Annotated in this window: 49 protein-coding genes; 17 read left to right on the top strand and 32 right to left on the bottom strand. The window is 52.1% G+C overall.

Going from position 1 to position 56085, the window contains the following annotated elements:
* The 10 genes from JNJ77_08945 to JNJ77_08900 all read right to left on the bottom strand — a co-directional run.
* Positions 1 to 522: hypothetical protein (locus JNJ77_08945; protein ID MBL8822699.1), on the bottom strand; the 522-nt coding region annotated here is incomplete at its 3' end.
* A gap of 651 nt (positions 523 to 1173) precedes the next feature.
* Positions 1174 to 2142: an alpha/beta hydrolase family protein gene (locus tag JNJ77_08940; protein MBL8822698.1), complete on the bottom strand. Its 969-nt coding sequence runs from the start codon at positions 2140 to 2142 to the stop codon at positions 1174 to 1176.
* Between the two features lie 72 nt (positions 2143 to 2214).
* Complete coding sequence (locus JNJ77_08935) at positions 2215 to 3282, bottom strand: 50S ribosome-binding GTPase (GenBank protein ID MBL8822697.1); 1068 nt, start codon at positions 3280 to 3282, stop codon at positions 2215 to 2217.
* Entirely contained in the window at positions 3279 to 4031 is a 753-nt protein-coding gene (locus JNJ77_08930; GenBank protein ID MBL8822696.1) for a type III pantothenate kinase, read from the bottom strand. The genes JNJ77_08935 and JNJ77_08930 overlap by 4 nt, the downstream gene beginning before the upstream one ends.
* On the bottom strand, positions 4028 to 5098 hold the full coding sequence (obgE, locus tag JNJ77_08925; protein MBL8822695.1) for a GTPase ObgE: 1071 nt from the start codon (positions 5096 to 5098) through the stop codon (positions 4028 to 4030). Before obgE ends, JNJ77_08930 begins: the two co-directional genes overlap by 4 nt.
* Positions 5099 to 5169: 71 nt before the next feature.
* Positions 5170 to 5436 (bottom strand): 50S ribosomal protein L27, encoded by a 267-nt coding sequence (gene rpmA / locus JNJ77_08920; protein MBL8822694.1) that lies wholly within the window; start codon positions 5434 to 5436, stop codon positions 5170 to 5172.
* Between the two features lie 182 nt (positions 5437 to 5618).
* Entirely contained in the window at positions 5619 to 6116 is a 498-nt protein-coding gene (gene fae, locus JNJ77_08915; protein MBL8822693.1) for a formaldehyde-activating enzyme, read from the bottom strand.
* A 70-nt stretch (positions 6117 to 6186) separates the two neighbouring features.
* Positions 6187 to 7755, bottom strand: a complete 1569-nt coding sequence (locus JNJ77_08910; GenBank protein MBL8822692.1) for a DUF2029 domain-containing protein — start codon at positions 7753 to 7755, stop codon at positions 6187 to 6189.
* A gap of 144 nt (positions 7756 to 7899) precedes the next feature.
* Positions 7900 to 8916, bottom strand: coding sequence for a putative sulfate exporter family transporter (locus JNJ77_08905; GenBank protein ID MBL8822691.1), 1017 nt, complete (start codon positions 8914 to 8916; stop codon positions 7900 to 7902).
* Positions 8913 to 9452 (bottom strand): cysteine dioxygenase family protein, encoded by a 540-nt coding sequence (locus tag JNJ77_08900; protein MBL8822690.1) that lies wholly within the window; start codon positions 9450 to 9452, stop codon positions 8913 to 8915. Before JNJ77_08900 ends, JNJ77_08905 begins: the two co-directional genes overlap by 4 nt.
* A gap of 248 nt (positions 9453 to 9700) precedes the next feature.
* Between JNJ77_08900 and JNJ77_08895 the strand changes: the two genes are divergently transcribed.
* Entirely contained in the window at positions 9701 to 11632 is a 1932-nt protein-coding gene (locus JNJ77_08895) for a 1-deoxy-D-xylulose-5-phosphate synthase (GenBank protein ID MBL8822689.1), read from the top strand.
* Positions 11633 to 11820: 188 nt separating this feature from the next.
* On the opposite strand, the gene JNJ77_08890 is transcribed toward JNJ77_08895, so the two are convergent.
* Positions 11821 to 12708 carry a DUF58 domain-containing protein gene (locus JNJ77_08890; protein MBL8822688.1) on the bottom strand — a complete coding sequence of 296 codons (888 nt, stop codon included), beginning with the start codon at positions 12706 to 12708 and terminating at the stop codon, positions 11821 to 11823.
* Between the two features lie 273 nt (positions 12709 to 12981).
* Between JNJ77_08890 and JNJ77_08885 the strand changes: the two genes are divergently transcribed.
* Positions 12982 to 14430, top strand: coding sequence for an FAD-binding protein (locus tag JNJ77_08885; protein ID MBL8822687.1), 1449 nt, complete (start codon positions 12982 to 12984; stop codon positions 14428 to 14430).
* A 56-nt stretch (positions 14431 to 14486) separates the two neighbouring features.
* Entirely contained in the window at positions 14487 to 14870 is a 384-nt protein-coding gene (locus JNJ77_08880; GenBank protein ID MBL8822686.1) for a hypothetical protein, read from the top strand.
* 93 nt (positions 14871 to 14963) lie between these two features.
* On the opposite strand, the gene JNJ77_08875 is transcribed toward JNJ77_08880, so the two are convergent.
* The 3 genes from JNJ77_08875 to JNJ77_08865 are packed head-to-tail and all read right to left on the bottom strand — an operon-like array spanning position 14964 to position 17871.
* On the bottom strand, positions 14964 to 16373 hold the full coding sequence (locus JNJ77_08875; GenBank protein ID MBL8822685.1) for an NAD(P)(+) transhydrogenase (Re/Si-specific) subunit beta: 1410 nt from the start codon (positions 16371 to 16373) through the stop codon (positions 14964 to 14966).
* Positions 16373 to 16684: an NAD(P) transhydrogenase subunit alpha gene (locus JNJ77_08870; protein ID MBL8822684.1), complete on the bottom strand. Its 312-nt coding sequence runs from the start codon at positions 16682 to 16684 to the stop codon at positions 16373 to 16375. Before JNJ77_08870 ends, JNJ77_08875 begins: the two co-directional genes overlap by 1 nt.
* Positions 16681 to 17871 (bottom strand): Re/Si-specific NAD(P)(+) transhydrogenase subunit alpha, encoded by a 1191-nt coding sequence (locus tag JNJ77_08865; GenBank protein MBL8822683.1) that lies wholly within the window; start codon positions 17869 to 17871, stop codon positions 16681 to 16683. The genes JNJ77_08870 and JNJ77_08865 overlap by 4 nt, the downstream gene beginning before the upstream one ends.
* A 227-nt stretch (positions 17872 to 18098) precedes the next feature.
* Here JNJ77_08865 and JNJ77_08860 point away from each other — a divergent pair, with 227 nt between their 5' ends.
* The 3 genes from JNJ77_08860 to JNJ77_08850 are packed head-to-tail and all read left to right on the top strand — an operon-like array spanning position 18099 to position 20951.
* Positions 18099 to 18887 carry a TatD family hydrolase gene (locus tag JNJ77_08860; protein MBL8822682.1) on the top strand — a complete coding sequence of 263 codons (789 nt, stop codon included), beginning with the start codon at positions 18099 to 18101 and terminating at the stop codon, positions 18885 to 18887.
* Between the two features lie 25 nt (positions 18888 to 18912).
* A complete protein-coding gene (locus JNJ77_08855; GenBank protein MBL8822681.1) occupies positions 18913 to 19968 on the top strand; it encodes a dihydroorotate dehydrogenase 2 in 1056 nt (351 codons plus the stop codon).
* Positions 19935 to 20951, top strand: a complete 1017-nt coding sequence (locus JNJ77_08850; protein ID MBL8822680.1) for an aldo/keto reductase — start codon at positions 19935 to 19937, stop codon at positions 20949 to 20951. The genes JNJ77_08855 and JNJ77_08850 overlap by 34 nt, the downstream gene beginning before the upstream one ends.
* 35 nt (positions 20952 to 20986) lie before the next feature.
* Here JNJ77_08850 and JNJ77_08845 read toward each other — a convergent pair whose 3' ends face one another.
* From JNJ77_08845 to JNJ77_08835, 3 genes are all read right to left on the bottom strand, one after another.
* Positions 20987 to 21160 (bottom strand): hypothetical protein, encoded by a 174-nt coding sequence (locus JNJ77_08845; protein MBL8822679.1) that lies wholly within the window; start codon positions 21158 to 21160, stop codon positions 20987 to 20989.
* 185 nt (positions 21161 to 21345) lie between these two features.
* On the bottom strand, positions 21346 to 21534 hold the full coding sequence (locus JNJ77_08840) for a hypothetical protein (protein MBL8822678.1): 189 nt from the start codon (positions 21532 to 21534) through the stop codon (positions 21346 to 21348).
* A gap of 97 nt (positions 21535 to 21631) precedes the next feature.
* Positions 21632 to 22810, bottom strand: a complete 1179-nt coding sequence (locus JNJ77_08835) for a DUF1559 domain-containing protein (GenBank protein MBL8822677.1) — start codon at positions 22808 to 22810, stop codon at positions 21632 to 21634.
* 245 nt (positions 22811 to 23055) lie between these two features.
* Between JNJ77_08835 and JNJ77_08830 the strand changes: the two genes are divergently transcribed.
* Together JNJ77_08830 and JNJ77_08825 are read left to right on the top strand one after the other, a co-directional pair.
* The gene (locus JNJ77_08830; protein MBL8822676.1) at positions 23056 to 25230 is read left to right on the top strand and encodes a molybdopterin oxidoreductase family protein; all 2175 of its coding nucleotides are present in this window, start codon (positions 23056 to 23058) and stop codon (positions 25228 to 25230) included.
* 95 nt (positions 25231 to 25325) lie between these two features.
* A complete protein-coding gene (locus tag JNJ77_08825; protein MBL8822675.1) occupies positions 25326 to 26390 on the top strand; it encodes a hypothetical protein in 1065 nt (354 codons plus the stop codon).
* 51 nt (positions 26391 to 26441) lie between these two features.
* Here the strand turns inward: JNJ77_08825 and JNJ77_08820 are convergent, their stop codons facing one another.
* Positions 26442 to 27449: an NAD-dependent epimerase/dehydratase family protein gene (locus tag JNJ77_08820; GenBank protein ID MBL8822674.1), complete on the bottom strand. Its 1008-nt coding sequence runs from the start codon at positions 27447 to 27449 to the stop codon at positions 26442 to 26444.
* A 109-nt stretch (positions 27450 to 27558) separates the two neighbouring features.
* On the opposite strand from JNJ77_08820, the gene JNJ77_08815 reads away from it, so the two are divergent.
* The 3 genes from JNJ77_08815 to JNJ77_08805 all read left to right on the top strand — a co-directional run bounded on the left by JNJ77_08815 (position 27559) and on the right by JNJ77_08805 (position 30587).
* Entirely contained in the window at positions 27559 to 27897 is a 339-nt protein-coding gene (locus tag JNJ77_08815; protein MBL8822673.1) for an EF-hand domain-containing protein, read from the top strand.
* Between the two features lie 332 nt (positions 27898 to 28229).
* The gene (locus JNJ77_08810; GenBank protein ID MBL8822672.1) at positions 28230 to 30032 is read left to right on the top strand and encodes a hypothetical protein; all 1803 of its coding nucleotides are present in this window, start codon (positions 28230 to 28232) and stop codon (positions 30030 to 30032) included.
* Positions 30033 to 30107: 75 nt separating this feature from the next.
* Positions 30108 to 30587 carry a dTDP-4-dehydrorhamnose 3,5-epimerase family protein gene (locus JNJ77_08805; GenBank protein ID MBL8822671.1) on the top strand — a complete coding sequence of 160 codons (480 nt, stop codon included), beginning with the start codon at positions 30108 to 30110 and terminating at the stop codon, positions 30585 to 30587.
* Here JNJ77_08805 and JNJ77_08800 read toward each other — a convergent pair.
* The gene (locus JNJ77_08800) at positions 30574 to 31230 is read right to left on the bottom strand and encodes an HAD-IA family hydrolase (GenBank protein ID MBL8822670.1); all 657 of its coding nucleotides are present in this window, start codon (positions 31228 to 31230) and stop codon (positions 30574 to 30576) included. The genes JNJ77_08805 and JNJ77_08800 overlap by 14 nt on opposite strands.
* 25 nt (positions 31231 to 31255) lie before the next feature.
* Positions 31256 to 32641: an MATE family efflux transporter gene (locus JNJ77_08795; protein MBL8822669.1), complete on the bottom strand. Its 1386-nt coding sequence runs from the start codon at positions 32639 to 32641 to the stop codon at positions 31256 to 31258.
* Between the two features lie 429 nt (positions 32642 to 33070).
* Here JNJ77_08795 and JNJ77_08790 point away from each other — a divergent pair, with 429 nt between their 5' ends.
* Both JNJ77_08790 and JNJ77_08785 read left to right on the top strand, forming a co-directional pair.
* On the top strand, positions 33071 to 33577 hold the full coding sequence (locus tag JNJ77_08790) for a hypothetical protein (GenBank protein ID MBL8822668.1): 507 nt from the start codon (positions 33071 to 33073) through the stop codon (positions 33575 to 33577).
* Positions 33578 to 33605: 28 nt separating this feature from the next.
* Entirely contained in the window at positions 33606 to 34001 is a 396-nt protein-coding gene (locus JNJ77_08785; GenBank protein ID MBL8822667.1) for a hypothetical protein, read from the top strand.
* A gap of 304 nt (positions 34002 to 34305) precedes the next feature.
* Here JNJ77_08785 and JNJ77_08780 read toward each other — a convergent pair whose 3' ends face one another.
* The 4 genes from JNJ77_08780 to JNJ77_08765 all read right to left on the bottom strand — a co-directional run bounded on the left by JNJ77_08780 (position 34306) and on the right by JNJ77_08765 (position 37424).
* Positions 34306 to 34860, bottom strand: coding sequence for a DUF4149 domain-containing protein (locus JNJ77_08780; GenBank protein ID MBL8822666.1), 555 nt, complete (start codon positions 34858 to 34860; stop codon positions 34306 to 34308).
* 14 nt (positions 34861 to 34874) lie between these two features.
* Entirely contained in the window at positions 34875 to 35435 is a 561-nt protein-coding gene (locus tag JNJ77_08775; GenBank protein MBL8822665.1) for a DUF2007 domain-containing protein, read from the bottom strand.
* A complete protein-coding gene (locus JNJ77_08770; protein MBL8822664.1) occupies positions 35432 to 36232 on the bottom strand; it encodes a TatD family hydrolase in 801 nt (266 codons plus the stop codon). Before JNJ77_08770 ends, JNJ77_08775 begins: the two co-directional genes overlap by 4 nt.
* A gap of 217 nt (positions 36233 to 36449) precedes the next feature.
* Positions 36450 to 37424 carry a c-type cytochrome gene (locus JNJ77_08765; protein ID MBL8822663.1) on the bottom strand — a complete coding sequence of 325 codons (975 nt, stop codon included), beginning with the start codon at positions 37422 to 37424 and terminating at the stop codon, positions 36450 to 36452.
* Between the two features lie 97 nt (positions 37425 to 37521).
* Between JNJ77_08765 and aspS the strand changes: the two genes are divergently transcribed.
* A complete protein-coding gene (gene aspS, locus JNJ77_08760) occupies positions 37522 to 39315 on the top strand; it encodes an aspartate--tRNA ligase (GenBank protein MBL8822662.1) in 1794 nt (597 codons plus the stop codon).
* On the opposite strand, the gene JNJ77_08755 is transcribed toward aspS, so the two are convergent.
* The gene (locus tag JNJ77_08755) at positions 39290 to 42463 is read right to left on the bottom strand and encodes a PAS domain S-box protein (GenBank protein MBL8822661.1); all 3174 of its coding nucleotides are present in this window, start codon (positions 42461 to 42463) and stop codon (positions 39290 to 39292) included. The two genes, aspS and JNJ77_08755, sit on opposite strands and share 26 nt — an antisense overlap.
* A 200-nt stretch (positions 42464 to 42663) precedes the next feature.
* Here JNJ77_08755 and JNJ77_08750 point away from each other — a divergent pair, with 200 nt between their 5' ends.
* Complete coding sequence (locus tag JNJ77_08750) at positions 42664 to 44160, top strand: aldehyde dehydrogenase family protein (protein MBL8822660.1); 1497 nt, start codon at positions 42664 to 42666, stop codon at positions 44158 to 44160.
* Between the two features lie 29 nt (positions 44161 to 44189).
* Here the strand turns inward: JNJ77_08750 and JNJ77_08745 are convergent, their stop codons facing one another.
* Both JNJ77_08745 and JNJ77_08740 read right to left on the bottom strand, forming a co-directional pair.
* A complete protein-coding gene (locus JNJ77_08745; GenBank protein ID MBL8822659.1) occupies positions 44190 to 44537 on the bottom strand; it encodes a hypothetical protein in 348 nt (115 codons plus the stop codon).
* 109 nt (positions 44538 to 44646) lie between these two features.
* Positions 44647 to 45996 carry a trypsin-like peptidase domain-containing protein gene (locus JNJ77_08740; protein ID MBL8822658.1) on the bottom strand — a complete coding sequence of 450 codons (1350 nt, stop codon included), beginning with the start codon at positions 45994 to 45996 and terminating at the stop codon, positions 44647 to 44649.
* 229 nt (positions 45997 to 46225) lie between these two features.
* Here JNJ77_08740 and JNJ77_08735 point away from each other — a divergent pair, with 229 nt between their 5' ends.
* Positions 46226 to 46546, top strand: coding sequence for a tetratricopeptide repeat protein (locus JNJ77_08735; protein ID MBL8822657.1), 321 nt, complete (start codon positions 46226 to 46228; stop codon positions 46544 to 46546).
* 156 nt (positions 46547 to 46702) lie between these two features.
* On the opposite strand, the gene JNJ77_08730 is transcribed toward JNJ77_08735, so the two are convergent.
* The 4 genes from JNJ77_08730 to JNJ77_08715 all read right to left on the bottom strand — a co-directional run bounded on the left by JNJ77_08730 (position 46703) and on the right by JNJ77_08715 (position 54135).
* Entirely contained in the window at positions 46703 to 47194 is a 492-nt protein-coding gene (locus tag JNJ77_08730; GenBank protein ID MBL8822656.1) for a sigma-70 family RNA polymerase sigma factor, read from the bottom strand.
* A gap of 92 nt (positions 47195 to 47286) precedes the next feature.
* Positions 47287 to 50529 (bottom strand): serine/threonine protein kinase, encoded by a 3243-nt coding sequence (locus tag JNJ77_08725; GenBank protein MBL8822655.1) that lies wholly within the window; start codon positions 50527 to 50529, stop codon positions 47287 to 47289.
* Between the two features lie 342 nt (positions 50530 to 50871).
* A complete protein-coding gene (locus JNJ77_08720) occupies positions 50872 to 52443 on the bottom strand; it encodes a VWA domain-containing protein (protein MBL8822654.1) in 1572 nt (523 codons plus the stop codon).
* 42 nt (positions 52444 to 52485) lie between these two features.
* Entirely contained in the window at positions 52486 to 54135 is a 1650-nt protein-coding gene (locus JNJ77_08715) for an amidase (GenBank protein ID MBL8822653.1), read from the bottom strand.
* A 372-nt stretch (positions 54136 to 54507) separates the two neighbouring features.
* On the opposite strand from JNJ77_08715, the gene JNJ77_08710 reads away from it, so the two are divergent.
* The gene (locus JNJ77_08710; protein MBL8822652.1) at positions 54508 to 55365 is read left to right on the top strand and encodes a sugar phosphate isomerase/epimerase; all 858 of its coding nucleotides are present in this window, start codon (positions 54508 to 54510) and stop codon (positions 55363 to 55365) included.
* Positions 55366 to 55374: 9 nt separating this feature from the next.
* Here JNJ77_08710 and JNJ77_08705 read toward each other — a convergent pair whose 3' ends face one another.
* A complete protein-coding gene (locus tag JNJ77_08705; protein MBL8822651.1) occupies positions 55375 to 55833 on the bottom strand; it encodes a hypothetical protein in 459 nt (152 codons plus the stop codon).
* Positions 55834 to 56085 lie beyond the last annotated feature (252 nt).

The following is a 56085-nucleotide window of genomic DNA, read 5'->3' as shown; positions in this document are numbered from 1 at the left end:
TTCAGCGACCTGCTCCATCGGCAGATCGAGTGCAGGCTGCGCCACGCCGCGTCGTGGATCGTAATAGTAGCCATTCCGGATTTTCATTTCCGATGAAGCGTACAGGACGTGGTTCCATCGCTGCTCTTCCGCGAGCTTGGCGTCGGCATCTTCCGGCGAGATAAACGTCTTGCGGTTCTCCTTGATGCGTTGCTCATCCAGTTGCAGCAGCAACATTGACGTATCCTTGACAACGTGACGATAGGCGTTGTAGAACGATGCGGGCAGGTCACCTTCCTTGAGTCGACGGGCCATCGAATCGCCAATGGAATGCATGCGATGGATTTGCTGCATCTGGTGGGCCAGGACGTCGAGCTTAGCCGCTTCGAAGCCGAGATCGCGCTGAAATTCCCGGATGGCAGCATCGATCTGTTCCTTGGCCATCTGGTGAATGAGTTCCTGAACCTGGCTGCACGTTTCGATGCTGAGGCCAAGCTTGGCCTGCTTGGCCATCTTCTCCTTCATTTGCTGCGGTGTCTGCATGGTGACGCTCCAACATGGACGTTTGTACACAAACCCACAGCGTAACTTTTCGGAGCGTTGGTTGTAAAGTATCTGCGGTAATTTGAGACGATCTGAGACAGTTGGGCGTGATCCCATTTAGCCCCCGGCCCTTCAGGCCGGGGGCGGGATCGCGCGGTGGTGAAATCTGTTCGCGAGGGAGTGATATCGAGATGAACATTCAACATCGCGCGACCCCCCCCGGCTTAAAGAGCCGGGGGCTAAATGGGTTATTTTTTTTAAAAATACACTCTTTCCAAGTCTCACTAACTGTGAACATTTGTGGTCCCGCACTGATCTGCCGAGTACAGCAGTTCAGTGCCACCCGACCTGGGGAAATCTGCAATCGCTTGGCGTATGTTGCGACCGGTGTTGATTGCGTTAAGTCGCCGCGCAGGCCAACCCTGGCTGGCGTCACGGGCTGTCAGTCGATTTGGACTTCTTGCACTCTGTTGTGGGTCAAGATTCCAATCTTGACAGCGGCGAGCGGTGACAGCGTATTGTCACTGCGAACAGGATTGGAATCCTGTTCCACAATATCGTGGGGCACGATTGTATCGTGCCAGCGGCTTGCGATGTCCTGGCGAATCATCCCCGATGACACGTTGGAAACGTGTCCCACAGTGTTGCGTGTCAGTTTTTGAAGTGGGCGATCACATGCTGTAATGCATCATAAATGAAGTAGACCGCGGTGTAATGGCCGGCGTCGTACCAGACAATTTTGGGTTGCCCCAAGGCTTCCCACATCTTCTTGCAGGCTGAGGGTGGAACAATTTCGTCCTTGCTGGCTGCAATCATGATGACTTGCCGATCCTTCAGATTTGCTGCACAGGTGATCGGGTCAGCTACAGCAATCAGGTTTTTCAGCTTTTCCTTGGTGCCACCCAGCGATTCCCAGAGCAGGCGGATGGCTGCACCTTTAGGGTGATCGTAGAAGGCATCGACGACGCCTCCGCCACCCAGCACGATGGCTACCTTCTTGAAGCGTGGTTCCATTTCTGCTGTCAATGTCCCCATGAAGGAACCAAGCGACGTGCCGATGACGCCGAGCCTTTGCTTATCCACTTCAGGTCGGCTGGCGAGCCAGGCGCTTGCACGTCGAATATCGAGCACTGTCTGGCGGACTGCAGCCAGCGAGTGATCAACGTCAGGCATCAGCAGACGCACTTTGCTGTTAGCAGGCCGACGAGGACCGTAGTAGGCCATCTGCACGAACAGGCAGGCGATTCCCTTGCGAACCAGATAGGCTGACTGAACCCGTGCCAGTGACTGATCGCCTCCCAGAATATCGAGAACCACGGCGGTGGGAAACGGGCCATTGCCCAGAGGCTTGTACCACTGGCAATGGACGGTATTGTTTTCAGGAAACTTCGTGGTTACCGCGGAGGGGAAACGGACTTCGAACAGCTGATAGCCTTCCTTGTCGAAGGATTTCTTCAGGTTCATCTCGTAGGGAAATTCATGGGCATCCAGGCGATATGCTTCGGGGATGTTGGATTGATCTTCCTGTGGAGTAAACACGACTTGTCCGGTGCTTTTGTCCGTGGCTAATAATGCCGACATCAGAAACAGATTCAGAACCGTCGCCAGGGCAAATCGCATGGCATTCACACTCCAACAATAGCAATACACGATTCTATGCACTAAACGAGTTTTGGAGCAAGGGTTCTGGAACTAAAGAGACTGTGATTCTGACAAAAGCTGGTCAAGACAGCGAAGCTCTTCCAAATGGGCAAGAGTTAGCGGTAATACCTGCCCAGGCACTGGTTCCTGTGGAATCAGCTTGCTGATGATTGCATGAAGCAGTGCATCAAGCCCGATGCCGGTTTGAGATGAAACTTCGTAATCGACCTTGTCCGGATAATAACGAGGCAGATCAGCTTTGGTTCCGATGAAGAAATCAGGTTGTATCTGTTTTGGCTGTGCCCGTTCCGATTGGCTGAGATCAACGAGCCAGAGAATCAAATCAGCATTTTCACTTGCGGAGATGGCTCTTGCAATCCCTTCCTGTTCCAGTTGATCAGTACTTTCCCGCACGCCGGCAGTATCGATAAGTTCAATCGGATATCCCTTCCAGGCGATAGTGGCTGAAACCAGATCGCGTGTGGTTCCTGGTATTGGAGAAGTGATGGCACGTTCGTAACCGATCAGTGCATTCAGCAGGCTGCTTTTGCCAACATTGGGTGGCCCGGCAATCAGCACCTTCCAGGGTGTTACGAGATGTTGCCCGAATGCATGCCAGTTGCGAAGTTCCTGGATCTCATTTCGTAATGTTTGAGTTGGTTCAGATTTGCTATGTATTCTATTTTGAAGAGATGCAACAGCGGATTTCCAAGCTTGTGGACTTTGATCCAGCAGCATGCTTGCCATTTTTTTGGTTAATGAAACAGGCAACAACTTCCAGCGGATATCGTCTTCCCAATCAGGCCAGTCTAGCTCGTGAAACCCCAAATCCCGTGCGAGTTGCAGGCACCATGCTACGGTTCCTGGCCCGCCGTGCAGTTGCAGTTCGATTTCCTGATGACGGGGCGAACCTTTGAGCATCAGCACTACTTGATCGCCCAATCCGTCGCGTTGCAGCATGCCGAGGTATAGCCGTGGCTTCTCAGATAATACTGGCGTTTGTTTCGAGCCTGAAAAAAAGGGAGCCAGTTTTTGCCAGGCACAGGGGCCACGCAACCCGACGACAGCCAGGGCGGATACCCCTGCCGGGGTCAGGCAACATACAACATCCTGGTTCATGACTGCGTAGCCTGGGAAGCGACAATCAGACCCTGTAGTGCCAAGTGAGGTGTCATTTCCACATCCCAGGGCAGCCAGGGTATCAGGCATTCTGCATCGCCACCTGTGATGTAGATGCTGAATGAATCGGACTGCATGATGGGGAGCATCTCGGTAATGCAGCCTACGATTCCGCCCGCTGCAGCCTGCACGATGCCGGCATGCATGGCTTCCTCGGTCGATTTTCCAGGCAGTGGAGGTACAGGCAGAGTGGGATCGATCAAAGGCAGGGCTGCGGTATGATCGTTCAAGGCTTGTGCCATCAAGCGCAGGCCTGGAAAGATGGCACCGCCCAGAAAACTACCATCAGTATCCACTGCATCCACGGTGATGGCAGTGCCTGCACTGATGATGATGGCTGGCCTGGTTGGCACTCCGAGCGCATTGAGCAATCGATCACGGCCTGCCCGTTCAGGCTGCTTCACTTTGATGGTGAGTGGCAAATGACTTGATGCATCCAGTACGGTGCAGTTTTGCCCGTTGCGGAGAAGCCAGTGGGCGAGCTGCTTCATCACCGGTGGATTGGAACCTGAGATGATCCAGCGTGCCTGGTGCAGAAGCAGGTGTTGAAAATCGGCGTCTCGCCACGGTTCGTTATCACACTCGGCAAGCGGATAAGTCTGCACCACCATCAATTGCTCGGCATGCACCAGCCCCACCTTGCAACGAGTGTTGCCTGCGTCTACCACAATGAGATCGATCAGTTTCATGAACTGGATGACCCTATCTGGGCAGCTGGCATATCGGGAAAAGGCACCGTAACACGAGTTGGCGCTACCGGTTCAGGCTTGGTTTCTTTGAGTATCTGCACTACCTGACTCACGAGAGTAGACAGCCCCTGCCCGGTTGCTGCAGAGACTGCCAGCACTTCCTTGCCGATGGCTGATTCCAATTGCTGGCGAACCGTTTCGCTTTCAGTCAGTTCAGACTTGCTGAGTGCCACGACTTCAGGCTTCTGGCTCAGTTCTTTGCTGTACTGTTCCAGTTCATGACGGATGGCACGATAGTTGGCAACAGGATCAGACTCATCCACAGGAAACGGCTCAATGAGGTGGATCAGCACCCTGGTACGTTCCACGTGGCGAAGGAATTCAAGCCCTAGCCCAGTGCCAGTATGAGCACCCTCAATCAGCCCAGGCAGATCAGCCAGCACGAAACCGTGTTCGTAACCCATCTGCACCACACCCAGGTTGGGAAACTTGGTCGTAAACGGATAATCGGCAATTTCGGGTTGTGCCCGCGACAATCGGCTCAGCATCGTTGATTTGCCTGCGTTAGGCATACCAATCAGCCCGGCATCAGCAATCAGTTTCAGTTCCAACACGATCCAGCGCTCTTCGCCTTCCTGGCCTGGTTCTACCGTGCGTGGGGAGCGGTTGATTGAAGTAGCAAAGTGACGGTTGCCTCGACCGCCGTAACCACCCTTGGCAATGATCACTTCTTCGAACGGTTCAGTGAGATCCTTGATGACATGGCCCCGATCACGATCGCGTATGACTGTTCCCGGTGGAACGATCATGATCATATCTTCACCCTGGAAGCCATGACGGTTGTTGACACCGCCATCGCCGCCGTTCTTGGCTTTCCAATGTTTGATGTTCGACACAGCAGCAAGACTGTCGGTTCCCGGCACAGCACGGATGATGACATTCCCGCCATGCCCGCCATCGCCACCATCGGGTGGGCCTTTCATGACATACTTGGCACGATAAAAGCTGACTTTGCCTCGTCCGCCATGGCCCCCTTTCACAAATAATGAAACACGATCCACAAACATGATTGCACCGATAAAAAAAGGGTGGCCTGTGCCACCCATGACTCTACTCTTCCAAATGCAATGAAGCCAGCTTACTTGCCAGCAACTGCAACTTCGTCGGTCTTGACGTTTACGCGACGGCCATTCTGATCGAAGTAAACCGTACCTTCAGCCAGTGCGAAGAGCGTGTAATCACTGCCACAGCCTACATTACGGCCTGGGTGAAACTGTGTGCCTCGCTGGCGAACGATGATGCCGCCGTTGCTCACACGAGCACCGCCATACACCTTAATACCACGGTATTGGGGATTGGAATCGCGACCGTTGCGTGTTGATCCCTGACCCTTTTTATGTGCCATAACTAAGCCTCATATCTGACGAGCATTCAGCTCATAATTCGCAATAATTTGCCGGAAAGAAATGATACGGACAACCAGCAGGAAGTCCATCAAACAGCACGAATTTCACTCCTGCAATTGCTGCAGGAGTGAAAATCGGATATGTAATTATTCGTAACTCCAAGCACTTCAACCAGTTACGATTATGATTCGAAGATGGGGTGCTTGACGCTATCCTTCTTGGCAAGGATTTCCTCGATCTTCGGTTCCACGTTCACTGCACGTTTGAGCGCCAGCTTGGTGGCATCGTAGTTGTACTGGTAAATCTTCTTGTTATCTTTTGCTTGCGGGTGAATGAACACGCCACAGACGCAGACCAGTTCATCAGCGGTACCCTTGGGGAGCACGCCTTCCGCAACACAATCGGTAATAGCCATGGCAACTGCTTTTTGAGCAGGGCCAAACATCTGTGCAGCCTGGGTCATGCCCTTGATGGTGACCTTGGTGATCATCACGGTGGCGGGCTTGCAAACGAGGTTAGGAGTCAGAACGGCCAGCAGATTGTTGTGGCCTGCAGACTGGTTGGCCAAGGCGTTGGCGAATGCCACGCCTACGGGACCATCCTTGGAACCCAGGAGCAGATCAATGTGTGCTATTTCATTGCCTTCACCGCACAAGGCTTCGCCGATGTACATGGACATACTGAACTCTCCTGGAAGGGTATTTAAGTCTACGTCGATACGATAGAAAACAGACCGAATGTTGCAAGACTCAATTCAGCACTTCATGTGCATCCTGATTCTGGTTCAGCAAAACTTCTGAAACAGGTTTGTTTTCTGGTTGATTTATGTTGCGTTCTTTCCATGTAACAAAGCCCATCCAACCCCACAGAATGAGCAACAGGTAAGTTTCCCAAGGCACTGCAAAAATGCCGTTTCCAAAATAAAACGCACAGGTTCTGCCTAGCCAGATGAGATAAAACAGAATGTAAAGAATTCGCCGTCGCAAAGGCCATTGGCCGAGTTGTCCCAATCCCAGAAGCAGTGGCAAGGCAAACGAGAGCAGATCGTAGTGCATGAAGTGGAAGACACAGAGCAGGCTGCCGGTCAGTACAAAGATAGCTGGTACGCCATCCACAGTGGCTCGGCTGAAACTATCACGATGTCGAGGGAAGGAAAACACGCTAATCAGAACGGTTAAGCCTGCAACGGAACCCAGCAGGACATAGCCGATGACAGTCAGATACCAGTATCCCGTTTCCTGGCCCTGTTCATTTTCGTACCAGTAAACCCGCTGATGTTTTTGCCAATCATAATCATCGCCCCAGAAGAGCCAGACACCAGGACTAAATGTGGTTTCTCCTTTGCTATCAGTGTAATACCACGACCAGCCGGGCTGCCAGACTCCAATGTTGTAACGCCAGACATTGGTGAACGATTCTGCATCCCACATCTTGCGGCGAGGCAGCCCGACCAGGTCGCGACTCATCCATACCCAGTTGCGGTCAATCTGATACAATCGCTCGGCCTGCTTTCCCACCTCCAGCCAGCGAAACCATGGGTCGAGACCCTTGGTATAGGGTAATGTCCCCGCAACACAGAGCATGCCACTGAGTGCCATACCCAGAAACCAGCGTGGGCTTCGCAAGGCAATCGGCACCAGGAGCAATGCCACCGCGAACACCGGCTTATATGCAAACAGCCCCCAAATGAGTCCTGCAACAAAAGGCCAGCGACGGTGGTGACAGTACCAGCCTGCACAGAGAATGGTCAGCGACAGTACCTGGTTCTGGCCCAGCATCAGGCCCATGAAGTTATTCGGAAAGAACAGGATGCAGAGCGTGGCTTCGCCCCATTGCAGCCGACCCTGGGTAATTCTGCTGATCAGCCAGCCTGAGCCGTAACACATGCCGAGGTAGAAAAAGAACGCGACAGCATGAGCAGTAGCAGGTGTGAATTGAGCAAAATAAGAAAATGCCACGCTGGCTGTTGGCGGGTACAAGGCACCAGCAATACCTTTCTCGTAGAGATCGTTGTGCCCACCTTTTTTGAGCACATCGTTGATCTGATCTTCGAGGTATTTGTCTTTGTACCCTTCGCTGAGCCAGCGTTTGCCCGCTTCCACCTGGTAGAGTTGATCAGCTTCTTCACGAAAGAAGCCCCGGCCATGCATCCACTGCCCGGCAAAGTCACAGGTTGCATGACCTTCCACGCCATCCTGTAGCGTGGTGTGCACCAGCCAGAGACTAAGCACTACACAGAGAACCCACGACAGGAAATGCCGTTGAAATCGTTCAAACGGCCAACATGCTGCTTCGTAAAGGAATTGGGACCAGGTCATGGAACTGTCCAAGCATGACAACTCAGTTAGCCGCAAGAATAACAATGCGTTAAATTGGCACGGTGAGCGTGAGTACACTCAAACCGTGGCACCCGACCCGCATGATTTTCCAAGCGAAAGAACTGCTCTACGAATGATATGAATTCAAGCGTGTTGATGAAACCAGTAGATCATCGCTGCACTGACACTCGCCACCACCAGCGCTCCGATTAATCCGATGATGAGTGGGGTAATTCCGACACGTCGCAGCGAACCCAGATCGGTATTCAAGCCAACGCCAGCCATGCCCAGCAGAATGAGGAACTTCCCTGCTGGTTCCAGATATTGTTTGAACTGTGCATCGGTGACATACCCCTGTGTGCCAATCCAACTGGTCAGAAAATAGGCAAACAGAAACCAGGGGAAGATGCGGGCAAAGTTGATGTTGGTTTTCTCCGACTTCACCTGCTGTCGGGTAAACCACAAGGCAATGAGGAGTGCCAGCGGTGCAATGAAACAATTACGAACCAGCTTGACTGCGGTCGCCAGGTTGCCTGCCTCTTCCGAATGAATAAACCCGGCACCCACCACCTGAGGCGTTGAATGAATGGCAGTACCCGCAAAGAGACCAAAGTCATGGGCATTGATGCCGAGCGACTGTGCTACCAGGGGATACAGCAAAACTGCGACTACACCCCATAAGGCAATCACTGCAACGCTGTAACTCGTTTCTTCTTCTTTCGCTTTGATGATGGGAGCAATAAGTGCGATGGCAGTGCCACCACAGATACAGGTGCCAACCGAGAGTAGTATTCCGAGTTTCTGCGACAGTTTAGCCCATTGGCTGAGCAGATAGATCAACACATAACCGACGGTCATCGTGACAACGATCAGCGTGAGGATATCGCGACTTTCGCTGAATACCTTTTGATAATTGAGACCAAACCCCATCAGGATGATGCCTAACACCAGTAGCTTTTCAGCAGCCTTGATGCCTGCAGAACACTGAGAAGGAATCTTCCAGGTATTTCGAAGGATAATGCCGAGCACTACGACAAGAGCTGATGCTTCGAGTGGTTCCTTGCCGCCTATGACTACCAGTTTCGAGATACCCATGGCAATCAGGGACAGCACCACCATGATGGCCCAGCCGGGCAGATAACTCACCCAGGCTTTGATCATATGCTGTATTCCAGCGCACGACCTTCAGGGCAGAATGTCTCCTGAGCCTCTTCATCGTAGTCATAAATCTGCATGTTCAGCGGTGGCGAATAGATGTGAAGCGTAATCAGATCTGTCGCATCGCTGGGATTGACCACTTCATGGATGTGAGCTGCCAGCGATCCGCAGACACAACCCTCAGGCAGGGTGCGGGTATCAATGGGCCTGACGAGTGGCAAATCAGTTACTCGTCCTGTGCGGGCACAGATAATTTCCTTTGCAGTTCCCTGAATTACCTTGAAGCTGCAACTGGAACCACGATGATCGTGAATGTAGGACTTCTGTCCAGGCTTCCAGCACAGGACCAGGCATTCGTACCAGTCGCTCAGTCGAATGCGATTGCGGCGATACGTTGTTTCATTGAACTGAACATATTCTTTCAGATCTTCCCTAGTAATATGAGCAGATTTGAGCAATGCTTCCAATCTGGCGAGGTCAACAGGCTCATCGCATGCATCAAGATACTTAAACAGCGGGGCTAATACGGGAGGAATCATGACTCAATCCTTCAGGGATTTGCACAGTCCATCAGCCCTAATTCTAGTTCATGCCGGGTGACGTACAAGGCAGAATAGATTGCTTTAAGTCAGGTAGTCAGTGAGCGTTAGGAAGATGTTACCCAGTTTCTCTTGCAATTTCTGGCGGATACGGTAACTTTACAACGCAAAGTAAAGGTCTGGCAATAGAATGATGTCTGTCATGCCTGTTCCCTGCATGTATGCTTTTTGTGTTCGATGAGGTTTTCATGAGCGTTTTGCTCTCACGGATTGAATCTCCTGCTGATCTGCATCGATTGAGCGAGCCGGAACTGGAGCAACTCACGCAGGAAATACGTGATGAACTGGTGCGCGTGCTGACCACACGCCCGGCACACTTTGCCAGCAACCTCGGCGTCGTTGAATTGTGCCTGGCTTTGCACCTCAGTTATGATTTCCGGTTTGATCGACTGGTCTGGGACACAGGCCATCAGATTTATCCGCACAAACTCATCACCGGAAGGTACAAGCAGTTCCACACCATTCGCACCAAGGGCGGCTTGATGGGTTACCCCAACCCTGCAGAAAGCCCCTACGATCTGTTCATGACCGGTCATGCCGCCTGCAGCATTTCCAGTGGCATCGGACTTAAAGCTGGAGATGATCTCATGGGCCAAAGCGAACGACATTCCGTAGTCGTTATCGGCGATGGTTCCCTGCCCTCCGGCATTGCCTACGAAGCACTCAACAACGCTGGTGAACTTGGCAAGAAGTTCCTGGTTATCCTCAATGATAACAAGATGTCCATCTGCCCACGCACCGGTTCGGTGGCACGTGCCCTCGATCGTGCCCGTGTCAGTTCCTTCTACCGCGATTCCAAGGCACTGATTTCTGACATCCTGTCCAAGGTGCCCATTGTTGGCAACATGGCTAACCAGGCTCTGCACCAGATGCGCGAGGGGCTGAAAGCGACCCTCACCGGCGGAATGCTCTTTGAAGAACTGGGCTTCCGCTACTTCGGCCCCATTGATGGCCACGATTTGACTCAACTACGCAAAGTGCTTCGCGACATGAAGCAACTCGATGGGCCGGTGCTTCTACACGTTCTCACCAATAAAGGACATGGCGTACCCGAAGCCAGCGAAGATCCTGTCAAATATCACACACCGCCTGTTATTGAAAAAGTGGGGCCGGAACGGCAGATTCTCAGCCTGAAATCGGGAGGCACCAAGGCTTACACCGATGCGGTTTCCAGCAGCATTCATCGCGTGATGGAAAGTGACCAAAAAGTTGCGGTCATCACTGCAGCCATGTGCCAGGGCAACAAGCTGGAAAAGGTGCGTGCAGATTTCCCCAAGCGATTTTTCGATGTAGGCATCTGTGAATCGCACGGAGTAGCTTTTGCCGCTGGTATGGCTAAGGCAGGCATGAAGCCGATTGTCACTATCTACTCAACGTTCCTGCAACGATCCTACGATCAGATTTTCCAGGAAGTGGCCTTACAGAATCTGCATGTCATCTTCTGCCTCGATCGTGGTGGACTGACCGGACCTGATGGGCCGACACATCACGGCACGTACGACAATTCGTACATGCGTATCTTCCCCAATTTTGTGATCCTGGCCCCAGGCGATGAACACGACGTCGCCCCCATGATGGACTTCATGGTCGCTCATAACGGCCCCGTGGCCATGCGCTACCCGAAGGCCAACCTGGAAACGGTTGAACGTGCCCCAGCACCGGTGCAACTTGGCCAGGCTGAAGTCATCGACTGGGGTCTGGATGGGGCCATCATTGCCTACGGTACCCTGATGCCTGAGTGTGTGCGTGTCGCTGAACGGGTGCGAAAAGAAAAGGGACTGGACATTGGCATCATCAATGCCCGGTTCCTGAAGCCTTTGGATCAGGAAACCATTCTGCGTGCAGTTCGCGAGTTGCCTTTTGTCATCACCATCGAGGAAGGCACTCTCGAAGGCGGTTTTGGCAGCGCCGTTCTGGAAGCAGCCAACCAGGCCGGGCTGGATACTTCACACATCACTCGTCTGGGTCTGCCTGATCGCTTTGTGGAGCATGGCGAACGACACGAACTACTGCATGACCTCGGTCTGGATGAGGCAGGGATCACCAAGAAAGTTATTGAACTGGTAGAGAAAAGCCGCAAACTGAAGCCGAAAGCATGGATGAAAGAGCGGACGGCTTAATCGCCACTACAATAAACCAACGGTAACCTTGAACATGTGACATTCGGCATTCGTGCCACAATTCGACAGGTACTCACGTCGAGGTGTGCTGCATTCACTCGTAGCGTCACTCTGATTAGATGAGATGGGCTCATGTTCCCGCAACCACACCCCGTCATGAGTACATGCCGGAGTGTGGCACAGATTCTTCAACGCACCAAGCCACGTTGCCTGAGCTGGGTTAGCACCAACTTATCAAATGGCTCCTGCGTACTGCTGGTCATGAACTGAATGCCTCGCTGTCGGCAATAGGTGCTGATGGCTGATTGATAGGCCGCAAGATTCTTCTTGTACCGCTGAATCAAGGCAGGCGTCACCGATATTTCAGCCAAGTCGTCATCTTCTACGTCCACCAGTTTCAGGTCGCCTTGCAAGCCAGGGTCTATTTCTTCCGGCGATAGAATCTGCACGACATAACACTCCATTTTGCGAGCAACCAGCATTTTGAGCGGCTCCTCAAAACCAGTCTTGTCGAGAAAGTCTGTCAATAACACCACAATGCCTCGGCTGCCTGCACGTACACAGAACGATTTGATAGCTGCTGTCAGGTTGCCTTGTGATGCTGGTTCAAGATCATCGAGAAATTCAAGCACGCGAGGCATCGTTTTTCTGCCCCGCAACGTATGTGGGCCAGGCAGGTAAGTGTCACTCAATCCGCCCAAGTTGACACGATCCATGTTTACCAGGCCGATATATGCCAACGCTGCTGCGATCTGCTTGGCATACTGCAGCTTAGTTGGCTCACCAAACTCCATCGACTTGCTGACATCTACCAGAATGTTGATCTGGAGGTCTTCCTCTTCCTGATAGAGCCGGATGAACAGCTTGTTGAGCCGGGCATAGAGGTTCCAGTCGAGGAAGCGGAAATCATCTCCGACGACATAATGCCGGTGATCGGCAAACTCTACGCTCGTGCCTTTGCGTTTGCTCAAGCGGTCGCCCTTGAACCGTCCGAGAAGTAGCCGACGGGCGATCAATTCCAGTTGTTCCAGCTTTCCCATGAACTCAGGAGATAGCATTGATGTACGAATAGGCATGGATTCAAGTTAAAGGCTAAGTCATTGTGATGCAATGACAAAGTGCGTTTTCATATTCCGAATTTGTGCCACACTCCGACGTACTCGTCGGGGTGTGGTTGCGAAGCACTAACCGTGTTACTCGTTTCGCATAGGTGAGTAGTGTCGTCATCTCATGCGCGCAGCACACCCCATCCATTGAGTACAGTGACTGGAGTGTGGCACGGATTCAGAACATTCAACGTGCTGCAAAACAATCTAGCTTGCCAGCAGTTGCTGCTGTATCTTGGAAGCATGACTTCACCACCGCAACAATCCGTCGATACTTCGTTTGTTCGCCAACTGCAGACGGTGCTAGGCCGGGACAATGTCCTGACTGCATCCAGCGACCTGGCTTCGTATGAATGCGATGGTTACACCATTGAACGCAAAAAGCCAGGCGTGGTGGTCTTTCCTCGTCATACTGAAGATGTAGTCGCCATTGTGAAGTTATGTCACCAGGCGAACATCCCCTTTGTTCCACGAGGCGCTGGTACGAGCCTGGCAGGAGGCACTCTTTCGGTTGATGGCTGCGTGATGATCGCGCTTTCCCGCATGAAACGCATCCTCGAAGTGAATGTGGAGGAACAGTATGCGGTCGTGGAGCCGGGCGTTGTCAATCTATGGCTGACCAGGCATGTCGCTGGGCATGGTTTGCATTTTTCTCCCGACCCTAGCAGCCAGGGTGCCTGCACGATTGGAGGGAATGTCTCCACCAACTCCGGCGGGCCACATACTCTGAAATATGGAGTCACGGTCAACCATGTCCTGGGGGTTGAACTGGTGTTGCCTGATGGCGAAGAGATTCAGACGGGTGGGCCACTGGGGGAAGCTCCAGGCCTTGATCTCACCGGCATCATTGTCGGCTCGGAAGGCACGTTTGGCGTTGTCACGAAAATCTGGGTGAAACTCACTCGCAATCCGCAAGCGGTTCGCACGCTGCTGGGCGTGTTTGATTCCATTGATGATACCACGAACTGCATCAGTGGAATTATCGCGGCGGGCATTGTACCTGCAGCACTCGAAATGATTGACCGACCTATCATGGGAGCACTCGAAGAAGCGTTTCACTTCGGTTTCCCACTCGATGCGGAAGCTGTGCTCATCATGGAACTGGATGGAGTTGAAGCAGGGCTGGACGCAGAAGCGGATCGCATTGAAGCAGTTGCCAAACAGAATGGTGCGCGAGAAGTACGGCGAGCAAGGAATGAAGCAGAACGACTGCTGCTCTGGAAAGCCCGCAAACAGGCATTTGGCGCCATGGGGCGACTCGCTCCGAGTTTGTGCACGCAGGATGGTGTTGTACCCCGCACTAAACTGCCTTACATGCTCCGCAAGATTCGTGAGATTGGCGACAAGCATCAGGTGATGATTGCCAACGTGTTTCATGCTGGCGATGGCAATCTTCACCCGACCATGCTGTTTGATGAACGTGATCCACAACAGGTCAAAAATGTGCTGGCTGCCAGCCACGAAATTCTGGAAGAGTGCATCACGCAGGGTGGCAGCGTCACAGGCGAACATGGCATCGGTGTGGAGAAGATCGACCTGATGGATAAGATGTTCTCGCCGATTGACATTGAAACGATGGTAAAGCTGAGGCAGGCGTTCAATCCGACAGGTCTGTGCAACCCAGGCAAGATGCTCCCCAGTGGCGGCAGTTGCGTGGAGGGGCATCGCAGAATTAAAGGCGGGGCATCGTAAGACGGCCTGAATGCGCCAGTTAAGTGCTTAGGGAAATGTTCCCGGGAGTACACGTCATGAACCTGCTTGCCAGCCAATCGGGTAACCCTGTACTTGGGTTGCTGCTATTGCCTGTGGTGTTTGCATTTCCGCTAGTTCTGACCTGGATTGAATTTCGCGCGTTTCGCAAATCCGAAGCACAGTCACTCTTCATACTGATATTGCTTCTCATCATGGGATGCATTGGCGGCTATGCCGTCATCACCGGTGGGTTTGCGGAATTTAACCGCGTCAGCGGCTTCTGGAAAGGCTGGATGGCTCTCTTATTTGTCGGCTTGCTGGCTTTCCCCATTACCGTTGGCTGGGAACTGTACAAACGGGGTTGGCTGAGAAAATGGTTTATCCCTGAGGCCAAATCCAAGAAGAAAAAGAAGAAAAAACGGATGCGCCTGGATATCTAAGAGCGACTAACAAAAAGCACCATGATTTTGCACGACTGGTCCTCTCTCGGAGAGAGAGGACTACTATCATTCACAAACTGTTAGCGTGGGCACTTAGTGAATGCCTCCGCCGCCGCTCAGGCTTTTCACCAGTTCCCCTACCACCGCCTTGGCGTCGCCGAAGAGCATCCAGGTTTTGTCGTTGAAGTAGAGTTCATTATCGATGCCCGCGAAGCCCGGGTTTTTGCTGCGCTTGATGGCAAAGATCGTGTGGGCTTTCTCCGCCTGGATGATGGGCATGCCGTAAATCGGGCTGCTCTTGTCATGCTCGGCGGCAGGGTTTACCACATCATTGGCGCCTACCACCAGGCAGACATCGACCTGTGCCATGTCGTGGTTGATATCTTCCATCTCAACAAGATCGGTGTAAGGAATCTCCGCCTCGGCCAAGAGCACATTCATGTGACCTGGCATGCGACCTGCCACGGGGTGAATGGCGAATTTGACACTGATGCCCCGTTTCTTGAGTGCATCGTAGAGTTCACGGATTTTATGTTGTGCCTGGGCTACTGCCATGCCATAGCCGGGGACAATCACCACGGAGCTGGCCTGCTCCATCATGGCTGCTGCGTTTTCGGGTGTATCGGACTTATATTCTTTCTGCTCGCCGCCAGATTTCTGTTCCTGCACCTGGCCAAAGGCGCCAAAGAGCACATTGAAGAACGAGCGGTTCATCGCCTTGCACATGATGATGGAGAGAATCAATCCGCTGGAACCATCGAGTGCACCTGCAGTGATCAGCAGTTTGTTATCGAGCACAAAACCCATCGCCACTGCAGAAAGGCCGGCATACGAATTCAGAATGGCAATGACCGTGGGCATGTCCGCTCCACCAATAGGCATCACGAGCATCCAGCCGAAATTGAGGGAGAGGATCAATAACAGAATGAACAGCACTGGTGAAAAGGCAGAATCAGGCCATATGACCAGCAGAATTCCCAGCAAGAGTGCCAGTGCAAATGCACCCAGATTGACCAGGTTTTGACCTTTGTAGACCCAAGGCCTTTGCGGTATCCATTTGATTTCCTGCAGTTTACCAGCAGCAATCAAGCTGCCGGTAAATGTCAGGTAACCAAGAATGATTTCAACGATGATGGCACCCATGCGAAATGCCGTGAGCATTTCCGGCTCGCTGTTGTACCAGTGGAAATACTTGGCGGTTCCCACCAGCCCGGCAGCCAGGCCACCGAAGGCATGGGAGATGGCGGTTCGCTGCGGTACTGCAGTCAAAGGCACATTGGCCAGCCACATGCCAGGCCCGATGGCTAAAGCCAGGGGAATCAGCACCCAGAGATGCCGGGTCACTTCGGGTCTGGCCCAGGTTGCCAGCATCGCCAGCAACATACCCAGTGCACCGGCGGCAACGCTCTTTCGTGCGGTCTTCGGATCGCTCATCCAGTGCAGGGAGAAAATAAAAAGCCCGGTGCCTATCAGATAGATGAATTCAATGACGTAGGGGTGCATCATCTTGCCTCCTCTTTCGTCTTGAACATCTTGAGCATGCGTTCGGTGATCATGAAGCCTGAAACAATGTTCGTCATGGAGCAGAACAGGGCAATGGCTCCGAGCACTCGGACATACGTGGGGTACTCTTCGCCACCCGCCACGATGATGGCTCCCACTACCGCAATGGCGGAAATGGCATTGGTCAGCGACATCAATGGCGTGTGCAGCAGCCGCGAGACCCTCCGGATAACACCAATCCCGATGAAGGTAGCCAGCATGAAGACAAACAGCATCGACATATAGTCGATGGTGGTAGAGGATGCAATCATGGCTTGATCAACTCCTTCGTCTTGGCGTGCATCACCTCACCCTGGTGGGTGATCAGGCTGCCACGGAGGATTTCGTCGTTGAGATCGAATTGGAAATTCTTGTCTTTCCAGAAGGCCAACAGAAAACTGGTCAGGTTGCGAGACCAGAGCAGGCTGGCATGGTTAGGAACGGAAGCGGGCAGGTTAAGTGGGGCGATGATTTTGACACCATGGACAGTGGTAACTCCGCCTTGCTCTCTCCCCTCACCCCTAACCCCTCTCCCCAGAGGGGAGAGGGGAACAAGAAACCCTGGCTGGGACAATTCGCAGTTTCCGCCGCCGTCGGCGGCCAGATCGACGATGATGGAGCCGGGCTTCATTGATTTTACGATGTCTTCGCCGATGAGTCTGGGTGCAAACACTCCGCCGATGAGTGCGGTAGTGATTACCACATCAGAAACAGCACACTGCTCTGCCAGCATCTGTTTCTGTCGGGCTTTGTCTTCTTCTGAAAGCTCCTTGGCATAGCCACCACCTGCTGCAGCGCTCTGCTTCAATTCTATGCCAACGTACTTGGCTCCGACGCTTTCGATTTGTTCTTTCACTTCAGGGCGAACATCGGTTGCAAAAACCTGTGCACCCAATCGCTTGGCAGTTGCAATTGCCTGGAGACCGGCAACACCGGCGCCAATCACAAAAACCTTGGCGGGCATCACCGTGCCTGCAGCAGTCATCAACATCGGAAAATAACGAGGTAACTCCACTGCTGCCAGCAACACGCCTTTGTAGCCTGCAATGTTGGCCATCGAGGAAAGCGTGTCCATGGCCTGGGCACGGGTGGTTCGCGGAATGGCATCGGTGGAAAAACTGGTGATACCCCGCTGAGCCAGAGCCTGCACTGCGGGGATATGTCGGGTAGGCATCAGGGAAGTCAGCAGCCTGGCTTGTGATGGGTACAGCTTGACTTCATCCACGGTCGGTGCGGATACTTTCAGAATAAAATCTGCATGGTTAAATAACGCATCGGCACTGCTTTCAATGGTGGCTCCTGCATCGCGATAAAGTTGATCAGCAAACCCCGCAGCGCTACCTGCACCTTCTTCGACACTGACCTGGAAACCAGCACCGACCAGTTTTTTCACCGATTCAGGCACCAGGGCCACTCGCGTTTCTCCCGGTACCGTTTCGCGGGGAACTGCCAGCTTCATGATCTACCTCGTCCGCCTAAGTATGCCCGAAAAGTGTCTATTCGGTGAATTGGCACGGTTAGCGTGAGTACACGCAAACCGTGGCACCCGATTCGCACGATATCAATGCGTTAACACTTAGCTGCATTGTGATATCAGCTTACTCGCACCGCTTTGACTAGGCTAACGATTTGTTCCACTTCAAGCCACTACAATAACGCAGACAACATCACAACAGGAACCACTCTGTGATCGATACCCATGTCCATCTGGACGATGATAAACTGCGAGGCGAAGTGGCAGCAGTCGTTGAGCGTGCACACTCGGCTGGTGTGCTCAACATGATTTCCATCGCAACATCATATGGTTCAGCCCGCCAGTGTGTTCAGTTAGCACAGTCATTCAGTGGCGTTTTTGCCAGCGTGGGTATTCATCCCAATTATGGACAGGAAGCTCAACCTAGAGATTGGGAAGGCGTGGTGAAACTGGTGGATGAACCTCGCGTGGTGGCGCTGGGCGAAACAGGTCTGGATCGTTATTGGGACAACACTCCGTTCCCGTTGCAGCAGGATTACTTCAGCAGGCATCTGGAGTTATCGAGAAAAACAGGGCTACCTGTGGTGATTCATTGCCGGGAAGCGGATGGCGACATGCTGAAGATGCTGAAGCAGGAGTACGAACTGCAAGGCCCGATATTGGGTGTGATGCACAGCTTCTCTGGAAGTCCGACTTTTGGTGATGCCTGCCTGGAAATGGGATTGTACCTGTCGTTTTCAGGTGTGGTGACCTACAAGAATGCTGACAAGCTGCGTAGCTATGCTGCTCAAGTGCCTGCTGACCGTATTCTGGTAGAAACGGATGCACCGTACCTTACGCCGGTGCCGTTACGTGGTGTGATCAAGAAAAACGAACCAGCTCATGTGATGCATACGGCACAATGTGTTGCTGATACTCGTGGCATCAGCTTGCAGGAGCTTGATGCATTGACTACCGGAAATGCCAAGCGATTGTTCTCACGCATGAACGAAGCCCGTTGATGATTCACAGCTATACAATGTGAGTATGTATCATCTTGCTGGCCCCCTGATTCGATGCCTACCTCCAGAAATCGCCCATGCAGCTGGCCTGCAACTGCTGAAGCTGCCTGTTCGCTGGGCTAAAACGATACATGATCCGTTTACGTGGAACGGCTTAACCTTTCGCAACTGTGTAGGCATTGCTGCAGGTTTCGATAAAAACGCTACCGCACTCAACGGCATCGAACGACTCGGCGTGGGATTTGTGGAAGTGGGCACCATCCTGGTGGAACCCTGGCCAGGTAATCCCAAACCTCGACTGGAACGACTCTCACAAGTCCAAGGCATCTGGAACAAACTGGGGTTCCCCAGCGATGGTGTGCAGGCAGTTCTGGAACGGTTGAAACGGTTCCCGACAGCGAAACGAGAAGGTATGCTGGTGGCGTGCAACATCGGGCCGCACCCCGGGCATCTCAAGCAATGCAATTCACCCGAAAGTTATTTGAACGTTGCCAGGGCGGAACTGCTTGCCTTGGTGGATCAACTCGCGGAACATACCGATTTTTTTGTCATCAATCTCAGTTCACCCAACACTGCCGGGCTTCGCGGATTGCTGAGCGATCCACGTTTGACTTCGGAACTGATCCTGCCTGTTAAGGAGAAACTGCAGACTCTGGAGCAACAAGCTGGTCGCAAACTGCCGTTGCTGATGAAACTCCCACCCGATGATCCTGACAAGCAGGCATGGACTGATGCCAGTTTGCGCGCCTTGGTTGAACCTATTCTTTCATCCAATGCCTGCGATGGCTGGGTTGCAGTAAACACCTCGACCAGAGCAACACAAACACTCTTGCAGCGCGATGCAGGAGGCATCTCAGGCGCACCTCTATTACCCATGGCGATACAAATCATTGAACACTTACGAAATATTGTTGGCCCGGAGATGCTGATTGTGGGATGTGGAGGCATTACTGCACCGGAACATGCCGAGCGACTGGTCAGTGCCGGGGCGCAACTGGTGGAACTCTACAGTGGGATGATCTATGCCGGGCCAGGCTTGCCTGCAGCATGTGCACAGCATCTCCAGGAGAACCGTGCGTGAAAATCCTCACCAAAACAGTTCAGGGCAAAACGGTTTCCTATACCCGCATGGGGTTGGGGCTGGCAGCTCTCGGTCGACCGGGCTACATGACTCTGGGACACGAGGAGGACTTGCCTGCAGAACGGACGCGGGAAGCCATGATGCTCCACGCGATTCAGGTTCTCGACGCAGCCTGGGCTGCGGGCATTCGCAGTTTTGATGTTGCCCGTTCTTACGGCGCGGGTGAAGAGTTTCTCAGCCAGTGGCTGCGGATTCGCAATATTTCCCGTGATGAAGTTTTTGTCAGCTCCAAGTGGGGCTACACCTATACTGCTGACTGGAAGGTCGATGCTCCTCAGCATGAAATCAAAAGCCACAACCTGGTAACGCTGCGCAGACAGATGGCTGAGAGCAGCGGTTACCTGGGACACTGGTTGCGATTGTATCAGATTCACTCTGCAACACTGGATAGTGGTGTTCTCGAAAATTGTGAAGTGCTGGATGAACTGGCGCGCCTGCGCGACGGCGGCTTGATCATCGGATTATCACTCAGTGGTGCTAGACAAAGCGATACTCTGGAAAAAGCTATGTTGATCAAACGAGGTGAAGAATCACTTTTTGGCAGTGTGCAGGCAACCTGGAATCTACACGAGCGCAGCGTCGGTCCGATGCTTGCTGCAGCACATCTACAAGGCTGGATGGTGATGGTGAAAGAAGGATTGGCTAACGGCCGATTGACGCAGCGGGGAATCTCCAGGGACTCTTCACTGGGAGAACTTTGCCATTCTTTGGGATATACACCTGATGCCATAGCGCTGGCTGCCATCCTGCAGCAACCCTGGGCAGACATGGTTTTGTCTGGAGCAGCTGCGGTTGATCATCTTCACAGTAATGTGCAGGCGTTGGAGGTCAGCTGGAAACCGGAATGGAACAGCAAGTTACAGTTGTTGTGCGAAACGCCGGAGCAATACTGGCAATACCGCAACCAGTTAGTCTGGAATTAAGAGCGGTCCGGAGAATTGAAGCAGGGGATTGATCATTACTTGGCTGGCTTGGCGGGAGCCTTGGTTGCTGGCATGGGTGTGCCACCGCCAATAATGTCTTCAGGCCGGGGTGGTGGTACAGTATCCGTAGGATAGATCACCTTGGCCTCGGATGAACAACCAGCTATAGACAATAATGCAGCAAGAAAGACAAAACAAAGAAGCCGCATGCTGATTTCCTCAGTCAGTAATGAGGTTATGATGAAATTAGACGAATGTCGATTTCTCGACTATAGCCTCTTCAAAGATAGCATAAAAGAAGCATCAACGCAGTAATAGATCTCAGTATTTTATGGATTAACGAAAACACCCCGGCAGACTGATTCCGGGGTGTCTACAAACCTGAATCGAGCAGTTATTTACCGGCAGGCTTGGCAGGTGTCTTGGCGGGTGTCTTGGCGGCAGGCATCGGTGTGCCTCCACCAATAATCTCATCTGCCTTCGGTGGGGGAACGGTATCTTTAGGTTGAGCTACCTTGGCTTCGTTTCCACAACCTGCAAGAGCCAGGCTGCAAACCAGCAAGGCAAGACTGAGTAAGCGCATTCTGAGTTCCTTCATGAAAAGGGGGGGTTATTAAGACTAAATGCGGCTAGAGGAGCCGCATTTAGCCTGCATTGATTATAGTTTACGGAGACTCATCTTAGTCAAGTAAACTGGAAAAATCACGGTTGATACCATCGCGACGGCCAAGCAGACACATCAGAGTAAACCAATCGGGTGAAGTAGGAATCGCAGTGGCGATAGAAGCAGGATTGTTGGCCTGTGGGCAGATGTTGGTGTTGCCATACTTGACAGTACGAACTGAACCGTCTCCAAAGCAGGCATTGATACCAGCGGCATGCATGCTGGCGCCATTAAATGGAGAGTGATCAACATTACCCTGACGTAAGCCGAGAACCATACCTGCAGAGCCTACACCCATCCAGGTCAGGTGGTACATTCGGCGACCTAACAGGCGACCGCCGACCGTTTCAGCCAGTGCAATGGTATTGCTGGTACCATCCTGCACGGCCAACTGACCAAGAGTCAGATTGGTACGATTGGTGAAGATGCCAACAAAGGTATTCAGACCAAACGCACCGTGACCGGTGAATAGTGGATTGGGATTTGCACCACCGACGTCGTCTCCTAGACCAGAAGCACCATTCACACCGATGTAATTGGTGGTGCCGAGCGTTTCAGCCTGGCTGGCAGTACCGTTAGCAATACCTGCAGTGCCAGCACCAATGCGCAGCAGTGGAGCAGCCAGATTGTTAAACATGTTTACGCCAACCACGTTGGTTCCAGTTCCCCACGCAGAAGTGGAAGCGTCTGCCGTGTCGCTGTCCATGCCATCGCTGGGGCACTGATAAACTTTGATCTTCGAGCGGGCAATGTTGTAGACGATGGTAGAATCACTTAAATTGGGCAATGCATACCAGCGGATGCCGTTACGGGTCACGTCAAGAACCACCAACGGGTTGAAGACCTTGAAGATGTTATCACCTTCAATGTAAGGCAGGATGATGGCCAGCAATCCTACGTGAGAACCATTGGCATCGGTCAGGCTGCCCGAGGGCGCATTGGCAGGAATTGGCCCCAGGTTGCCTGGTGGCAATCTTCCAAAATCACCATGGTAATTATGGCAAGCAATGACGATCTGCCTTTCGTTCGAAGCACACAACATCTTGTTGGCTGCTTCACGCACTTTCTGGATGGCAGGCAGCAACAGTGCCATCAATAACGCTATAATGGCGATTACTACCAGCAATTCGATGAGCGTAAAGCCCATCCGCCTCGGCTGGTGACAAGGCTTTTTGGCGAACAGAGTCCTCCGCATGTGCAAAACCTCCGAACTATAAGGAGAGCCCGAGAAATCCCGGTTGTCAGGTCGCGGTTGCTGCATGAACAATTACAATGCCAAGATTCCGTGACATACCAGGCCACACACCTGATATTATTTTCTGACGATAACCATTTGTAACAGTTGAGAGAACGGATATCAAGCGAAAGCTGCGAGAATCGCAAAAATATTACAAAATCATGATGAGGTTCAAAAAGAGCACTATTTCAGGGAACTTTTCCATGAGCCAGGCTGACTCTTCACAATGGTTGTCTCCTCGCAGTTCGACAACTCATCGCGCAGTTTGTCCGCACGATTGCCCAGATACCTGTGGCATGACGGTTCACGTTTCTGATGGTCGAGCCATCGATTTGCGAGGCGACAAAAACCATCCCTTCACCCGCGGATTCCTCTGTGTCAAAGTCAATCGATATCTCGAACGTGTCTATCATCCAGACAGGCTGATGTTCCCGCTGAAACGCATAGGCCCCAAGGGAGATGGTTCATTTACCCGCATTACCTGGCAGGAAGCCATCGATACCATTGCGAACAGGTTTACCTCGATATCGCAATCGAGTGACGGCCCACAGTCAATCCTGCCTTACAGCTACGCAGGCACCATGGGGCAACTGCAAGGCAACAGTCTCGACCGACGTTTCTTCCACCTGTCTGGAGCCAGTCTGCTGGATCGAACGATCTGTGCCACCGCGGGAACTGTTGGGAGCACCTACACGCTGGGAACCCGTGCCGCCATCGATCCAGAAACCGTCATTCATAGCCGATGCATCATCAACTGGGGCTCCAACACCAGCGTGACCAACATGCATCTCTGGTCGATCATGCACCAGGCCCGCAAGCTGGGTGCAAGAATCATTACGATCGATCCATTCAAAAGCAAAACGGCTGCCCGCAGCGACTGGTGGATTCCCATTCGCCCGGGCACTGATGGCGCCCTGGCTCTGGGCATGATGCATCTGATTTTCCAGAACCGCTGGCAGGATGATGCCTTCCTTCGAGATCATTGCATCGGCGCTGAGGCTCTGCGTGAACGTGTGCTGAAGGAGTACCCACCTGATCGAGTCTCACAGATCACCGGTATACCGGTCAGCGATCTGGAACAGTTGACAAGGGAATATGCAACGAAACGCCCCAGCCTTATTCGCCTGAACTATGGTCTGCAGAGACACTATGGCGGAGGCATGGCTGTTCGCACTATCTGTGTACTGCCTGCAGTGGTGGGTGCCTGGCGTGACCAAGGTGGTGGGGCGCTATTGAGTACCAGCAAACTGTATGGTTTGCCTGGGCATCGGCTGGAACGACCTGATCTCATACCGCCGGGCACACGCACCATTAATATGGTCAACCTGGCAGAGGCTCTGAATGGCGAGTTGCCTGGACCGCCTGTGAAGGCACTCTATGTTTACAATTCCAATCCTGCTGCCATCTGTCCTGATGTGGAACGGGTCTGGAAAGGTTTAGCCCGGGAAGATTTGTTTACCGTGGTCCATGATCTGTTCATGACCGATACCGCCAAGTGGGCAGATATTGTTCTACCTGCGACTTCGCAACTGGAACATTTTGATCTTCATCATTCCTATGGTCACTGCTACCTGCAGTTGAATGAACCGGTCATCGCACCGTTAGGCGAATGCAAATCGAATACGGATGTTTTCCGCCTGCTTGCTCGTGCCATGCAGTTGCCTGCTGAGCTTTTTGATCTAACCGATGAAGATCTGGCTCGCGAATTACTCCAGCCAACACCACATCCTGCCGATGCCTTGGTCAAACCGGAACGCAAACCCGAGGGTGCAGAAAATCCGTTGGCAGGTATTTCTCTGGAGCGATTAAAGAAGGAAGGCCCTGTTCGGCTCAATATCCCCGTTGATTATGCTCCGTTTGCGACGGGCTACTTTCCAACAGCTTCGGGAAAGTGTGAAATCTACAGTTCATTGCTGGCTGAACAAGGCGTGGATCCGCTGCCTACCTATACACCTCCCGCGGAAGATCCTCTCACCAATCCTGTATTATCGAGGAAATATCCGCTCCAGATGGTTTCTCCACCGAGTCCTTCGTTCCTGAATTCGAGCTTTGTCAATGTGGCCAGCTTGCGTCGTGATGCTGGCCAGGCAACCGTCATCCTGCATGAAAAGGATGCGGAACTGCGTGGAATCAGAAATAATGACTGGGTCAAGGTTTATAATGACCGGGGCAACTACCTTGCAGTTGCTGAAGTGGGCCAGGAAGTGAAGGCGGGAACGGTGGTTTCACAGGGTATCTGGTGGAGCGAATACACGGTAGATGGTAAGAATGCGAACGTAACCACGTCGACCCGCGTAACAGATTTAGGCGGCGGAGCTACCTTTTTTGACAATCTGGTCGAAATCACCCGTACGGATAATGCCATTCGCCCGAAGTGATGATAACAATTTCACTTATGGCTCATCTTGCTGTTCGGTATCATAACCATACATCAAACCTTTGCTAAGGTTCTAATCAAGGAGTATTTGCAGTGATGAAGCGATTTCTATGGGTCCTGGGGCTGGCAACAGTGCTTGGCCTGACGGCAACCGTCGCCCAGGAAAAGAAAGATGCACCCGCCAAAACCCCAGCCGAGTCGAAGGCTCCTGCTGCTGCTCCTGCCTCCGGTGAAACGGAACTCTCCTGGAAGTTTGCCAAGGACAAGGTGCTTTACCAGAAACTCCGCACCATCACCGAACAGAAAATGAAGGTGATGAACACCAACGTTGATCAGAAGCAGGAACAGGAATTTGTCTTCTCCTGGAAGGTTGAAGACGTTGACGCCAGCAAGATTGTTCTCCTGCAGAAGATCGAATCCGTCGTGATGAAGATCAACATCTCAGGCAATGAAATCAAGTTTGATTCCACTGCCAAGGATGCTCCTGACAATCCACTGGCCAGCTTCTTCAAACCACTGATCGGCTCCACGTTCAAGCTGACACTCGATCCGAACACCATGAAGGTGGTCAAGGTGGAAGGTCGCGAGGAGTTCGTCAAGAAGCTGACCGATGCCAACCCGCAGATGAAGCTGTTGTTGAGCAACATTCTCAACGATGAACAGCTCAAACTGATGTCAGAACCTGCTTTCACCCTGGTGCCTGACAAGGGCAAGAAGGTAAAGAAGGACGACAAGTGGCAGCGAACCGGCACCATGAACATGGGCCCCATTGGTTCCTACACCGCCACCTACGATTACACTTACGATACCACGGAGAAGCGAGATGCTGCTACGCTGCACAAGATTCTCCTGAAGACGACCCTGAAGTACGCACCTCCCGCTGCCACCCAGGCTGCAGGATTGCCCTTCAAAATCAACTCCGGCACTCTGGATACCAAGGAAGCATCTGGTACCGTTTACTTTGATGCAGATGCAGGCCGTGTTGCTGAATCCCAGATGACAGTCAAACTGGGTGGAAAACTGAGTGTAACTGTCAGCGACCAGGCTGCTGATGTCGAACTCGACATGACCCAGATGACCTACACCAGCACGCACGACAAGAACCCGAACGACACTGCTGCTCCAGCACCTGCAACCACTCCTCCTGCACCTGCCAAGTAAGGCTTGCTGATATTTGTCAATGTTTACAGCCAGGCGAAAGCCTGGCTGTTATTATTTGCTTTGCGATTGATACCACTCAACCGTTCTTCTGACACCTTCGGCATAGGTGACTACAGGTTTCCAGCCCAGTTCCCGCTCTGCTTTCCCTGTCACGTAGAACGTTGGCCTGCCCAAGAGCCAGACTGCGTAGCGGGTGATGTAAGGTGGCTTGCTGGAGCCGCTCATGCGGTACAGGGCTTCCAGAAAAAGCGCCGCCCGGAATGCCAGGGCGTAAGGCACGGTTGCAGTGGGTTTGGGCAACTGGAACGCTTCAGCCCACAGGTCAAACCATTCACGCTGCGTGACGGCACCATCGCAGGTGGCGTTGTAGGCCTGGCCTAACGCTTGGTCGCTTGCCGCTGCGAGCACGCAGCAATGGGCAACGCTTCCTGCATAGACCGTGTTCATGCGGTTATTTCCTGCACCAATAATTCGCGCTTTCCGGAGTCTTAACGAATGATACATGCGGTTAACTGTCAGTCTGTCGCGAGGTCCATAAAGCCAGCTGGGGCGAACGATGGTCAACGGTAGTTTCTGCTCCTCGAACATTTTCCAGAGCATTTTCTCGGCTTCAACCTTGGCACGGGTGTAGTCATCCCAAACCCAGAATTGATCTCCGAGCGGGCAGCTTTCATCTATGGCAGCAGCATCCCACGATGGATGGCCATAGGCGCTGGTCGAACTGACGTGGACCAATCGTCGGATGCCTGCCTTCATGCAGGCTTGAGCTACATTCTCGGTACCGGTAATGGTATATTGCTCGAATTCCTGACGGGTGCCCCAGTCGCCTACCTTGGCAGCGGCATGATAGACGGTATCGACTCCCTGCATGGCACGATGAATGCTTTCCCTATCGCTTAAATCGCCTGGAGAACACTCAACACCGATCTGACGGAGGAAGGCAGTTTCGCTGCCAGGTCGTACAAGTGCCCGAACCTGATGGCCTGCCTGAATCAGTTGTTCTGCCAGGTGGGAGCCAAGCAAACCCGTTGCACCTGTTACTAATTGCCTGTTTGACATGAGAGAATTCTATGAGAATCGCAGTCTACTCTTGAACTGGTGGGGTTAGATTGCGTACGCTTCCTACATCGTGGAAGCATCAGTCTACCACAAAACCAAGGAGTATTCGATGAAAGCGTGGAAGATGGTACTGGCTTTGGCGTTGGCACTCTTGTTCTGTGCTCCCGGCATGGCTCAGGATGAAAAGAAGAAACGTCAACAGGCCACTCCTGAAGAAACCTTCAAGAAGATGGATGCCGACAATGACGGCAAAGTGACCAAGGAAGAATGGAAGAAGTACGTCGACAGCGATGCCCGCATGCAGAAAGCTGTGGAAAAAGACGCTGAATTCGCCAGCAAGATGTTCGACCGCATGGACAGCGATAAGGATGGCAAGGTAACTCTCGATGAGTACAAGAAGTTCCGCGAAGCACAAGGCCGCAATCGCAAGAAGAAAGACCCCAACTAAAGCCATCCCTCATTGATGCACACCGCGCACCGCATGGCAATCCATGCGGTGTTTCTTTTGGTGTTTCTGACTTGCGGCTGCTTCTAAAGTCATTCACAATAACTCAGTTACTCAAACTGAGCATGAATATTGTCTTACTCCCCTCTCCCCACCGGGGAGAGGGGCTGGGGGTGAGGGGATATTCTGATGGCGAAGCCCTACGTGCTGTGTGTAAATGTTCATGATACGAAGGGCTTTCGCCACGAATGATTACCCCTCACCCTAACCCTCTCCCCAGGGGGGAGAGGGTACTTAGATCTGTTTGAGGCAGTTCATTTGAGGAGTAAATCATCATGACCGTGGTTAGGCTGCGTTGTCCACAGTGCAGTGCTGTCGTCAAGATTGGCGAAGATGTCGCAGCGCGGCATCCCATGGTCCGCTGTGCACAATGTCAAGGGCTGGTGAATGTTGCTGCCGATCGCATGCCCACTGCAACAACATCCGCAACTCCCACGAAAAAGACTCCCCGACGCAGAAGCAGTGTGAATCGAATTCCTGTAGGGATGATCGTGGGAATACTCACTGGGCTGGTACTTCTAGCAAGTCTTGGAGTGGGTATCTATCTGCTGATTGATCAGATGGGAGGCTCGGGGCCGGAACGCAATATGAAAAAGGGCATTGCCCTCATGGAGAAAATGGTTGAAACCCTGGAAGGTGTCAAAGAACCTGGTGATGTAGCGCCAGCTATCGACAAACTGCGCGTACTCCAGAAAGAAGCGAAGGAATACTCCGACAAGAACAAAACGCTGCTGTCCGAACTCGATGAAGCAACCAAAGCCCGATTGTTCGAAGATTATCTGCCACAGATTATGAAACTGCAAAACCGATTGTCCATGGCCTTTGGCAAAATGATGTCTAACCCGTCTCTCGCGAAAATGCTGCCCCGGGAGAGTGGCCTGCTCCAGACATTTTTCGGGATGGCAGGAGACTTGAAACTGGCAGATCAGCCTCATGCAACCGCGAACGTATTTCCACAGCCAGGCATGGATAACGAATTGAAGCGTTCACCGACTTCTACCAACAACTCTGCTCCGGATGCGGACGAGATCGCTCGAAAGGATCTCGAATTTCTGCTGATAACTCGCAACAACCGTGCCAAAATGATTCCCGATTTGCTGAACAACATTCACAATAGCGAAAGCGCTGAACCAGTCTTGAAGGTTCTTTCCAGCCTGATTGATGAGCTGCAGGATAATCACCTCAAGATCACCAAAATTAAGGAGGAAAAAGTACTGCGGCCCGACAATGCCACCACTCGCAAGGCACAGAATGAGCTGCGGAAAATCACCAGCGATATTGAAGCTCAACTGCAACGGCTGAGCAAACTGGAAGGGATGCAAAGGACAGTACAGCAGATCAAACGCATGCTCGGCCATGCCAAGCTGATGGTCTACTATGAAACACCCGTGGCAGGCAACCAGGAATCGTCGACCGACAATCCATTCAAAGAAGCAAAACCAGCCAAGTCGGAACCTGAGAATCCATTCAAGGCAGCTCCACCACCGGAGCAAAATACCTCACCGGAAATTGATAACCTCCTTGACCAATTAAAGGGTAAGGATTTCTTCAAAAAAATGGACGGCGTGAAAGAGATTGCTTCGATACGCGTTGTTGAATCGCAAAAGAAAGCAGTTCTCGAAGCCCTGCTTAACGTGCTGGAAGACAATGAAATCCATCAAAAACATGAGGTCTTCAAAGCATGCAGGAAATGGGCAACCGCACAGGAAGATCGGGAACTCATCGGTCAACATGCGGAAACTCTGCTCAAAGATCACTGGTGTAAGAAAGATGCGTTGCGTTACTTTGGCGACAACCAGGTTGTTTCTTCCTGCAAGGAAGTAGCCAGGCTGCTCAAGGATAACTTCGAACGCAAGGAAGCTGCTGAATGCCTTATAACGATGGGTAACGCGGCACAGAAGGCAGTTATGCCTCATTTGACAGATCTGGAACCCCAGGTGCGGTACATCACCATCGAAATACTGGCACGCATCGGCGACAAAGATGCCATCCCGGAACTGCAGAAAGTGCAGAATGATCGCCTGGTGGGCACTGCAGCCAGGCAAGCGATTAAAGTGATTCTGTCACGAAATAAATAATGCTATGCTTGGATCAGTTGTCTGCTTCATATCATGAGGCAGATAGCCGTCGCCGCCAGAAACAGGGAAAATGCAATGGAAGGTTTTACGCCGGGCATCATTGCCGATGTCATCTTAAGGCCACTATCGATTTATCAGGATAAACGGGGATGGCTCTGCGAGTTCTTTCGCAACGATGAAGTGCCAGAAAAGTATCGTCCGGTCATGGCGTACAGTTCACTGACTTATCCGGGCATCTCGCGCGGGCCGCACGAACATGTGCATCAGGCAGATTACTTCTGCTTCATCGGCCCATCTGATTTTCAGCTTTTTCTCTGGGATAACCGGCCTGATTCGGCAACCTATAACGTGTTTCAGACAACTACCGTGGGCGAAAGCAAGCCGATGGCAGTGATCATTCCACCGGGTGTCGTACATGGCTACCGCAACGTCGGCAGCGTTCCCGGCATGGTGTTCAATGCTGCCAACCAACTTTACAAAGGGCAAGGAAAGCTGCAGGAAGTAGATGAGATCAGACACGAAGCTGATCCGAATTCACGATTTAAGATGCATTAAGCGGCAACATGGAAAGCATATCGTGCATCGAAGTCAGCAGGCGTGTTGGCTTCTCCGCCAACAATTGTTCTGCAGTCATGGCTCCGGTAGGAATCGCCCAGATGGGCACACCCGCGGCATGGGCACATTGAATGTCCACGATCATATCACCCACATAAAGTGTTTCTTCAGGTGATGCCTTGAAATAGTCCATCGCTGCATAAAGCATGTCGGGCGCCGGCTTGTGGTTCGGTACATCATCCGGCCCGAAGACACGCTCGATCGGTGGCATGATGCCGAGCAGCACCAGAAGCTGCTCGGTGTACATTCTCTTTTTGTTGCTGCAGACTCCCAGCCTGATTTCTGTTTGATGCAAGGCATCCACCACCTCCTTCACACCGGGCAGCAATTCGGTGCCGGTAAGCATGGTGGTAGCGTAGTGTTCACGATAAAGCACGATGTCGCGATCTACATCGGTATCGGGCACTGCTTGTTTGATGAGGTGATCCAGACCCCAGCCTACATGTTTCTTGATCGCGTCGAGTTCCAGTGGTGAATGGCCTCGGCTTTGCCGGACAGCATTGACTGCATCGCCAATGCCGGGAAAGCCATCCGCCAGCGTGCCATCGAAATCAAACAGTACAAGCTTCGGTAGTGGTAACATTCCCCTATTGTAGAACCCAGGCAAGTCATTCGATGACGGTCGGCTCGATGACACGCATGTTCCGCCAGGGGCCCCAGAGAAAGCGGGGGAAGATGAAACAGAGAAGAACGATCAGGTAAATCACTGCAAAGTTCCACGCCCAATAAAAACCCCAACCCCAGTGATAACACAAGTAAACTGGCAGCGCCAACGATATCAGGCCGCAGCCCAGGTAAATCCAGGAAATGTATGCCGTATCGCCAGCACCACGCAGACTGAATGCCAGCAGAACATTCAACCCGTCGAAAGCGGCATACGCTGCCACATACCAGAGCAAGCCGGGCATCAGTTGTGCCACTTCATTCCATATCTCCGGTTCCTTATCACTGGCAAACAAAGGTAGAATGAGTCCCGGTGAAAGAGCGGTGAGCAATCCCATGCTCGTCATGAAAATCACGGTAGCAATAGCACCAATCCAGATGCCCCGCTCCGCCAGGTCAGGCCGGTTTTCCCCTAGCCGCTGGCCGACGAATACACCGGATGCCTGTCCGATACCGATCATGGGAATAAAGAACAAGGCATTAATGACAAAGACGTTACTGGTGGCTGCCAGTTCTGCTTTGCCAAACCATCCCACCATCAGGGTGAACAGTGTCCAGGCAATGAGATCAAACGTTGACTGGAAGCCGTTGGGCATACCGAATTTAATCAGTTGCAGGAACAGATGGCCATTCCATCTTTTGCCACGAATCGTGTTGAACTGTTCATCAAAATGATGCCGGGTAAAGAGCCAGAGTCCACACAAAGCAGATGCGGTACACCCGGCCACCGTCGCCCAGCCTGCACCGGTGATGCCGCCTTCCGGAAAGCCGAAGTTGCCAAAGATCCAGCAGTAATCGAGTACCGCATTCACGATGCAGCCGATGGCATTGATCCAGATAACGGTGCGGGTATCACCCCGGCCTGAGAAGAACCCGCTCACCGATGCAGTGATGGAAATGGGGATTCCGGTGAAACATAAACAATAAAAATACTCTGCTTCCAGGCGAACCAGCTTTTCCGAATGGCCTGTCAACTGCATCAATGGCAGGGAGAAGAAGGACAACAGCAGAACAGCCAAGCCACCCAGCAAACTCCAGTAAAGTGCCTGCCAGACGATGGGACCAATCATCTCATAGCGTTTGGCGCCGAAATACTGGGCTACGAAAGTCGTTGCGTAGCTGCCTGTATTCTGCACAAAGATAATGGGTATCCACAGCAGCATGGAAGATGCCAAGGCTGCTGCCGAGGTATCCGGGTCGTACTTACTCAGAATGATGCGATCGATGGCAATCTGGATGGAGAAAAACAGATTGCTGATCATGAGCGGCCAGGCCAGCCTGAGCAGCTCACGAAAAATCAGGCCATTATTCATGGTGAGAGAGGAATTCATTTCAGAGGGACAATTCTGTTGTGCGATAGGTTCGGTATTCACATTAGGGTGTGGTTTCGAGGAACAATGCTGCCTATCTTTTTATAAGAGTAGAACCATGAACGAGAGCCGGGTGCCATCGTTTGCCGGTATGTCCGGCTGACTATGCTACGGGGATGGAAAGACTCAACTAAACAATTGCCTTTTGCTTCACCCGTGCACAGAATGGCACTCAGTACCGTTGAGCATGGTTAGTGTGGGTACACACAAACGATGGCACCCAGCAGGGTCGTGAAAGTACTCATTCTCGACCCTGTTGCTGAGGAGCAACTTCTCCGCGAGACTTCAGGGTCGAGTGGAGTACCACACGACCCTGCCACAGTTGATCGCTTGGGGTCAATATTCCGGGCACCCGGCTTCTGTTTGATGTTCAACGATTGAGGGTGATTTATGAATTGCGTTCTGACAAACGAAGCCACGGAAGTCATCGAACAACTAAGGAATGCAAACTGGTTTTCAAAATTCGGACAACCCCTCGGCATTCACGAGGGAAAATATGCACTTGCTGACAACATACACACTGCGCTTGAGTTGATGTCCAAAAGGGTCTGGAATGGAATTCTTGTTGAAACGGCGAATAGAATACGTGAAGAGTTATTCCCAAAATTTACTAGCCTTCGGGATTCGACTAAGCACCCAAATTATAACGACTATGTTGATCATATTAAAGCTGTTACATCTTCCATGGTTAGAGACAAAGTAATGAATGCAGACTTGCCTGACAAGCTACTTGCTACCATGGACAGGGTTATCCTCTTTATTGTCTTCTGTTTTCAATTCAAAAATTATATTCATGAGCCGTTCTACTTTGAAATGCACGAGCTTATTATTAATGGCCGAATACCTTGCGGCTGGATCGGCAAAGATTATGATCATGGTCAATTAGTTATTCTGTAATCAATCTTTAAGTAAAAAGGAATTAACTGTGAATAGTGCCGCTTTGACTAAAAGCGTTGGAGAGTTGGTTGATCATATTCTTGCGGATTCAAGGTGGGTGGACGAGAATGACGAATTGGGTGCGTCGATACTTGGGATGCTAATGTATGGATTTGCCTTAACGGCTGGACGGACTATGATGCTGGAACTGACCGATATTGATGCAGTCATATTTAACGTTTTGACAAAAAAGGTTGGAACAGCAGCTAAGTGGACTCACGGGCTTATCGAAGAAGCTAGAAAATCGGCATTCGACGAAAGTTATCATCCAGGGAATTTTGAGCTTATCGGCGTAGGACATTCGTATAATGGCGAACCGGATCAAAACAGTATCGTAAATAACATTTTCGCAAACATTCAGAGTATACGTCAGGCAAGTTGCTAACGTGCCCGGGTGCCATAGCCTGCCGGTATGTCCGGCTGACTATGCTACGGGGATGGAATGACTCAACTAAACAATTGCCTTTTCCTTCACCCAAGCACAGAATGACACTCAGTAACGTTGAGCATGGTTAGTGTGGGTACACACAAACCATGGCACCCGAGCCTGACTAGAATGCACTTCGATTTCTCCCCTCTCCCTCTTGGGGAGAGGGGCTGGGGGTGAGGGGATACGCTAATGGCGAAGCCCTTCGTGTTGTTTGTAAATGATCATTTCATGAAGGGCTTACGCCATAAGAATAAACCCCTCACCCTAACCCTCTCCCCGAGAGGGAGAGGGTACTTTGCTCAACCATCACGAAGAGAATCAACGTAATCAACACACAGAGCAAACCCACCATATCGAGGATCAAACTGTAATTGTGTGCTTTTCCAAACTCTGCATTGGCAGAATCAGCTACCTGCTTGTCTTCTGAGTAACGCTGGGTGCGCAAGTCATGCACGCGGGGGGCCAGCACGAAATAATTGACCGCTGCTCCGCTACAGGCCAGTGCGATCAGAATGACTCGCAGTTTGCCAAGCCAGCCTGGCGTATTCCACCACCAGCAGGCAGTCACGAGTGCCAACAACCCGCAGATGCACTGAAACGGAAAATAGCGGGTGAAGACGACATCGAGAAATTCGCCCGCCAGCCTGGTTCCCTGTTGTTCGGTGGTGAGCTTCAGCCAGTTGCCTGTGCTTTGTGCCAGTCGCTTCATGCTGTCGATGGTGGGCAATGCCACGAAGAATGAGAAAAAGACGACTGCTCCAGACCATAATGCAAGCGACAGCAGATGCAGAGATTTGATAACGGTTGGGAACATGGTATCGCTTTCAGTTAGAGCAGGTAGCTCATTGTTTCTGCAAACACTAGCAACAGCGCTGAGGTGAGCAATACGACTACGGGTATGGTAAGCATGGCGGCATACCATGCCTTGCGTCGATATTCCTGCCCCAGGGGCTGATCCGAAAAGTAAACTCTGCTGAGCATCCACAGGATGAGATAAAACATCGGTGGAAAAGCCAGCGACAACAACGCTCCACGCCAGGCCCGCTGTGCTGTCTCCTCGCGTTCCGACAATTCTGCTACCGGTTCATCGGGATCGGCAGCATCGGGTTCCGTATCCTCGTCTGCTGATTCAACCGCTTCCCTGTTCAGCGCTTCGATGCTCTCGGCATCCATATCGTTAGCCAGTTCTTCCCGGGCCCGGTCAGCATCGCCGGCTTCAACCTGCAGTTTCACGCCACCCATCGCATTGCTGAGCAGCCAATCGGTGGTGATGGTTTCCGCATCAGCAAGAAAGGACGGTATCCCCGCCTGCTCCAATCTGTTGCGAGCCAGGCTGGCAGTGCTGATGCCTTGAAATCGAGCTATGGTGACCAGCTTATGAGGCCTCATCCAGCAAACCTCCGGCACTGCCTGAAGAAGGTCAGTGGATTCTCGTAGACCACTTTCTGAATCACTTCTTCCGCATGCCCACGGCGTTTCATCTCTTGGATAAACTCGGGGACGGCGAGCGGATCGGACTTACCCCAGTCGCCTGCAGAGTTGACCATGATGCGGTCGGTGCCAACGCGTTCGATGATGTCAGCAGCACGGGCGGGGGTACACTTGGTGATGGGGTACAACGTCATGCCACACCAGTGACCTGCATCGAGAGCGAGCTTGACGGTGTGTTCTTCGACGTGATCGATCAGCACCCGATGGGGTTTGATGCGACTGTCGCTCTTGATCATGTCCAGGATCATCCGCGTGCCCTGGTACTTGTCTTCCAGGTGAGGCGTATGGACGAGGATGAGTTCATCGGTCTTCATGGCCAATTCGAGATGTTCCAGAAAAACCGTAGCTTCGTTGCGGGTGTTCTTGTTCAGTCCGATCTCGCCGATGCCTAACACATTCGGGCGATTGAGAAATTCGGGGATAAGCTTGATCACGTCGCGCGATAGCTGAACGTTCTCCGCTTCCTTGGCATTGATGCAGAGCCAACTGTAATGCTTGATACCAAACTGAGCCGCCCGCTTGGGTTCGACTTCAACAAGATGGCGGAAGTAATCCCGAAAGCCTTCCGCCGACCCACGATCAAACCCCGCCCAGAAAGCAGGCTCCGAGATCAACTGACACCCCGCATACGCCATCCGCTGATAGTCGTCGGTCACGCGGGAGATCATGTGAATATGCGGGTCGATGTAGTTCATCGCAAACCACCTGGAACAAAAAGCACAAAGGACTCTACCACCCTGTTGAATAACCGTGGCAGGGTTATCCGTTACTCCGGATGAACCTGCGGGAAGTGAACAACTCCACGTCTCGCAGGGTCATGCATGAGTACATGCATAACCCTGCCACAGTTACTGTTTGTTCAACATGCACCTACTTTGAGTTTACGAAAAACAAGGGTGTCATGTTGAACAGCTACTCTTTGACTTCTTCCGACAACGCCTTCAGAAACGCCACCAGGTCTTTTCTCTCCCGGTCGGTGAGATAAATGGGCTTGTGAATGGGATCGATGTAGGGGTTAGGCTTGGCGCCATCGCTGTAGAATTGGACCACATCTTCGAGCGTACTGAACGATCCATCATGGAAATAGGGAGCGGTCTTGGCTACGCCACGCAGGGATGGTGTCTTGAATTTACCTTTATCTTTCTCCAGTTTGGTAATTTCATACCGGCCCAGATCGATTGGCTTAATTCCCCAACTGACTCCGTTGTTATGAAACTGCTCATCGGTGTAGTTCTTCCCCGAATGACATTTCCAGCATTGTGCTTTGCTTTCAAACAGCCATAATCCCTGTTTGGCTGATTCAGATAACTTGGAGGTGTCGCCATCCACGAATGCATCGACCGGGCTGTTGCCCATCAATAGTGTTCTCTGAAACGAAGCCAAGGCTTTTGCCAGCCGCTCTCGAGTAATTTCCTTACTGCCAAATGCCTGGTTAAACTGCGCGACGTAACTGCTGTCTTCACTGAGTGTTTTCAAAACGTTGTCAACCGTATTCCCCATTTCTGTGGGATCTTCGATTGGCAGCAGGGCCTGCTCTTCCAGAGACTTGACACGACCATCCCAGAAAAAGGCTTTTCCAAAAGCCCTGTTCATCAGCGAAGGTGCATTGCGACGGCCAATCTGTTTTCGAATTCCAATGGCCTTGGCATCTGCAGTGGCAAAATGATGCTTTGCATCGTGACAGGAGGCACACGATATGCTGCCATCAGCCGACAGCCGTTTCTCGTTAAACAGTCTCTTCCCCAACTCAATTTGAGCGGGAGAATCGCTGGACTGACTGAGCGCAGGCAACCCCCGCGGCAACTCTCGGCGTTCCGCTTCATCTGCCAGCAGCATCCAGAACGAGCTGACGCAGATCAGGAAACAGGCGAACACAATACGGTACATGACTGCCTCTTCAGAGGTACGCTACGCAACAGGGGTATTCCCTTTATAATGACGCTTCAACCAATAATTATCCTATCTTTTTGAGCAGAAAGCAATCATGAGCCTGACGCGACGTACTCACACTTGCGGCGAACTGCGTGCCAGCCACGTCGGAAAATCGGTACGATTGAACGGCTGGGTGAATACTACTCGCGTTTATAACGATCAGGTTTTTGTCGATCTGCGTGATCGGTATGGCATCACCCAGGTAGTTCTGGAAGCATCAAGGGCTGAGCTTGCCCAGGCCAGAGAAATTGGTCGTGAATGGTGCCTGATGATTGAGGGCACCGTGCGTGCGCGACTGGAAGGCAAATCCAATCCCAAACTGGCCACCGGCGCTATTGAGGTTGATGCCAGTGCATTCAAAGTTCTTAACCGCTGTCCGCAGATGCCTTTTGATGTCATGTCGGTGCCTCAGGAAAACCAGACCATGGGTGACCCTGACCTGGCTAATGAAGACCTGCGTCTGGAACATCGGTACATCGACCTGCGACGGCCCAACCTGCAGCGAACGCTGGCGGTTCGTCACCGCATGAACAAGACCATTCGTGATTTTCTGGATACGGAAGGATTTCTGGAACTCGAAACACCGCTGCTGGGTCGCAGCACACCGGAAGGTGCCCGCGACTATCTTGTTCCCAGCCGGGTGTTTCCCGGCGAGTGGTATGCCCTGCCCCAGTCGCCTCAGATTTACAAACAGCTTTTGATGGTCTCAGGCTACGACAAGTATTTTCAGATCGCACGCTGTCTGCGTGATGAAGACCTGCGTGCCGACAGGCAGCCTGAATTCACGCAGCTTGATTTTGAAATGTCATTTGTGGAGATGGACGATGTCTTCGACGTTATCGAACGACTGTGTGCAGCGATCTTCCGTGAAACGAATCAAGTGAATATTCCTCTGCCCATCCAGCGCATCAAGTATGCCGATGCCATGCTTCGATATGGCAGCGACAAGCCTGACTTGCGTTACGGCATGGAGATCGTAGAACTTTCCACCTGGGCAACTTCTACTCAGTTCAAGGTCTTTCACGATGCATTAGCCAAAGGTGGCAAGGTGCGGGCACTTTGCGCGAAAGGTGCAGCGGAAACTTACACGCGGAAAAAACTGGATGAACTCACCGAGTTTGTCAAAACCTTCGGCGCCAAGGGGCTGGCATGGATCAAAGTGGAAGCTGACAAGTTCAACTCGCCCATCGAAAAGTTTCTGCCAGCAGAATCGCAGCAGCAACTTCGACAACTGATGAACGCTGGTGCCGGCGACTTGATCCTGTTTGTTGCTGATACGGAAGACTGCGTTTGCCAATCGCTGGGACAGGTGCGCACCCGGCTGGCTGCTGAACTGAAATTCTACGATAACACCAAGCCTGTTTACAAGCTGGCCTGGATCATTGATTTTCCTTCGTTCATCTGGGATGAGGAAGAACTACGGTGGGCCGCCAATCACCATCCGTTTACTGCCCCCATGGATGAAGACCTGCACCTGCTGGAAAGCAATCCCGGTGCGGTGCGTGCCAAGGCTTATGATCTCGTGATCAATGGCTACGAGTGTGGCGGCGGGAGCATTCGTATCCACAGTCCGGAAGTGCAATCGCGATTGTTCTCGGTGCTGGGCATGTCGAAGGAGCAGGCTCAGTACAAGTTTGGCTTTCTGCTGAATGCACTCAGCTACGGTGCTCCTCCACATGGTGGCATTGCTCTGGGCCTGGATCGCTGGGCCATGATCCTGGCTGGCACTTCCAACATCCGCGATGTGATTGCCTTCCCCAAGAATCAACGAGCCCGCGATCTGATGACCGGTGCACCAGCTCAGGTTGATCAAAAGCAACTCAAGGAACTGGGGTTGGTGAAATAGTGGGCTGGTTGGCTTGTCGGTTCGTGCCAGGCCCCAGTACGTGCTCCACGGCCTGAATCAGCGTAGCTGGCGTGAAGGGTTTGGGCAGGATGCCTCGAAGTGGGAACCCTTCAAATCTCTTTTCCAGTTCAAGCGAACCGAAGCTGCTCATGGCAACGGCGGGCAGCGTCGGTTCCAGTTTCCATAATTGTCGCAGGGTATCCACACCGTCCATGTTGGGCATGACCAAATCAATTAAAGCCAGACTGATGCTGCCTCCCTGCAGTCGCAATAAATCGCAGGCGGAATGACCATCTTCTGCTTCAATCACATTCCAGCCCTGGTTTTTCAGTACTCGGCTGGTCAGATTCCGCAAGCTGGCATCATCATCCACGACCAGAATATTCTGGCCCTTCTCTTCAGGATTAGCATGAGGCATAACTTCCCGTACCGCACGTTTGATGGGAAGAAAAACTTTAAACGTGGAGCCGTGGCGCAGTTTACTGGTTAATTCAATAGCGCCACCATGGCTGCGAACGATACCGAGCACTGCTGCAAGACCTAATCCACGGCCTGAAGGTTTGGTCGTAAAAAATGGTTCAAAAACCCGGCGGCGCGTGTTCACATCCATGCCAGATCCGGTATCGCTCACCTCCAGATACAGATACTCCCCATGCGGAAGTTCGAGAGTCATCTCTGCATTCTGGTACGTTTCATCAATGGTTTGCCTACCAGTTCGAACAACAATTTCACCAGGCTGCTCGCCAGTCATCGCATCTGATGAATTACTGACCAGGTTAATCAATACCTGACGCAACTGTGCTTCTTCCGCTTGAATAGGAGGAAGGCCATCGGCCAGTTCAAACTGTAACCTGGCTTTCTTGGCACAAGCGATTCGGAGCAAACCGGATGAAGCCTGCACCAGTTCGGTCAGGTTGACATGCTGCACCTGAATTCTGCCTCGTCCGGCAAAGCTCAGCATCTGTAGACAGAGTTCAGTTGAGTGAATTGCAGCCTGTTCGATGGGCGCCAAGAGGGACAGTATGTCATCCTTACCCTTCAGTTGCTTTTGCAGCAGATTGGCATGGCCCAGGATAACGGTTAGTTGATTGTTGAAATCGTGAGCCAGCCCGCCTGCGAGCAATCCCAGGCTTTCGAGTTTCTGCATTTCGAGGATGCGCTGCTGCCAGCGTCGGCGCTCCATCTCGGTTTGCCGTTCTGCAGTCACATCACGCACAACGATGACGCTGCCTCGCTGATTGTTGACATGGACGCGTGCAATGTGGCCCTGCACTAAAAGCGTAGAGCCATCCTTCTTCAGCAGCCTGCGTTCCTGGATGGGAAGCTGGCCATAGATTTCCGGACCTTGCAGAAATACCTGCTGAACTTCTTCTCTCTCAGAAGGGTGCAGTAGATCCAGCAGTGACATACCTTCCAGTTCTTCAGGCTTGGAGAAGCCGAGCAATCGAGTCAGATACTGATTGGCATGGACGACGATTCCCTGACAGGTCATGAAGATGCCGATCGGCGCCAGTTGGCTGAGCATGCGGTAATGCTCTTCCCGTTCCTCCGAAATGCGGTTCGCCTTCTTTTCCCGGGTAATGTCCTCCAGTGTTCCTTCGTAGCATTGAATCTGGCCAAATTCATCTCGAATTGCACGCGAATGCTCACGTACCCAGAGCGTTTCGCCACCGGGCTTGTTCCACTTGAATTCCAACCCATGTACTTCGCCTTCACGTTCCAGTCGGGCTTGAAACTCTTCCCGCGAATATGCCGGGCCATAAGCGTATTGATTCAGATTCACCCTGGCTGCTTCTTCCACCGTGCTCAGACCAAGCAGATTGAGCACCACAGGATTGGCAAAGGTCAATTGCCCTTCCGGTGTTGAACGGTACAACCCCAGTGGCATGCCTTCGACCAGTCGGCGATAGCGATCTTCACTTTCCTTCAGAGCGCCATGTACTCGCTGCTGTTCTGTGACATCTTCACCGATGCTGAACACACCCAGAGGCTTGCCCTGCTCATCATGGATCAGTGTCGTGTTCCAGTGTATCTGCAGCAGTTTTCCGCTGCGTGTGAGCAGATTACTGTTGCCTTGCTGTGACTGTGTCTCTCTGGGAAACTGATAATCAGGCTGAAAGGTATTGTAAATCGATTGACCCAGCAGTTCATCATGTTCCCAGCCGGTCAATTTACTGAAAAATGGATTGATGTAAGTGATGGTTCCAGTATTGTCCAGAAAGTAGGCAAGCAATTGGACGTGCTCCAGGGCATCCCGCCACATCTGGTCGGACCGTTTCTGATGTGCTTCGACTCGCTTGCGTTCGGTAATATTCAGACTGGTGCCCCACGCACGGACCAGTAAACCGCCTTCCACCTCACCCACCAGCTTATTGAGAAACCAGATGGTATTACCCTGAGCATCAAGTTCCTGCGATTCTGCTTCTGATAACTGGTAGCCATTTTGAATGAATTGTCGCAGATATTCGTGATTCTGGGGATTGCGAGGCAACAGGCTTTCCAGACGCGTCCCCACCATGGCTTGTTCATTCGGATAACCATACAGGCGGGCAGTGCTTTTGCTCACCTCGGCGATATACCCGTACCGGTAACATCGCTCGATCTGTTCTTCCACAGGCAGACCGATGGGAATCGGCATTTCCAACTCTGTCCGCCAGATCGATTCCGACACCTGATCCATAAACCAGTGGTAACGCCGTTCGAGAGTACGCAGATTCAATTCCGCATCGACCTGACGACTGATATCCCAGACCTGAACCAGTTCGGCACTCTTTCCGCCATAGGTAATCGGTGTTCGAACCAGTTCACCGGTGAAAATAGTACCATCGCGGCGAAGCTGCTTGACGAGTACTCCTGTTGAAGCAGGCTGTGGAATACTCAGATTTTTTCTGGAATAGATACCTGAGCTATGTGCAGTCAGAAACTCGAGCGATTGATTCAGCAACTCGCTACGATCATACCGGTATTGCCTGGTAGCAGCATGGTTTACTTCCAGGATGCATTTGGTATCGCAGGCAACAATAAACGACGGCACCGGGTGATCAATCATCCACGACAGATCAGCCAGGGTTTTCAGCCGTGTTATCTCTTCTCGAAGCTGTCCAATCTCTTTTTCAAGTCCTGGGGAACTTGAACGGTTGAATGACACTCAAACTCTCCATCGATGGATACTGTCTACAAGCATAGTTCACGATTTGGACAGGTGACACATTAAATATAACACTGTTCGGCAAAAAGGGTTACGAGTTCAATGATCGAAATTACATTGTGCTTTTGTAGAGATACGCCAGCTTATCCCTGATATGATGTACCTCAATTGCACCAATTGTTCCTCTCCAGGCACCTGTCATGAATGCATCAGTGATTCCTGTCAGCTCCAGGTTTCGAGTTGATCCTGCTATCACCACCCGCATGCGAAACGCACAGGAAAGATGGGCTGCCCGCCCGGTAAGTGAACGACTGCAATATATCCGCAAGCTCAGACATGCACTGCCCGGCATGCAGACTGCTTTTGCAGAAGCTCTCCAAGCTGATATTCACAAGCCTCTGGGTGAAACCATTGCTGCAGAGTTGTTGCCGGTTGCGGGCGCCTGCCGTTTTCTGGAGAAACGAGCTCATGGCATCTTGAAACCTCGTTCCGTTTCCTGGCGCGATGTTCCCGTCTGGCTCATGGGGGAAAAAGACATCGTGATGCGTCGCCCACGCGGGCTGGTAGGCATCATAGGCACCTGGAATTATCCTCTTTACCTCAATGGTGCTCAGATCGTCCATGCCCTGGCTGCAGGCAATGGTGTGATCTGGAAGCCTTCGGAGATCGCACCGCGGACCGCTCAGGTTATGACTGATTGGTTTCGTCAATGCGATATTTCTGATGACCTCGTTCACGTGCTGCCTGCCGAAAGGGAATGGGGCCCAGCGGTGGCTGAAGCGGATATTGATTACGTTGTGTTCACTGGTCACGATACCACAGGCCGCAGACTCGCAACCAGGCTTGGTGAAAGGCTGATTCCATCCACTCTTGAATTGTCAGGGCACGATGCCTGTCTGGTATTGCCCGATGCGAATCTCGATTTAACCAGCCGAGGTATTTACTTTGGTGTTACCGTCAACGCTGGCCAGACATGCGTGGCGGCACGTCGCATTTTTGTTCCCAAGAATCTGCTGGGAGACATCGAACAAAAGCTGTTGAAGTTGCATGAAAAAAATGCCTCCTCCAGACCGCTCGCGATGTCTTCTCAACCGACATTGATCAAGCGTCTGGTGGAACAGGCACAATCGCGGGGTGGCAAAGTGCTGATCCCTGCTCAAGGCAACCTTGAGGATGCGGTTCAATCACTGGTGATTCTCTCCCAGGTTCGCCCCGATATGGAAATCTGCAAGGAAGCACTGTTTGCACCGGTAGCTATGCTGATTCCCTATCAGGATGTCAACGACGCCATCCAGGGCATCAGGCAATCTGACTATGGTCTGGCCATGTCAATCTTTACTCAAGACAGACAACAGGCACGCACCATTGCTGCTCAGCTTCCGTGTGGATTAGTTACGGTCAATGACATCGTGGCAGCAGTGGGCCACCCTGCAACTCCATTTGGTGGCGTAGGCCGAAGTGGCTGGGGAGTGACGCACGGCCCCGAAGGGTTGCTGGAAATGACAGTACCCCAGGTGTTCAGCTATCGCACCAATTCCTGGCGGCCTCACTTTGACCCGATGGGGAGTTCACCCGTCACCAACGATGAAGTTCTCAGTCAGATGCTGCGCTGGGATCACAGTCCAACATTCTGGCAGCGAACCAAATCCTTGTTCGGAATGATTGGTGCGACCCGACGGGCGATGAAGAAGAAGTAGCTTACTCAAACTGAGCAATAGTAGTTCAATCATTCATAGGTAATCTTTTCGACCTTTCCCGAGTTCCAATGCAAGGAGAAGGAATACGTTACTTTTCCGCTTTTCAAATCTTTGGATGGGTCTGAATACACCCATGTTTTTTCGGTCTTTCTGTTTGGATTTCCTAGTTTTCCAACTACTTCTATTTCGGTTTTACCCAACAGCATGGACTCTAATTCAGAACGAACATAAGGCGTAACTCTACCACTTCTTGCAGATTGCGAACCTATTAAAGTAGAAAATGGCCTGGTCTTTGTTGGCACTTTGACAGGCTGAGTAAGGTATCCTGAGGAACATCCTGCTGTGAGGATTATCAACATCGACAAGTATCGAAACATGGCTTGCTGCCTCATTGGAATTCCGCTAGCCACATCTCACTATATCTTATCCCCTCTACTTGTACAGAAGCCTGCTAACACTTATGGGTAGGTACCCAGTTTGGTAACCTTACTCTTTCACAAAACTGCCTCGATGCAGTTGACCTTTTCTGATGATGTGAAACTGCAGGGGTTTGAAGTTTGCATAGTTCTCGTGGTTCAGTACGTAGTTCACATTGTCGAAATTGCAGGTTTCCCAGTTCTGCAATCCAACCAGAATATCACCTGCTTGAATACCCGCCTTGGCTGCAGGCCCCTGGCTCAACACTTCTGTCACCAGCATGCCGCCATGCAGGTGTGCATACAAACGGGTGATCGATTCGCTGTCGGTAGTCGTCAGTTTCAGGCCCAGTTCCCGCCAGAGTGGATCAGCCTGCGTCAGGTCAGCTTTGGATTCAAACGCCCATTCCACCTGCTTCTCTTCCTTGCCTCGGCGATATTTCACCGCCAGCTTTTCACCAGGTTTGGCTTCGAGCAAGGCACGTTCAAAATCGAGACCGCAGGCAATCGACTGGTTATTGACAGTGAGAATCGTGTCACCCGTTTTCAGACCCGCTTTATCAGCCAGGCTGTTTCCCTGTACCTTTTCAACCACCAAAGCCCGACAGGGATTCTGAGCGACAAAGACCTTATCCCGATACTGCAAACCAGTCGGGAAAGCATGACGACGTGAACGGGCGAGCAAGTCACTCACGGTTTCCAGCATGCTGTCTACCGGAATGGCAAAACTGATACCCTGGGCACCAGCACGAATAGCCACATTGACGCCGATCAGTTCGCCATCGATGTTCAGCAGTGGCCCACCTGAGTTGCCGGGATTAATGCTGGCGTTGGTCTGGATCAGTTGTTTGTAATTGACTTCCTTATTTAATACGACATCGCGACCGAGTGCAGAAACAATTCCCATGCTGACGGTATGTTCATACCCAAAAGCGTTGCCGATGGCGATGACCGTTTCGCCAACCATCAGATCGCTCGATGTGCCAAGCTTGATAACCGGCAGAGGTTTCTTCGCATTGATCTTGATGACCGCCAGGTCGGATTCCTTGTCTTTAGCAACCACCACGGCGTCGTATCGCTCTTCCTCGCCATTAAGCCTGACCTGCAGTTTGGTCACTTCATCGACCACGTGGAAATTGGTGACGATGTAGCCTCGAGGATCGAGGATGATACCAGTACCCATGCCATTGGAACGACCACTGGAACCACCCATGCTGCGATCGCCATAGGGGATGGCGGTCATCCGTTCGCTGTGGATATTGACTACCGATGCCTTGCTCTTTTCCACCACGCTGACAATGGCATTGCGTCGGCTTGGCACCGATTCCGGTTCGCCCGCGAAGACTGGCTCGTGAACAGCCAGGGAAACAATGAGGAAGAGAACCCAGGTGAACGAGCGACGGCGGGATGATAAACTCATGGAAGCATCGCTATATGAAGAGTGAACGGCGTTTGGTGGCGGAGCCGATACTGAAGTGAATTTCGTCCTCGATGCCCCTTTTCCTTCATAGCCATAGTCTGGGTTTTACTTCAGTTCTGCGGGTTTTCAGCGGGTGACGAGAATCTTAACTAAAACGCACAACATGCCGCCTATAATGCCCGTACGTTTCGAGTCAACTTTGCCTGCCACAACACCCTACGGAGAAAAAATGTCCAACTCTTCCCGACTGTCACAGTTGCAATCTCTGCTGGCTGATGAGCCGAACGATCCGTTCCTGGGATATGCCCTGGCGATGGAAATGGAATCCGCGGGTGATACAACCGGAGCAATTGAACAATTACAGTCGCTGCTGCTGGCCAACCCTGAGTATGTTCCAGGATTCCTTCAAGTCGGGCAACTGCTCATCAAGGCTGATCGGTTGGACGAAGCCAAGGCAATGCTCACGATGGGCATGCAGACAGCCTTCAAGCAGGCAGATCATCATGCCTATCAGGAAATGGAAGGGATTCTGGCGGGGATTTCTGCATAACTAGTAAGAGTAGTAGACGCGGCTTCCAGCCGCGTCAGCGGAGAATGGGAATTATCTCGACCAACCGAGAGACAGCAGGACTGTTCCATCAGCCAAGTTTAGTGATGTACTCCAACATCCGGTGACGCGGCTGGAAGCCGCGTCTACATCTGATTACTATTTTTCCAAGTGTACCTGAAGCCAGGCGCGGGCGTATCGCCACATGCGGTCTGCGGTGGCGGGTGAAATGCTCATGACTTCTGCAGCTTCGTCTCCCGTCAATCCGACGATAAATCGGAGTTCCACCAGTTTGGCATGATCAGGCTTCTCCACTGCCAAGGCTGAAATAGCTTCATCAATCGCCAGCAGTTGCTCATCGGGCATTCGATCCGGCGGATCATCCAGCGTTACGCGCATGCCACCATCCCGCTTCTTCGTCGACTTCGCACGTGCCCGATCCATCAGGATGCGACGCATGGCAGTGGCTGCAGTTCGGAAGAAATGTGTCCGATCCTGGAAATCCACTGATGCCTCGGAAAGTCGCAGCCATGCTTCATGAACCAAGGCCGTGGCGGAAAGCGTCTGGCCCGGCTGCTCGGATTTGAGCTTGGAAGCTGCCAGCTTACGCAACTCACCGTAAACCTGAGGCAGAAGATTATCGGGAGTCATAATGCTGCCTTACCCATGCTCATTGTCCGTATCAACCTGTAATGTTCCTACACACAAGAGCGTAAAATCGGGGGAAACAGCATCAGACTGAATTATTTTTTCTCAGCAGATTTTCCCGCTGGCTGGCTGGCATCGAGCTTCTTCTGCCAGTCTGCTGCTCGAGTGTCATATCCTTTGCCCGGCTCGGACTTATCCCAGAGTTGGTAGAATTCAACAAACAGTTTCATGCAGTTTCGTATCTCAGTACTTTCAGGTCCACGTAACTTCAGGTAAAGGGCATGGGCCTCCTGAATATTGGCTTCAGCGGCTGTAAACTGTCCCAAGCGTGTCCGGGCCCTTCCCAGATTTTCAATCAAGGCTGCCAGGGTTCGTTCATTGGCGCCCGTTAGCGACTTGCGGGCCGCCGGTTCTGCCTGGGTCAGAAGTTCAACGGCTTCAGCATACCGTTTCTGCTGCAACAGCAGACTGCTGAGATGCCGGGTGGCACTCATGACGATAGGATGCCCGGCCCCGATAGCAGGTCCACCACGTTGAACGACTTCGCGATAGAGCTTTTCTGCTTCGTCATTCTTGTTCTGATCAGCCATAAGTCTGGCCAGATTATGGGTATAGATCATGGTGTCGGGATGGGCAGGCCCCAGTACACGCTGGCTGATAGTCATGGTGTCTCGCCAGTACGGTTCTGCCTCGGTTTCCTTTTTCTGCCGTGCCAGCACAAGACCCATCACATTGTTTGCTATCAGCGTTTCCTGATGATTGTCACCCAGGAGTCGTCGTCGACGTTCCAGCGTTTCCCTGCACAAGGGTTCTGCCTCAGCCAGCTTGTTCTGACCGATCATCAGAACCGACAGGTTTCCCAGGGTGGTAAGGGTGCTGTGATGATCGGTACCCAGTATGCGGCGTTGACTGGCCAGTGCTTCGCGGAGCAGGGCTTCTGCCTCGTTGTTATTACCGTTGCTATTCAATACAGCACCAAGGTTCTGGATGGCCCGAAGCGTGTCCGGATGAACATCGCCAAGCGTTTTTCGACGAATCTCCACTATCTGCCTGAAGTACGTGATCGATTCCTCGAGTTTTCCCTGGTCTTTCAACAAGGTGGCGAGATTATTGGCCGATCGTACCGTATCGCGATGATCTTCTCCCAGGACTCGACGTCGTTTTTCTAAAGTCTCTCGATAATAGGGTTCTGCTTCGTTCAACTTACCCTGATCTTTCAGCAGCATTCCCCAATCATCCAGCGATGTCAGCGTTTCAGGGTTCTCTTCACCCAGAATTCGGCGTCTTTTATCCAGAGCCTCGCGAAATAACACTTCAGCCTCACTGAATTTTCCATTGACGCGAAGCATCGATCCCATATTGGCAATACAGACCAGCGTTTCGGGATGATCATCCCCTCGCACCCGACGGCTCTTTTCCAGGGCTTCCCGATAGTATGGCTCTGCCTCTTTACGCTTATCCAGGGCATTCAGATACACCCCCAGGTTACCCATGGAAATCAGAGTATCGGGATGATCCACACCCAGTACACGTTGCCGTTCTGCCAGTACCTGATGTTCCAGTGTCATGGCAGCCTGGTTCAATCCCAGGTCGTGGTACCTCTCCGCCAGAACATGCTTCAAATTAGCTGACACGACGGGTTGATCCACAAATTGCTTGTCGATAGCTGCTATCGCGGGCTTGAGAATGGTTTGGTCAATCAGATCCAGAGCTGCATCGGTGGTATTTACCCTGCTCCACTGACTTGCGAACATTTCCTGTTGCGATTTCTGTTCCGCTTCCGAGACACCAGTCTTGGATAACGAAGCATTGAATCGCGTGCGAACATCTTCTGAAAGCCGTGTTCCTGCCTGGGCGGGATTAACCTGCGAAAGCATTTTCCCCTGAAACTCAGCAACTTTCTCCAACTCTTCCGCACGGCGTTTTGCTTCAGCTTCTGCCGATTCTGCACGTGCTCTCTGGGCTTCAGCGGCTGCCTTCTGCTCGTCGGCCCGACGACGTTGTTCCGCTTCGGATTGCTGTGCCACGATGGCGGCGTCACGCTCTTTCCTTGCAAGGTTTGCCTGCCATGCAAATCCAATTATGCCAGCCAATAGCGCTGCAGCGACAGCGCCACTGGCCAGAACGACTACCCGGTTCCGGGCGATGAACTTCTGCAATCGATACATCGTACTCGGAGGAGCAGCCATGACCGTTTCGCCGGCCAGATACCGCTGCAGTTCCAGAGACAAGCCATTGGCTGTTTCATATCGACGACTGCGATCTTTCTCCAGGCACTTCATCACCACCCAATCGAGTTCACCTCGCAGGAGACTTACCAGCTTTCTTGGCTCGGTATGACGCAATGCAGCCATCGAGGGAGCCGATTCATCGGTCGAGAACCTGGTCGATGGTTTGGAAGGCTCCTCTTCCCTGATCATGCGAATCATTTCCGTCAACGCTGCTTTCTTGAGTCGCCTGGCATCAATCGGGCGGAAACCGGTTAACAATTCGTAGAGCAGTACTCCCAGAGAATAGATGTCAGACCTGGTATCAATATCTTCGCCGGTCAAGCCAGCCTGTTCTGGTGACATATATTCGAGCGTGCCTACCACGGCACCAAACTGTGTGGAAAGCGAATCGTCAGTCAATCGACCACTGGTGGCCTTGGCCACACCAAAATCAATAACCTTGGGAACTGGTTTACCATCATGGACAGATACCAGAATATTCCCAGGTTTCAGATCGCGATGCACAATCCCTTTCTGATGTGCATGTTGCACTGCCTGGCAGATAGGAATGAACACTTCCAGCCGTTCCCGAATACCCAGTTTGGCATCATCACAGAATTTAGTGAGGGGTTGACCATGCACCAGTTCCATCACAAAAAACGGATGACGATCCTGTGTCAATCCACCATCCAGTACTTTGGCAATATTCTGATGATCCATCATGGCCAGGGCCTGCCGTTCCTGCTCGAACCGCTGCAGAACCAGCCTGGAATCCATACCTGCCTTGATAAGCTTGATAGCAACCTTGCGTTTCACCGGTTCAGTCTGCCTGGCTACCCAGACTTCGCCCATGCCCCCTTCACCGATTCGTTCAATCAGCGTATATCGACCGGCGATGACTTGCCCAGGAATCGGGCCGGACGTTGCTTTGAATTCTCCCGTTTCAAACCCGGAAGTCATTTCCTGGGTTAACGCTTGAACAACATCAGGTGTTGACGATTCTTGTTCCATTAAAGCATTCGCTTTGGCTCGAAGTACCGGATCACCGGCACAAATCCGATCCAGCACTGCTTCTCGCTCAGCTGATGGTGTTTTGATCAACAGTTCGTAAAGGCTCTCGGTTGTCATGCCATTGCTCAATTTCTTTTCATCATTTCAATGGCCAGTATCCGTCATTTCCATTTTGAATACAAGCATGATAAACTGTGGATTCTGGATGTATCCATGTTGAATTGAAGAGATTATGTCTTCTGATAACCGCAATCTGATTGATGAGGTGGTAACACATCTCCGTCAATGCAACAGCATTCACTTCATCTCCGGAGCAGGCGTTTCTTTTGAAGAACTGGTTAGCTGTAGCAGGGTTAATGCATGTATTCATGCATCACCCTGCGAGGCTAAGGTGTTATCGCAGAACAACAGGGTCATTCGGAGTACCGAATAACCTTGCCACGGTTTATCAATTGGCTCCTAAACCGTCCGCGACCGCCAGAGCATGGGCAAGAGCATCATGACCAGCAGCAGGATTAATCCAGTGAGGTACAACCCCGAATGACTCTGGGGTGTCAACAAGCCATGCGTGGCATAACCAGCCTGCGTTGAAGTGAGTGAACCCAGTTTAATCTCGATTCCACGAGCGGTGCCATCCTGCCTGGCTCGCTGGCTGAGGAATTTGATACTGTGAGTGTTTTCAACGGTTGCCGCCAGTTGCTCGAATGCCGATTTCAGTTTGCCTATTTCCCGCACATGGTAGTACTGCCCGCCGGTGGAGGCAGCCAGCCGTTGCAAGGCCTGTTCATCAATGCCATCATCATGAAGTGCAATGGAAAGTTCTTCGAAGACCTCGGTGAGCTTATCAGGCGATTCGATATGGAAGAACTGCCCACCGGTTTCATCTGCCAGGCCTTGAAGTACATTCTTGTCGATTTCCCGACCGGTACCCAGTCCCAACGTATAGATGCGGACATCATCCTGCTTGGCTCGTTCAACGATATCATTGGGATGATGCCTGCTGCGATTATCCAGGCCATCGGTCAGCAGGATGAGCGCCTGTCTGGGTGGTTTGCCTGCACCGGCAACACGTGCAGCGTTCATGGTTTCCAATGCATCCCACAAAGCATCATAGATTGCTGTGTCGCCTCGAGGCTGCAGCGACTGTATCTTGCTTTTCAATGTTGCTTTATCTGCACTGAATTCCTCAGCTGATGAAACCGACGAACTGAATGAAATCAGCGAAGTCTCCGCACCCTGTTCAGGCAACAGATCGATATACCGTAAGGCAGCCCGCTTCAGGCCAGTCATCTTGTTGCGGTCTGACATACTGCCACTGCGATCCAGGACAAGCAAAGTGCGTACCGGTTGTTGCCTGCCCGCTTCGCCGAGTCCAATGGTGTGAACGGGTGTTTCGAGCGATTTGGCAAGCTGAATCACTTCATCCAGTTTGGCTTTGCTGTTCACATCACGGCCATCGGTCATCACGACCAGGGCATGCCGCTTGTCTCGGCCATCCTGATCCATTTCATTCAAAGCAGTTTTGATGGCATCGAAGCAGGCTGTACCGCCCGCAGCCTGGCACTCACTGATGGCCTGGAACAGAGCTCCACGGTCTTTCCGGGCTGCATAGCGGCCATACGGTTCATGGTGAAACAGCACCAGCCCGCAATGTGTGTCAGGGTGCAGCTGATCAAGAAATATCGTGGAGGCCCGTTGTGCTTCCGCCAGTTTTTCCTGCCTGGCCATGCTACCTGAAGTATCGAATACCAGCATGGCCGACGAAGGCACTTCGCGAAGAATTTTCGGCTTAATGCGATGCACTTCTTTGCCATCTTCATACACCACAATATCTGCACGAGGCAGTTCTTTGGCAGGCTCACCCTTGCTGTTCAGAATGCGAAACTTGATGCCCACTTCCGGAAACTGGCTGGTATCAACCACGCCCAGCATCTCCAGCCGATACTCTTCGTCGGCTGACTGTGCACTCAGACCAATCAATGCTGAGGTGCAAATTGCCAGCAGAAATGGAACCATGTTTCGCCGGTACATCGCAATTCCCTCGGCAATCGACAACGAACATTATACCGCAGTTCAACTCGGCAGCGATGGTCGGCGCAGGTGATATCCGGTTTTCTGCTGAAATGCGTTCGTTACCGTGAGCAGTTCACTTTCGCCAAATAGCCGGCCGGTAAAGGTAATGGCCTTCGGCGTTTCGGTCCCATCAGAACTTTTGTTGAACCCGAAAGGCATGACTACCTGAGGATGGCCGGTGAAGTTAGTCAGGATCAGGTCATTGCCTGCGACATACAGGTCAATGTCTTTCATGATGTCGTCCATTTCCCGCATGAGTTGGGTTCTGATACGGTTGGCACGCAAATACTCCACTGCAGAAATCATCTGTGCCTGCTGGAACGTTCCAGGCCAGGTGCCTATGCCTTCCTTGATTCCTTTACGTGTGAGTTCATCAAAACAGGCACCAGCCTCGGCTGTCAGTATCGTGAACAAAGGCATGACTCGCGATTGAGCAGGGATCTTGATCGGAACCAGCTCAACACCGAGATCGCGAAGTGTTCGCAACTCTTCCCGCTCATCAATCGATTTGCTGCTGGCAACATACCCCACCCGCATGGATCGCAGCGGCTTGGGAGAGGGGTAAGTAAATCCACGGTCTACGGTACTCGGATCATCGGCATCAATACCTTGTATGGCATTGAAGATGAATGCACAATCTTCCACGGTGCGAGCAATCGGGCCGATCTTGTCCATACTCCAGGCAAGCGCCATGCAGCCATGCCTGCTGACTCTGCCAAACGTGGGGCGTAAACCGGTGACTCCGCAACGAGTGCAAGGCGACACGATGCTGCCGAGTGTTTCGGTTCCAATGGCAAAACCGACCAAGCCTGCCGAGGTTGCTGATGCTGAGCCTGCGGATGAACCCGATGACCCCTGCTTGATGTTCCACGGGTTGCGCGTCATGCCGCCAAACCAGCCATCGCCCATCGCCAAGGCTCCAAGCGTGAGCTTGGCAATCATGACAGCGCCGGCTTCTTCCAGCTTGCGTGCAACCGTCGCTTTGGTATTGAGAGTTTGTTCTTTGTACGGTCCGGCACCCCAGGTTGTTTTGTAACCCGGATAGGCAATCAGATCTTTGGCGCCCCAGGGTATGCCGTGCAAAGGCCCACGGTATTTTCCCTGTGCTATTTCCTGGTCCGCCTGCTCGGCTTGTTTCATGGCCAGGTCTTCAGTCAGGCTGACGACACACAGCAGTTTCGGATCATACTTCTTCAATCGCTTCAGATAAAACTGAGTAAGCTCCTGTGAACTCATCTGGCTGGTGCGAATCAGGTGGCTCAGGGTGATCATGGAAGCAAATGCCAGGTCATCTTCCGCTCTCGGCTTGCTGACATGCCGTGGCATCGCCAGGCTGATGCTTCCCAGTTCCCGCTGCCCGGTATGTGAAGCCGTAGGCTGAAACACCAGTGCCGGCGGAATGTCATTCTCCAACTTCACTTGCCGCATGGAAGCAAACGACTGCAGTTGTGAAGTCATCATTCCGGCAAGGCGTTTGCGTTCGTCTTCAGTCAGTGTGATGCCTGCAATCCATTCCGCCTGCTGAATCATCTCGGGGGTAACATTGGCACGAGGCTGACTGCCTGTCTGTGCAGCCAATGCCCGCTGAAACGTGGTGGTGCCAATCCCCATTCCTGCAATAGTCTGCACCCAGCGCCGACGTGATAACATGGTTCATTCCGGTTCATGGTGTAAAGGGTACACGATACACGATGTCAGCACGTGAAGATAGCAGCAAAGGATTTGATAAGATGGATACTGACGAGCAAATTGAAAGTGGGTGGAAACCAGATGGTGGCTGAGGTTGCTATGTAGTACATCTCCTTGTTTCAGCCCCAACGGGGCGGGATAACAATCATTCGCATGCGTTTGTCTCGCCCTTTCAGGGCTTATTCTGCATCTGGCTTATTCACCCAGGGCGGTGCCCTGGGCTGAGTTATCCTGGCCCGTTGGGCCTGAGACCAGATTCTTTATTTGGACTGATGGATTGATACCTACTCTGAAAACGCTCACTCAATAAACAAAACCTGAAAAGGTCGCACCATGAAAGTCAGTCTCAGCAGCGTGACAACATTGAACGGTACCCTGGCCGACGATATTGCCTCGTGCGCTGATGCTGGATGCCAGTATCTGGAAGTCTGGCTTACCAAACTGGAAGACTACCTGCAGGGCAAAGGCGCGTGGGCACAGCCATCAGCTATCAAACAACTGCTGAAGGATCGTAACGTTTCATTCATTGGAGCTGCCTACCAGGGTGGCTTGATGTTCTCACAAGGCGAAGCCCGTCGAACGCTCTTTGATCAACTTCAGCGACGACTAAGCCTCTGTCAGGAATTTGGTATTCAAACGCTGGCCATCGTCCCGGATGTGGTGGAAACACTGGAACCGCAGGCCTTGGAGCGGGCTCAGGTCGGCCTGGTCCAGGCGGCCGAACTGGCTTCATCGTTTGATGTAAAACTCGCTCTGGAGTTTCGAAGCAACTCCGGCTGGTGTTCTTCCATTCCCACTGCTGTCGCGTTGGTCTCTTCGATTCAATCGCCTAACCTGGGCATCTGCCTGGATGCTTTTCATTATTACACCGGTCCGAGCAAGCTCGAAGACCTGGCACTCTTGAACAACGAAAATCTCTTCGCGGTGCAACTCTGTGATCTTTCAGGCGTTGCCAGGGAATTAGCTGCCGACGCTGACCGTATATTTCCCGGCGAGGGGGACTTCGTACTTCAGCCCATGATCGACTACCTGAAGCACATTGATTACCAGGGTTATGTCACCGCTGAGATCATGAACCCGGAAATATGGAAGATGAAACCTGTACAGGTAACCGAGGCAGCGTACACCTGTTTGCGCATGGTGCTAGGCCAGGCGGGAATGCCTACGATGTTGCAGGAGGTGAAGCGATAGTTCATCCCGCTAGGATTGGGGGTTTAGAGGGCGCGTGTGCTTGGCATAGGTTTCATCCGACTTCTCGGTATCGAACTCCCAATCAAGCGGACTTCCGATGACCTTACATTTGTCGCAAATCGTACAAATGCTCATCCAGTTAGCGACTTCTTTATCACTGATGCTGTGAACGCCTAAGAAAACCCGCATTCGTTTATTCTTGCAAGAGCACTTGATTAACTCGTAGGTTTCGCCTTCATCGTGTTGTTCCGAATCAGTCACAAATGACTTGGTACGGCATTCGCTGCAAACCAAGTAACTCAGTTCATTATCGTTTCGAAAAACTTGAAAAGTAACACAACCACATGCGCAGGATTGCGGAAGCACTTCATCGACGGAGTAGCCGCCGGGCTCGAGTTCGTTCAAATACTCGAGGGCATCCGCTGCTGTGCTGCCCTTCCACCATTTTCCAGACTTATCAAGTGCCATAGTGGTTGGTCACCGAATTAGAATTATTCAGAATCAGTACTACTCGTATGCCATGGTTTGCGTGTACCCACGCAAACGATTCTTAACACAACTGAGGCCCATTCCGTGCTTGGGTGAAGGAAAAGTCAATTGTTCAGCCAAGTCGTTCTATCGCTGCAGCATAGTCTGCCGGACTTACTGGCAGAGTATGCTGTCCGTGCAGCAGTGATGTCCTATTTAGCCCCCCACTCTTTAAGTGGGGGGCGGGACCGC

The organism is Planctomycetia bacterium, assembly GCA_016795155.1.
Lineage (GTDB): Bacteria > Planctomycetota > Planctomycetia > Gemmatales > HRBIN36 > JAEUIE01.
Note: the sequence above shows the minus strand (reverse complement) of the source record. Positions and strands in the feature narration are given on the sequence as shown.

Bases quoted from the DNA above. Each gene is read 5' to 3' on its own strand.
- JNJ77_08940 (MBL8822698.1), bottom strand. From the start codon at position 2,142: ATGCGATTTGCCCTGGCGACGGTTCTGAATCTGTTTCTGATGTCGGCA.
- JNJ77_08935 (MBL8822697.1), bottom strand. From the start codon at position 3,282: ATGAACCAGGATGTTGTATGTTGCCTGACCCCGGCAGGGGTATCCGCC.
- JNJ77_08930 (MBL8822696.1), bottom strand. From the start codon at position 4,031: ATGAAACTGATCGATCTCATTGTGGTAGACGCAGGCAACACTCGTTGC.
- obgE (MBL8822695.1), bottom strand. From the start codon at position 5,098: ATGTTTGTGGATCGTGTTTCATTATTTGTGAAAGGGGGCCATGGCGGA.
- rpmA (MBL8822694.1), bottom strand. From the start codon at position 5,436: ATGGCACATAAAAAGGGTCAGGGATCAACACGCAACGGTCGCGATTCC.
- fae (MBL8822693.1), bottom strand. From the start codon at position 6,116: ATGTCCATGTACATCGGCGAAGCCTTGTGCGGTGAAGGCAATGAAATA.
- JNJ77_08910 (MBL8822692.1), bottom strand. From the start codon at position 7,755: ATGACCTGGTCCCAATTCCTTTACGAAGCAGCATGTTGGCCGTTTGAA.
- JNJ77_08905 (MBL8822691.1), bottom strand. From the start codon at position 8,916: ATGATCAAAGCCTGGGTGAGTTATCTGCCCGGCTGGGCCATCATGGTG.
- JNJ77_08900 (MBL8822690.1), bottom strand. From the start codon at position 9,452: ATGATTCCTCCCGTATTAGCCCCGCTGTTTAAGTATCTTGATGCATGC.
- JNJ77_08895 (MBL8822689.1), top strand. From the start codon at position 9,701: ATGAGCGTTTTGCTCTCACGGATTGAATCTCCTGCTGATCTGCATCGA.
- JNJ77_08890 (MBL8822688.1), bottom strand. From the start codon at position 12,708: ATGCCTATTCGTACATCAATGCTATCTCCTGAGTTCATGGGAAAGCTG.
- JNJ77_08885 (MBL8822687.1), top strand. From the start codon at position 12,982: ATGACTTCACCACCGCAACAATCCGTCGATACTTCGTTTGTTCGCCAA.
- JNJ77_08880 (MBL8822686.1), top strand. From the start codon at position 14,487: ATGAACCTGCTTGCCAGCCAATCGGGTAACCCTGTACTTGGGTTGCTG.
- JNJ77_08875 (MBL8822685.1), bottom strand. From the start codon at position 16,373: ATGCACCCCTACGTCATTGAATTCATCTATCTGATAGGCACCGGGCTT.
- JNJ77_08870 (MBL8822684.1), bottom strand. From the start codon at position 16,684: ATGATTGCATCCTCTACCACCATCGACTATATGTCGATGCTGTTTGTC.
- JNJ77_08865 (MBL8822683.1), bottom strand. From the start codon at position 17,871: ATGAAGCTGGCAGTTCCCCGCGAAACGGTACCGGGAGAAACGCGAGTG.
- JNJ77_08855 (MBL8822681.1), top strand. From the start codon at position 18,913: ATGTATCATCTTGCTGGCCCCCTGATTCGATGCCTACCTCCAGAAATC.
- JNJ77_08850 (MBL8822680.1), top strand. From the start codon at position 19,935: ATGTGCACAGCATCTCCAGGAGAACCGTGCGTGAAAATCCTCACCAAA.
- JNJ77_08845 (MBL8822679.1), bottom strand. From the start codon at position 21,160: ATGCGGCTTCTTTGTTTTGTCTTTCTTGCTGCATTATTGTCTATAGCT.
- JNJ77_08840 (MBL8822678.1), bottom strand. From the start codon at position 21,534: ATGCGCTTACTCAGTCTTGCCTTGCTGGTTTGCAGCCTGGCTCTTGCA.
- JNJ77_08835 (MBL8822677.1), bottom strand. From the start codon at position 22,810: ATGCGGAGGACTCTGTTCGCCAAAAAGCCTTGTCACCAGCCGAGGCGG.
- JNJ77_08830 (MBL8822676.1), top strand. From the start codon at position 23,056: ATGAGCCAGGCTGACTCTTCACAATGGTTGTCTCCTCGCAGTTCGACA.
- JNJ77_08825 (MBL8822675.1), top strand. From the start codon at position 25,326: ATGAAGCGATTTCTATGGGTCCTGGGGCTGGCAACAGTGCTTGGCCTG.
- JNJ77_08820 (MBL8822674.1), bottom strand. From the start codon at position 27,449: ATGTCAAACAGGCAATTAGTAACAGGTGCAACGGGTTTGCTTGGCTCC.
- JNJ77_08815 (MBL8822673.1), top strand. From the start codon at position 27,559: ATGAAAGCGTGGAAGATGGTACTGGCTTTGGCGTTGGCACTCTTGTTC.
- JNJ77_08810 (MBL8822672.1), top strand. From the start codon at position 28,230: ATGACCGTGGTTAGGCTGCGTTGTCCACAGTGCAGTGCTGTCGTCAAG.
- JNJ77_08805 (MBL8822671.1), top strand. From the start codon at position 30,108: ATGGAAGGTTTTACGCCGGGCATCATTGCCGATGTCATCTTAAGGCCA.
- JNJ77_08800 (MBL8822670.1), bottom strand. From the start codon at position 31,230: ATGTTACCACTACCGAAGCTTGTACTGTTTGATTTCGATGGCACGCTG.
- JNJ77_08795 (MBL8822669.1), bottom strand. From the start codon at position 32,641: ATGAATTCCTCTCTCACCATGAATAATGGCCTGATTTTTCGTGAGCTG.
- JNJ77_08790 (MBL8822668.1), top strand. From the start codon at position 33,071: ATGAATTGCGTTCTGACAAACGAAGCCACGGAAGTCATCGAACAACTA.
- JNJ77_08780 (MBL8822666.1), bottom strand. From the start codon at position 34,860: ATGTTCCCAACCGTTATCAAATCTCTGCATCTGCTGTCGCTTGCATTA.
- JNJ77_08775 (MBL8822665.1), bottom strand. From the start codon at position 35,435: ATGAGGCCTCATAAGCTGGTCACCATAGCTCGATTTCAAGGCATCAGC.
- JNJ77_08770 (MBL8822664.1), bottom strand. From the start codon at position 36,232: ATGAACTACATCGACCCGCATATTCACATGATCTCCCGCGTGACCGAC.
- JNJ77_08765 (MBL8822663.1), bottom strand. From the start codon at position 37,424: ATGTACCGTATTGTGTTCGCCTGTTTCCTGATCTGCGTCAGCTCGTTC.
- aspS (MBL8822662.1), top strand. From the start codon at position 37,522: ATGAGCCTGACGCGACGTACTCACACTTGCGGCGAACTGCGTGCCAGC.
- JNJ77_08750 (MBL8822660.1), top strand. From the start codon at position 42,664: ATGAATGCATCAGTGATTCCTGTCAGCTCCAGGTTTCGAGTTGATCCT.
- JNJ77_08745 (MBL8822659.1), bottom strand. From the start codon at position 44,537: ATGTTTCGATACTTGTCGATGTTGATAATCCTCACAGCAGGATGTTCC.
- JNJ77_08740 (MBL8822658.1), bottom strand. From the start codon at position 45,996: ATGAGTTTATCATCCCGCCGTCGCTCGTTCACCTGGGTTCTCTTCCTC.
- JNJ77_08735 (MBL8822657.1), top strand. From the start codon at position 46,226: ATGTCCAACTCTTCCCGACTGTCACAGTTGCAATCTCTGCTGGCTGAT.
- JNJ77_08730 (MBL8822656.1), bottom strand. From the start codon at position 47,194: ATGACTCCCGATAATCTTCTGCCTCAGGTTTACGGTGAGTTGCGTAAG.
- JNJ77_08725 (MBL8822655.1), bottom strand. From the start codon at position 50,529: ATGACAACCGAGAGCCTTTACGAACTGTTGATCAAAACACCATCAGCT.
- JNJ77_08720 (MBL8822654.1), bottom strand. From the start codon at position 52,443: ATGTACCGGCGAAACATGGTTCCATTTCTGCTGGCAATTTGCACCTCA.
- JNJ77_08715 (MBL8822653.1), bottom strand. From the start codon at position 54,135: ATGTTATCACGTCGGCGCTGGGTGCAGACTATTGCAGGAATGGGGATT.
- JNJ77_08710 (MBL8822652.1), top strand. From the start codon at position 54,508: ATGAAAGTCAGTCTCAGCAGCGTGACAACATTGAACGGTACCCTGGCC.
- JNJ77_08705 (MBL8822651.1), bottom strand. From the start codon at position 55,833: ATGGCACTTGATAAGTCTGGAAAATGGTGGAAGGGCAGCACAGCAGCG.